This is a genomic window from Halopolyspora algeriensis, assembly GCF_003337235.1.
Lineage (GTDB): Bacteria > Actinomycetota > Actinomycetes > Mycobacteriales > Pseudonocardiaceae > Haloactinomyces > Haloactinomyces algeriensis.
This window is the reverse complement of sequence record NZ_QPJC01000014.1, coordinates 57,166-113,841: the sequence shown is the minus strand read 5'-3', so window position 1 is coordinate 113,841 and position 56,676 is coordinate 57,166. Positions and strand designations below refer to the sequence as shown.

Genomic DNA, 56,676 nt, shown 5'->3' with positions numbered 1-56,676 from the left:
GGGCTTCGGTGCCTTCTTCCTGGCCGAAGCCGTTTTCGTGCTGGTTTCGGTCGCGCTGGCAGCCACTTTCGGACCTCTCGACGGTGGAGGTCGTCGGCTGGGAATCGCGCTGATTCTGATGCTGATGCTGCCGACCGTGCTGGCCGGAATGGTCGCGGTGGTCGCCACCCTCGTACGCGGGCACGGTCCGCGCCGGGACTTCGGTCTGCAGTGGCGCAGATCGGACGTGACCACGGGACTGGGCATCGGTGTGGCAGGCCTTGTGCTCACTGCGATCGCATCGACGCTCTGGGCGCGGTGGGTGGGTCCGGAGCAAGCCGATTCGGCGGTTGGAAGCCTGCTGGAGGGAGTTCGATTACCTCCCGTGCTGGCGGTGGTGATCTTTCTGCACGTGTGGCTGGTGGCCCCGCTGTGCGAGGAGTTGCTGTACCGCGGCCTGCTCTGGGGAGCGATGGAACGGCTGCGCTGGAGTCGAGTGACCATCTTCATCCTGACCACCGCGATCTTCGCGATCGGCCATCTCGAGCCCGCGCGGACCGTGCTCCTGCTGGTGATCGCGATCCCGATCGGATTGGCCCGCTTCCTCACCGGCAGGTTGACCGCCAGTGTCGTGGCGCATCAGGTGAACAATTTCCTGCCCGCGCTGGGACTGCTTCTCATGTCGCTGGGCCTGCTGCCCGCCTGAGTCGGGGCTCCGTTGCCGTAGCGACATGCGCGTCTGGCACAATGAAGAATTGTTCGCCGTGAGCGGGCCCTCTCACCGTTCCGCGGCTGTCGATGTAAGAGCTTCCATGCCGTCGCCCCATGCGGTGTGGCATGCTCAACCGATCCCGAACGAGAGTCTGAGGAGCACCACCACCCGTGGCTGTCAAGATCAAGCTGGCGCGCATCGGAAAGATCCGCGAACCGCACTACCGCGTCGTCGTCGCCGATTCCCGCACTCGCCGCAACGGTCGAGTGATCGAGGAGATCGGGCAGTACCACCCGAAGGAGCAGCCGAGCCACATCGAGGTCAAGTCCGAGCGGGTGCAGTACTGGCTGGGCGTCGGCGCCCAGCCCACCGAGCCCGTGCAGGGCCTTCTCGAGGTGACCGGCGACTGGCAGAAGTTCAAGGGGCTTCCCGGCGCCGAGGGACACAAGAACGTCGCCGCCCCCAAGACTTCCAAGCAGGAGCGATTCCAGGCCGCGCTGGCCGCCGCTGAAGAGGAAACGGGTGTGGAGGCCACCACCCCGAAGAAGAAGGGGAGCGGCAAGAAGGCCGACTCCGCCCGCTCCGAGGGTGACGAGGCCTCTGCCGACGCCGAGGGCGGCGAGTCGAAGCCCGAGGAAGGCCAGGAGTGACCGTCCTCACGGATGCGCTCGAACATCTGGTGCGCGGCATTGTCGACAACCCGGACGAGGTCCGCGTCCAGTCGATCAGCACTCGACGTGGTCGCACGTTGGAGGTGCACGTCAATCCCGATGACCTGGGCAAGGTCATCGGTCGGAGCGGGCGCACCGCGACGGCGCTGCGGACTGTGATCTCGGGAGTCGGTGGTCGAGGCATCCGGGTGGACGTGATCGACACCGATCGCTGAGCGCGCCCATGACCGACCAGGAACCGCGGCGGCTCGTCGTCGGGCGAGTCGTCAAGCCGCACGGCGTGCAGGGGGAACTCGTTGTCGAAGTCCGCACGGACAGCCCCGAGCAACGATTCCGACCCGGTGCCGTGCTCGGTGTCCGGCGGCAGCGAGCCGCACGTTCCCGGCTCCCAGAGGAGCTCGTGCTCTCAGCCGCCCGGCCGCATGCCGGGCGGCTGCTGGTGCGTGCGGAGGAAGTCGACAGCCGCGCGGCGGCTGAGGAGCTCCGTGGTGTTCTCCTGACCGTGTCGGCTGATGACTTCGAGTCCGGCGACGATCCCGATGAATTCCACGACCGTGAGCTGGAGGGCCTGCGAGCTGTCCTGGTCACGGGGGAAGAAGTAGGTGTGGTCCAGGAGGTCGTACACACCCCGGCCGGAGAGTTGCTGCAGGTGAGCAGCCCGGACGGCCGCGAGTCCCTGGTCCCGTTCGTGTCCGACATCGTGCCCGAGGTCGATGTGGAGCAGGGGCGAGTACTCCTCGACCCACCGGAAGGTTTGCTCGGCGAGGTGTGACCTCGTCCGGGTGCTCGATCGCTCCGGTGCCGGGTGGACCCGCCGGCACGATGTCGGAAGGATACCGATGAGAATCGACGTCATCACGATCTTTCCCGAGTATCTGACTCCGCTCCGTGAGGCACTGCTGGGCAAGGCGATCGAGCGGGAGAGGATCTCCGTCGGTGTCCACGATCTTCGGGACTGGACGCACGACGTCCATCGCTCGGTGGACGACAGCCCCTACGGCGGCGGTCCCGGCATGGTGATGAAGCCCCAGGTGTGGGGGGAGGCACTGGATGAGGTGTGTGCCACATCCGGTCGGCCGCCCCGGTTGGTGGTGCCCACCCCGGCCGGAAAACCGTTCACCCAGCACACCGCGGTTCGCTGGTCTCGAGAACCGTGGCTGGTCGTTGCCTGTGGCCGCTACGAGGGGATCGATCAGCGGGTGATCGCCGACGCCGCCCGGCGGATGCCGGTGGAGGAGGTCTCCATCGGTGACTACGTCCTGGTCGGTGGCGAGGTCGCCACCCTGGCCATGATCGAGGCGGTGGCACGGCTGTTGCCCGGTGTGCTCGGGAATCCGGCATCGGCCGAGCAGGACTCCTTCTCCGACGGGCTGCTCGAGGGGCCGTGCTACACGCGTCCCGAAACATGGCGGGACTTGTCGGTGCCGGAGGTGCTGCGTTCGGGAGATCACGCGGCCATCGCTCGGTGGCGCCGTGACCAGGCTCTGGAGCGGACGTATGAGCGGCGTCGTGATCTGCTCGATGCGATGCCCGGGGAATCCTTGGGTTCCCGGGATCGTGCGCACCTGGACGGGCTGCGCACGCAGGAAGGCGATGACGAGGAGCAGGACGGCTCCCGCGGAGGATGAACCGGACCGTCCGCACGTCCTTTGGTGACCGCCTGATAGGATTTGATCCGAAGGAAAGCGCCGATACTGGTGACGAACCGGCTGGGCGGTGCCTTGCCTTTCTGCTTCGGCAGAAGCCTCCCTTCGAACGCGAGGGCGACGGGAGGCTTGCGGGCTACCTGGCCGGAACCATGATGTCCGGTACGGCTGCCACAGGAAGACCGGCTCGGTATGCGCGGAGAAACGTGTGCTGGGCGGGTCGATGCCGCACCACGAGGTCGCGGCTCACCGGGACGGAAATCACTGTTCCGAGTGAATGGCTCAAACGACACGGATGAGGACGGACCACCGATGAACACTCTGGACGCTCTGGACGCCCAGTCGCTGCGTTCCGACATCCCCAGCTTCCGGCCTGGCGACACGCTGAAGGTCCACGTCCGCGTCATCGAGGGTTCGCGTGAGCGCATCCAGGTTTTCCAGGGCGCGGTCATTCGCCGGCAGGGCGATGGCATCCGGGAGACCTTCACCGTGCGCAAGGTGTCCTTCGGTGTCGGTGTGGAGCGTACCTTCCCCGTGCACAGCCCGAACATCGCCAAGATCGAGGTCGCTGCTCGCGGTGATGTGCGCCGGGCGAAGCTGTACTACCTGCGTAACCTGCGCGGCAAGGCGGCCAAGATCAAGGAGAAGCGGGAGCCGGCCAAGGCATCCTGAAGCGGCGCCGCCCCGTAGTCGTCCGGCGAGTACGGGACCGACGGCAGCATGATCGTGAAGCGACCCGGGTACGGCCCGGGTCGCTTTGTCTTGCTCGATGCTGCCTTGCTCGGTGCTGTATCGCACCTTCGAGTGATGTATGCGGTACGGACGAGTGCCGGGTGTGCCGCTCTCCCGGTTCCCGACATGCTGCGTCGGTGGCCCTGTGAACGGATCCGTCACCGAAAGTGCACGTCACCGTCTTGCCGATGTTTTCCGGGAGGGCGGCTTCCCGTCGTGGATGGTGCGTGTGCTCGTCCGGGGGACCCGGTGAGCGGGCTCGAATGTCCAGTAGCCTGGCGGGGTGGCCGACGTCATGCGCTCCCCGGGATCAGGGGAAGAACCACCGGAAGAAGAGCGTCGAGCGGGGTATCCGCGGGGCGAGGGAGGTGCGGAGTACGGCTCCGGCACGGAGAATGCTTCCGGGGCTTCTTCCGCGTTGTCGGGGCCGCGCCGTGGCAAGAAAAAGAGCAAGAAGGGTTCTTTCTGGCGGGAGCTGCCGATTCTGATCGGAACCGCTCTTGTGCTGACGATCCTGATCCAGGCTTTCGTGGCTCGTGTGTACGTCATCCCGTCGCAGTCGATGGAGCAAACGTTGCACGGGTGTTCCGGATGCAATAACGACCGGATCCTCGTGGACAAGATCAGTTACCGGTTCGGCGAGCCGGAGCCGGGTGATGTGGTGGTGTTCCGTGGTCCGGACACCTGGATGCAAAACGAGTTCGAGACACCGGAGGCCACGAATCCGGTCGCACGGTTCTTCGGGAATGTGGGCTCGTTGCTCGGTTTTCCCGCGCCGAACGAAAAGGATTTCGTCAAGCGGGTCATCGCCACCGAGGGACAGACCGTGGCGTGCTGTACCCCGCGCAACCAGGTCACGGTGAACGGTGAGCCGCTGGACGAGCCCTACGTCTACTGGGAACCCGGCCGGGGAAGGAAACAGCAGGAATTCGGGCCGGTGACGGTGCCTGCGAATCATCTGTGGGTCATGGGGGACAACCGCAACGACTCCGCCGACTCCCGGGTTCAGGGCGGTGGTGGTGTCCGAGGGGCTGTTCCGGTGCAGAACGTGATCGGCAAGGCCCAGTTCATCGTGCTGCCGCCCACCCGTTGGCAGAGCATTCCGGAGCCCAATCCGCAGACCATGGCCCTGGGCGTTTCCTCCGACCGGCATAGCGGGTTGCCCGCGGGAACCGGACTCGCCGTCACCCTGCCCGTGCTGTGGGCAGGATGGCGCCGGAACACCCTTGCTCCCCGCCGTGGGGCACGGGAGTATTACTGGCCGTGAGGGCGAGGCTCACCGAACTACGACCGGCGAGGTCCGTGGTCCGGCGCAGTTCGGGTAATTGGGCGCTGCAGGCTGCGCTGGACCGTCGCGGATTGGGGCCTGTCGCCGGAGTGGACGAGGCCGGGCGCGGCGCTTGTGCGGGGCCTCTCGTGGTCGCTGCCTGCGTCCTCAAGCCTGGGGACGGCCGCCGGTTCGGCGGGCTCACGGACTCGAAGCTGCTCCCCGTGACCGAGCGCGAACGGTTGTTCGAGCTGATCGTGGCACGGTCGGTGAGCTGGTCGGCCATCGTGATCGCTGCCGAGGAGATCGACGCGCTGGGGATTCACGTGGCGAATCTCGAAGGGATGCGGCGAGCCGTTGCGGCATTGAGCACGCATCCCGGCTATGTACTCACCGACGGTTTCCGGGTTCCGGGCTTGCCCGCGCCGAGTGTGGCCGTACCGAAGGGGGATCGGGTCGCTGCGTGCGTCGCAGCGGCATCGGTGGTCGCGAAGGTAACGCGAGACCGGCTCATGAGCGATCTGCACACGACGTTACCGATGTATCGCTTCGACGAGCACAAGGGATATACCACTGCGGAGCACAAGCGGAGGCTGCGGTACCACGGTCCGAGCGTGCACCACCGGTGGTGCTACTCCAACGTCGTGGCCGCGGCCAACCTGCACGGGATGCGGCCTCCACGCAGCGTGAGCAGCAAGCCGGGATTGTTCGATGCTTCCGGAACCGGCGTGGTGGACAATGGGGTGAAACCGGTACAGGGTCGGACGACGAGGGGGGACGGACGATGAGGAGCCGTAGGTTGAGCACCGACGGAGAAAGGCTCGCACACCGATGAGCGCCGAGGATCTCGAAAAGTACGAGACCGAGATGGAGTTGCAGCTCTACAAGGAGTATCGCGACATCGTCGGCCAGTTCACCTATGTGGTGGAAACCGAGCGGCGTTTCTACCTCGCCAACGGGGTGGACGTGCAGGTGCGTAACTCCGATGCCGAGGTGTACTTCGAGGTGGCCATGTCGGATGCGTGGGTCTGGGACATGTACCGGCCGGCTCGGTTCGTCAAGAACGTGCGTGTCGTCACGTTCAAGGATGTCAACGTCGAGGAGCTGGACAAGCCGGAGCTGCGCCTTCCCGAAAACGGCCCGTTCGGCGGGTGACCGCCCGGCGAGCACGGGATGGTGCAGGCGCCCTGCGGGCCTCGCCGAACGAACGGCGGTCGGCCACTCGTTCACGGGCGCAGGCCTCTTTCGATCGCTTTCATGACGGCGTACTGAGTTCCATGGCGTACTGAGTCACGGGAGAGCGTGCTTGCTCGGATAGCCGAGTTATTCACAGCGGTAGGAGTTGTCCACAGGTTCGAACATACGGTCTGGTCGGTGCTGCCGATTGCGGGCAGATTGGATTTGTCCGAGCAGTCCGCAGTGGGAGAGCCATGAATGACAAGCCCGTTCTCGGCGCGCTGTCCGATGACGACACCAAGGGGCGGAGGCATGCTCTCGGCAAAGCCGGTGAACGGCTCGCTGCCGAGTATCTGGAACAGCACGGTTTTGTTGTGCTCTCACGTAATTGGCACTGTCCTGAAGGAGAGCTCGACATTGTCGCGACCGACGCGCGCAAAGTCGTGATATGCGAGGTCAAGACCCGCTCCGGAGTGGATTACGGCTCCCCGATCGAAGCGGTGACTCCCGAGAAAGTGGAGCGGCTCAGGGCGTTGGCCCGCGCATGGTTGCGCAAGCACGAGGTTCGATCGTGCCAGGTTCGGTTCGATGTGATCTCGGTGCTGTGGCCACCCGGCGGTCCGGTGCACATCGAGCATCACGAGGAGGTGTGCTAGATGGCACTGAGGCATACGTGGGCCGTTGCCTTGTTCGGGGTGGATGGCGCGCTGGTCGAAATCGAAGCCGATGTGCGCCAGGGTGGAATCCCCAGTGTTCAGCTGCTGGGGTTACCCGACGCAGCATTGCAGGAGTCGAAGAACCGGGTGCGTTCGGCGATTCGGAACTGCCAGGAGGAATGGCCCCAGAGATGCGTGACCCTGGCACTGTCTCCCGCGGCATTGCCCAAGGTCGGCACTTCCTACGACGTGGCACTGGCCACGGCTGTACTGGCGGGTGCCGAGCAGATTCCGTCGAACCGGTTGCACGGAACCGTTTTCTTCGGTGAGCTCGCCCTCGACGGACGCATCCGGTCGGTGCGCGGCCTCCTGCCGGGGTTGCTCGCCGCCCGCAGAGAAGGCATGTCCCGTGCCGTCGTCCCCATGGAGGGCCTGGCCGAAGCGCAGTTGGTCGACGGAATCGAGGTGCTGGGAGCCGACCATCTCCGTGAGGTGATCGCCTGGGCGCGCGGGCAGAGCGAGCTCGAACAGGAGCCGGTGTCCGAATCCGTTTCCGAGTCGGAATCGGGTCCGGACCTTGCCGACGTGCTCGGACAGCCGGAGGCCCGATGGGCATTGGAGGTGGGGGCGGCAGGGGGACACCACCTGCTGATGGTCGGCCCGCCCGGCACCGGTAAAACAATGCTCGCCCGGCGGCTGTGCGGGTTGCTGCCGGAGCCGAGTACCCAGGCGGCGCTGGAGATCACGACGATTCACTCGGTGGCAGGGCAGCTTCCCGCGGGATCCCCGTTGATCACGGCACCCCCGTTCGTCGCCCCGCACCACTCCATCTCGATCTCCGGCTTGGTGGGTGGTGGGGCCGGCCTGGCGAAGCCGGGCGCGGTCAGCCAGGCCCACCGGGGCATCCTCCTGCTGGACGAAGCGTGCGAGTTCGGGGCCAAACGCCTGGAAGCGCTGCGTACGGCCCTGGAGGATGGTGAGATCCGACTGTCCCGCCGCGATGGCACCTTGCGGTACCCCTCGCAGTTCCAGTTGGTACTTGCCACGAATCCGTGCCCGTGTGCACCGGCAAGGGATGTCGATTGCCAGTGTTCGCCGCAGACACGCCGCCGTTACCTCGGCAAGCTGTCCGGGCCCTTGCTCGACCGAGTGGATCTGCGCGTGCGGATGCGTCCGGTCACGGCCATGAGCCTGCATACGGGCGGTGAACCGGAAACGTCCGAGGTGGTACGCAAGCGTGTCGCCGAGGCTCGAGCGGCGGCGGCCGAGCGCTGGTCGGAACATGGGTGGCAGTCCAACGCCGAGGTGCCCGGTCCGGTGCTGCGACGGGAGTTCGCGTTGCCGAAGAAGGTGACGGCGTTGCTGGACCGAGGATTGGAGACCGGAGCCGTGACTGCCCGCGGCGCGGATCGATGTCTGCGAGTCGCGTGGACGTTGAGCGATCTCGACGGAAGCCTGCGTCCCGAAGCCGATCATGTTGCTGCGGCGCTGGAATTCCGGGATCGGAGGTCGTCATGAGTATCGACGACGGTTCCCTCCGGGAGGAGCTTCTGGTGGCGCGTGCCTACCTGTCGGCCGTGGCCGAACCCCCTGCTCCTGCACTGGTGCGCTTCATCGGTCGGCACGGGGTGCAACGAGCTGCCGAACTGGTCCGGGCGGGAGACGTTCCCGATGCGGTCACCGAGGAAGTGGAAGCGCGCCGTGAGCATGTCTGTGGGGAAAGGATACTGGGCCGGGCACGGGAGAACGGCATACGTCTGCTCGTCCCCGAACAGCGAGAATGGCCGCACGAACGATTTTCCTGCCTTTCCGATGCCACCGAGATCGGTATCGCCGGGATGGCCGAACCGATCGCCCTGTGGGTCCGGGGTCCCGCCTCACTGAGGGCGGTGACGGAAAAATCCGTGGCGACCGTGGGAGCACGGGCGGCCTCCGGCTACGGGGAAACGCTTGCGGCGGAATTCGGCTACGGTCTCTGCGGCGCGGGATTCACCGTGGTGTCGGGCGCTGCGTACGGAATCGATGGTGCGGCACACCGGGGCGCGCTGGCTGCCGGCGATTCGACCGTGGCCTACCTGGCGTGCGGTGTGGACATGGATTATCCGGCAGGCCACAGTCGCCTGTTGCGCACGATTGCCGAACGGGGCCTCGTGGTCAGTGAATACGTGCCCGGTACGTCACCACGTCGTCATCGCTTTCTGGTGCGTAATCGCCTGATCGCGGCCTCGGGGCAGGGTGCTGTCGTGGTGGAGGCCGGTGCCCGCAGTGGTGCGGGCAACACGGCGAATACGGCCGACGCTCTGGGGCGGCCGGTTATGGCGGTGCCCGGGCCGGTGACTTCGGCGAGTTCGGTGGGGTGCCACATGATGATTCGTTCTGGCAAGGCGGTGCTGGTGACCGGGCCCGAAGAAGTGATCGAGGTGATCGGTCCCATGGGGACGAGTCCGGTGGACGACGGTGCCGGGCAGCCACGTCGGGGCGACGGGCTCGATCGTGACGCAAAGCAGCTTCATGATGCGCTGGCCGGTTCGGACGGAGCCAGTGCGGAACAACTCGCCCGCGATTCGGGGCTTCCACTCCGGAAGGTGCGGTCTCTTCTTCCCGCATTGGAGATGGCCGGACTCGCGGTGCTCGGCGAGAACGGATGGGTCAGGCGTGCCTGAAGCGATCCGTCACTGCGACGATCCCGACGCGTGGCGTTACTTGACCGCGGTACGTGGAGCGGTCAGCGTCATGAGATATGGCCACAACTCGTTCGAGCGAGTCGCAGCGACCGGACATGCGTGCGGCTCGCCGGAACCTCCCCGAGCCACTTGGTGTCGCTGTTGCTCAGTTCGAACACCACCTGCGGTGGGAGCGGGACCTGTCCGGGCACACCATTCGTGCTTATGTCGGTGATGTGGTGTGGCTGCTGGACCATCTCCAGCGCAGCACCGGCGACGATGGCGCAACGGTGCAGGAGTTGGATATCACAGTCCTGCGTGAATGGCTGGCGACGCAGCACAGTGGTGGGGCAGGCAGAACCACGCTGGCGCGGCGAACTGCCTCGATACGGACCTTTACGGCATGGGCGATGCGGGCCGGGCTGTTGGTCGAGGACCCGGGGCCGCGACTGTCCGCACCGCGCAAGCAGCGCACCCTGCCGCCGATCCTGCGGAAGGAGCAGGCCGGCTCCGCAATGGAGGCATCCGAGGTGGGAGCGCAGCAGGGCGATCCCGTGGCACTGCGGGATCATGCCGTGCTCGAACTGCTCTATGCCACGGGCATGCGCGTCTCCGAGTTGTGCCGGCTCGATCTCGATCACCTCGATCACGACCGTCGCGTTGTCCATGTTCGAGGGAAGGGAGATCGCGAGCGCGTCGTCCCCTTCGGAGTCCCGGCCGATCGGGCTCTCGAGCGATGGCTTTCGCAAGGACGGCCCGCGCTGGCCACGGCGACATCCACCACGGCGCTGTTTCTGGGGGCACGTGGCGGGCGTCTCGATCCGCGCACCGTCCGGCGTGCCGTCCATGACGCGGTGGGAGCTGTTGCCGGGGCTGCGGACATGGGCCCCCATGGCCTGCGCCATTCCGCCGCCACCCATCTGCTCGAGGGCGGAGCGGACCTCCGTAGCGTTCAGGAGTTGCTCGGTCACGCTACGCTCTCATCGACACAGCTATACACGCACGTGACCGTCGAACGGCTGAAGGCGATTCATGACCGAACCCACCCCCGCTCCTGATGACGATGCTGGGGGCGGTACCAGCTCGATGACCACAAGTTCCGGTACGCGATGCCACGGCGAGACAAGAGACTCGGAGCAGGAAGCCGGTGGAACCAATGGCCACCACGTCAATGGACGAACCGAGCGGCCCGAGGCGGTGACCTCATCGGTGCGGGCGCTCGGGGCGGATTTTCCACCGGACGATCGTGGAACCGATCAGCGCAGTGCCGCTGAGGTGGAAGCGGGCATCGTCGCGCTGTGGCAAGCTTTCGGGCAACGGCGTGACCAGGAATTGCGGGACCGGTTGGTGCTGCACTATGCGCCCTTGGTGAAGTATGTGGCCGGGCGGATCGGGACGGGGTTGCCTTCCCACGTCGAGGTTTCCGATCTGATCCAGTCGGGTGTGTTCGGGCTGGTCGATGCGATCGAGAAGTTCGAACCCGAGCGGGGACTGAAGTTCGAAACCTATGCCATGCAGCGAATTCGCGGGGCCATCCTCGACGACTTGCGAGCTCAGGACTGGGTGCCGCGTTCGGTGCGCAGCCGGGCTCGGGATGTGGAACGGGCATTGGAGCGGCTGGAGGCCAAGTTCCAGCGCACCGCGACCGACGCCGAGCTGGCGGAGGAGTTGGAGCTGTCCGTTGGTGAGTTGCACGAATTGTTCGCGCAGTTGCAGATGACGAGTGTTGTCGCCCTCGACGACCTCATCGGTGTTGGCCGGGGAACGGCATCGCTGGCCGAGACGCTGCCGGACGAGCGGGCCGAGGACCCGATCACGACCCTGGTGGATCGCGACAGCCGACGGCAGCTGGTGGAAGCCGTCGAACGACTCAGCGATCGGGATCGCATCGTGGTCACGCTCTACTACTTCGAGAACCTCACGTTGGCCGAGATCGGAAAAGTACTCGGGGTGACCGAGTCACGCGTGTGCCAATTGCACACGCGTGCGGTGCTGCGCTTGCGGAGCAAGCTCACCGAGCACAGCCAGTGACTATCGGGGCTTCGAGGGGACGTCGCGCCACGGCAGCAGACGTACAGCGCGGTGACCGAGCAGCCGCAGTGGGTCCAGGTAGTCGAGGTGCAGGCGTGCGCCCCAATGCAGGCATGCCGCGGAGGGCGGCGCGGCGCACTCCGGATGTCCCGTGTCGAGCGTGCCGATCCGTTGACCCCGGACCACCCGTTGCCCGGCCGCGACCTCGGGAGTGACCGGCTCATAGGTGGTGCGCAGGCCGCCGGGATGTTCGATGGAGATCACGTTGCGGTCGACGAGCCGTCCGGCATGCACGACCGTCCCCGCTGCGGCCGCCCGGACCGGCCGACCGGCGATACCTGCGAGGTCCACTCCGCGATGGCCGGGGCCGTATGCGGTTTCCGGTGCGTCGAAAGTTCGTACGACGCCGTGGGGATCGCGCGAGCCGGGCAGCGGCCACCCGAAACCGCTCGGTGCGCTCCTGATCGTGGTCACGGTCTGTTCCGGTGGCCTCGGCGAGGGCTCCGACAGTGGTCGCGCCGCGGGGGTGGCTACAGCGGTGCCGGTCAGGGCTGTGGCAAGCATCAGGGCGGGGAAGGTGGGACGCATGGGTCCACGCTGGTTGCCGCCGGGACTGTGTCACAGGCCGTCTCGAGGGACTCGTGAACAACATTCCCGATTGTGGACAACCTGCCACCGTGATGAGCACTCCCGCTCCCATCGAGTACACTGGTCACGCGGTTCGTGTCAGTACGGGCCGACTACGCGTGTACGCGCGTGCCCTGCGTTCTTCCCGAGCAACGTGGGTGGTCGCCGAACAGCCGGTCCCGGGCTTTTCCGGTCCGTGGGGCCGCTGTGCAGAGCCTTGGTCCGCCGTCAGCGGCGCTGCTCGGCAGGACCGGCCACCACTTCGGGGCGACGGACGCGGGGATGCGGCGCCCTCGCGGTCCCGGACTCGTCACGAGCACCGGGTGGGGGCTCCGGCGCGGCACCAGGGCGGTGGGTCACCCGGCTCTCCGCGGCAACCGATATCGCGCGTCGCCCGGCGGCGCGCCCGACACGCGAGGTGCGAATCAGGCTATGGCCGTCGTCACCATGAAGCAGCTGCTCGACAGTGGCGTGCACTTCGGGCACCAGACCCGGCGCTGGAACCCGAAGATGAAGCGCTACATCTTCACCGAGCGCAATGGCATCTACATCATCGACCTGCAGAAGACCCTGTCCTACATCGACGGGGCCTACGACTTCGTCAAGCAGACGGTCGCGCACGGCGGGACGGTCCTGTTCGTCGGCACCAAGAAGCAGGCGCAGGAAGCGATCGCCGAGCAGGCCCAGAGGGTCGGCATGCCCTACGTCAACCAGCGTTGGCTCGGTGGCATGCTCACCAACTTCCAGACCGTGCACCGGCGGCTGCAGCGTCTCAAGGAACTGGAGACGATGGAGCAGACCGGTGGTTTCGAGGGGCGCACCAAGAAAGAGATCTTGATGCTGACCCGCGAGAAGGAGAAGCTGGAGCGGACCCTGGGCGGTATCCGCGACATGTCCAAGGTGCCCAGCGCCATCTGGATCGTGGACACCAAGAAGGAGCACATCGCCGTCGGCGAGGCTCGCAAGCTGGGGATCCCGGTTGTGGCGATCCTGGACACCAACTGTGATCCGGACGAGGTCGACTACCCGATCCCGGGCAATGACGACGCGATCCGCTCGGCGGCCATGCTCACGCGCGTGCTGGCCGACGGTGTCGCCGAGGGCCTGATGGCACGCAGCAGCCGGGGCAATGGAGACGCCGCGAGCGAGGAGAAGCCCGAGACCGGTGCAGCCGGCGAGGAGCCGCTGGCCGAGTGGGAGAAGGAGCTGCTGGCCGGCTCGGACTCCGACGCCGCTTCCGGTGCTGCGCAGGGCAACGAGCAGCCCGCGCAGTCGTGAACGATGTTTCCGGTGCCCGCCCGCGGGCGGGCACCGGAAACACCTTTGCCCTTCCCACTGCGTACACATTGCGAAGAAGAACGGACAACGCACGATGGCGAACTACAGTGCGGCCGATGTGAAGCGCCTCCGCGACCTCACCGGCTCCGGAATGATGGATTGCAAGAAGGCGCTCGAAGAGACCGAGGGCGACTTCGACAAGGCTGTTGAGAATCTGCGCATCAAGGGCGCCAAGGATGTCGGCAAGCGGGCCGAGCGCTCCACTGCCGAGGGGTTGGTCGCCGGGGACAACGGTGTGCTGATCGAACTGAACAGCGAGACCGACTTCGTGGCCAAGAACGAGGAGTTCGTCCGGCTGGCCGACCGGATCGTCGAGGTCGCCAAGGGCACGAACTCCTCGGACGTGGAGACGGTCGAATCCGCTGCGCTGGACGGCACCACCGTCGGGCAGGCCGTCCAGGACCTCGCCGCCAAGATCGGTGAGAAGCTGGAACTGCGGCGCGTGAGTGTCTTCGACGGTCAGGTCGCCACGTACCTGCACCGCCGTGCCGCCGATCTGCCGCCCGCGGTGGGCGTGCAGGTGGAGTACACCGGCTCCGACTCCGAGGCCGCCCGCGGTGCCGCGATGCAGATCGCTGCCCTGAAGCCCCGCTACCTCGCTCGTGAGGACGTGCCCGAGGAGATCGTGGCCGACGAGCGCCGCATCGCCGAGGAGACCGCCCGCTCCGAGGGCAAGCCGGAGCAGGCCATGCCGAAGATCATCGAGGGTCGCCTGAACGGCTTCTACAAGGATGCCGTGCTGCTCGAGCAGCCGTCGGTGCAGGACAGCAAGAAGACCGTCAAGGATCTGCTCGACGAGGCCGGGATCACTGTCACTCGCTTTGCCCGGTTCGAGGTCGGTCAGGCCTGAGCATTCTCGCACGTTGCCGCGGGCCCGCACGCTTGTCGCGGGCGGGCCCGCGAGAGTGCCTGCCGGCAATGGTGTACGTAGTCAGGGTGCGCTGGCGAACCGCAGTCGGCATCGCACCGGTGAGAGTTGATGTCGGCGCCCCGTCTCCGCTTCCCACTCCAGTGGGAGGCAGTGGAGTCGGGGCGTTTCTCGGGAGGAACCAGTGACCGATGACGGCGCGTCCATGAGCGGTGACGAGTACAGCGGATACCGGCGAGTGCTGCTCAAGCTGGGCGGCGAGATGTTCGGCGGTGGCAGTGTCGGTGTGGACCCGGACGTGGTGGGGACGGTGGCCCGTCAGATCGCCGATGTCGTCGCCGACGGGGTCGAGGTGGCCGTGGTCATCGGCGGGGGCAACTTCTTCCGGGGTGCCGAGCTGCAACAGCGGGGAATGGAGCGTGCCCGCGGCGATTACATGAGCATGCTCGGCACGGTGATGAACTGCCTGGCGCTGCAGGACTTCCTGGAACGCGAGCACGGTATCGACACGCGGGTGATGAGCGCGATCACGATGGGTCAGGTCGCCGAGCCCTACATTCCGCGCCGTGCGATGCGGCATCTGGAAAAGAGCCGGGTCGTGATCTTCGGCGCCGGGACCGGGATGCCTTACTTCTCCACGGACACCGCCGCTGCTCAGCGTGCCTTGGAGATCGGGGCCGAGGTGGTCCTCATGGCCAAGGGGGTGGACGGGGTCTACACCGCCGATCCGAAGACGACCCCGTCGGCGGAGCGCTTCGAATGCATCACCCACCGCGAGGTGCTGGAACGTGGCCTGAAGGTCGCCGATGCCACCGCATTCAGTCTGTGCATGGACAATCACATGCGCATCCTGGTGTTCAACCTTCTGGAAGAGGGCAACATCGCGCGAGCTGCCGGTGGCGCGAGGATCGGCACCTTGGTGAGCACCCCGGCCGCACGGCCGGTGTGAGCGTACTGGGATCCTGACCATACCGGGTCGGTCCGTACGCGTGATGGTCCGCGACCGCAACGCCGGCACTTGTCGGAATCCACTGACCGGCACACCTAAGGAGCAGCCGTGATCGACGAAGCCCTTCTCGAAGCCGAGGAGAAGATGCAGAAGGCGGTGCAGGTCGCCAAGGACGACCTTGCCACCGTCCGTACCGGCCGTGCGAACCCTGCGATGTTCTCCGGCATCGTCGTCGAGTACTACGGTTCGCCGACACCGCTGAATCAGCTCGCCAGTATCAATGTGCCCGAGGCACGGCTGGTGGTCATCAAGCCGTACGACGCGAGCCAGCTGGGCGCGATGGAGAAGGCCATCCGCGATTCGGACCTGGGCGTGAACCCGTCCAATGACGGCAACCTGATTCGGGTTCAGATTCCGCAGATGACCGAGGAGCGGCGCAAGGAGATGGCCAAGCTCGCCAGGCAGAAGGGCGAGGAAGCCCGCATCACCGTGCGCAGCCTGCGGCGCAAGGCCAAGGAAGAAATCGACCGTGTCGTCAAGGCAGGCGAGGACAGCGAGGACGAGGGGACGCGCGGTGAGAAGGAGCTGGAGAACCTCACTCACCGCTATGTGACCCAGGTCGACGAACTGGTCAAGCACAAGGAAGCCGAACTGCTCGAGGTATAGCAGAGTGGTCACGGCTGGTCAGTGTGAAAATGGGTCCGCAATGTCAACTGACGTGTCGGACGGACCGCCGCATCCCTCCAGAGCCGGCCGTGATCTGCGCGCTGCGCTGGCCGTAGGGCTGGGTCTCGGTGCGGCCATCGTCGCCTCCCTGCTGACGCTGCCGGAACTGTTCATCGGCATCGTCGCGGTGGCAGCAGCCGTCTCGACCGTCGAGTTGGCCGGGGCGTTCCGGCGTGGGGCGGGAATCCGTGTCGCGTTGCCACCGGTGTTTCTCGGTGGGCAGACGATGATCTGGCTCTCCTGGCCGTTCGGGTTGCAGGGAGCCGTGATCGCGTTCGCGATCACGACGCTGGGCTGTCTGGTCTGGCGATTGCGGCTGAGTGCCGACGGATATCTCCGTGACGTGGCCGCCTCGGTGTTCACCAGCGCCTACGTCTCCTTGTTCGCGTGCTTCGCCGCGCTGCTGGTGGTGCCCGAAGACGGTGGTTTCCGGGGGCTGTGCTTCATGTTGGGTGTGGTGGCCTCCGACACCGGTGGCTATGCATCCGGGGTGTTCCTGGGACGGCATCCGATGGCGCCGCGCGTCAGCCCGAACAAGTCCTGGGAGGGCTTCGGGGGTTCGCTGCTGACCGGTGTACTCATCGGCGCGCTGTCGGTCAGCCTGCTGCTCGGTGGCGCTTGGTGGGAGGGCATGCTCTTCGGTGCCGCCCTGGTGGGCAGCTCCACCATCGGGGACCTGATGGAGTCGCTGATCAAGCGCGATCTGGACATCAAGGACATGGGCAATCTGCTTCCCGGCCACGGTGGTCTGATGGATCGGATGGATTCGTTGCTGCCTTCGGCCATGGTGGCGTGGATGGTGCTGTCCTGGCTGGTGCCTGCCTGACGAGGGACCTCGGTTCGATGATTCGGCGGTCGGTGACCGGTCGCGTACGGGAGGCCGGTGACATGGAGCGGGTGCGGCCCAGCCCGAACATCTGGCACTGGCCGGAAATCTACGAGATCGAGAATCGGGCACAGGATTCCACCGGAGCTCTGTGGCGTGCGCTCCGCGAGCACTGTGATTGGGCCGGGCTCGATGTTGTCGATGTCGGTTGCGGTGACGGTTTCCATCTACCGCTGTTCGCGGTCACCGCCCGCACGGTCGTCGGCGTGGAGCCGCATCCGCCGTTGGCTCGACGTGCTCGCAGACGCATCGAGAGTCTGCCCCGGTACGAGAAGGCCGCTGCCGAGGTGCGAGTCGCTCCGGCTCAGCGGCTGCCGCTGGCCGACGCCAGTGTGGACCTGGTGCATGCTCGCACCGCCTACTTCTTCGGTCCGGGCTGTGAACCCGGACTGGCCGAGGCCGAGCGTGTACTGCGTCCCGGTGGAACGCTGGCGATCATCGACCTCGATGCGACGTGTCCGCCGTATGGCGGATGGATGCGAGCGGACATGCCGCATTACGACCCCGATACTGTCGAGACCTTCTTCGAGCGGCACGGGTTTCACAGCACGAGTGTGGACACCCTGTGGCGGTTTCACGATCGCGCGAGCTTGGAAGCGGTATTGGGCATCGAGTTCTCCGCCGAGGTCGCGCGCCGGGCGGTGGCCGAATCCCCGGGTCTGACCCTCCCCGTCGGCTACCGGCTGCGGGTCCGCACCAGACCGACCGGGCTGCTCCTGTGAATCCCGGTGATACGAGTTTCCGCCGGTTGGAAAAGGCAAGCGTCCGAACACGGCGTTTTCGCAACGCCATCCGGCGTTACTCTTCGATGCCATTTCGCGCATAGCCACACCCCCGAATGACGTCTTGCCCCGGGATGTGCGGCATGATCAACTGAAGCGGTCACGCAGTGTGTGCCGGGTGAGGGCATACCAGAAGCTGGATGGGCGTATCCCGGTTGCCGTGACGAACGGGTTCCCGATCTCGGAGGCAGGAGCGTTGATGGCCATGCGCGCGGGAAGGTCGGTTACCGCGGGCCTGAGCCAGGTCGCGCAGATGCCGCCGGGTGAGCGTGCCCGCCTCGTGCGCGAGTTGCGCCAGCAGTATCCGGCTTTTCGTGCGCTGCTCATGCAGGTGACGATTGCCAGGGGAGTGGCGTTCGCTTCCGGGCTGGCTCTGGCCGTGTCGGTCGTTCTCCTGGTTCAGGGGGCGTCGGTGTGGTGGGTCTCGGCACTCGTGTTCGGCGGGTTGGGCGGTTTCTGCTACGTCGCGGTCGCGTTGACCGACAATCGGTTCGATCTGCTGATCGCGGTATTGGGCGCGCACCGGATCGACGAGCTGCACGGCAGGCTGGTGACCGAGAGCCTCTACGGGGACGAGCGTGAGAGCACGGTGACTCACCGGAGCGATTAACGGGTCCTTTTCAGAATGGTTTTTGCACGAGTGATCAGCCTGAGCAAAGCGACCGGCTCCGGCTTTTCAGATGGATGGATTGCAAGGCAGGGGGGCCACGTGATGTAGATGGCTACCTGATGTGGCCTCCAACGCCGCAAGGCGCCATCTGAGAAGGCGGTTCACCGACCACCGCGCCAGGTCGATCATGAAAGCACCCTAAGAGCGTGCGGCGCCGGGCACGACGTCCCGACCCGGCCGGCGTAACGGCCTCACTGCTGTACGGCGATGGACAGCGCTGCGGCGATCTCGGCACCCAGAAAATGGGTTTCGGCGTGCTGTGGTTCACCGACCAGGACGACGAGAGGGCCACCGAAGGGTTTGCGTTCGACGATCTCGATCCGGTTCCCCAGCGTCAGACCGTGCTCGGTGAGGTAGCGCAAGAGTTCGGAGTCGGTGTCCCAGACGCGTGCGATCGTGCCGACGGTCCCCGGGGCGAGTTGGTCCAGGAGTTTCGTGCTGGGATTTTCGACGTCCCCTTCGGATGTGGGAATCGGATCACCGTGCGGATCGTGGGTGGGGTGTCCGAGTTTCGCGGCGATGTGTTCGACGAGGTTGTCGGAGACCGCGTGCTCCAGGGAATCCGCCTCCTCGTGCACCTCGTCCCAGGTGTAGTCGAGTTCCTCGACCAGGAACAGCTCGAGGAGCCGATGTCTGCGCAGAACGTCGTAGGCCAGGCGGCGCCCCGCCGGTGTGAGTTCCACACTGCGGTACCGGACGTGAGTGACCAGGCCGAGCTGAGCCAGTTTGGTGAGCATGCCGGACACGGAGGAGGGGCTCAGGCCCAGACGGCTGGTCAGTGTCGCGTTGGTGACCGCGACCCCGCGCTCACTCAGCCCGTAGATCGCACGCACGTAGTCCTCCACCGAGGCGGAAGGACGCTCGGCCATGCTTGTCATAACTTCACGATAAGGCTGTACGACAGACCTTCGGTCGTGCCCCGGCAGGTGCGGGCCGGTGTCAGGCCAGTGATACGTCGAGAGCGAGCATCATCATCGCGCCGATGAGCAGTCCCAGGGTGGCGAGACGATCCTGTCCCTGGGCATGGGTCTGCGGGATGATCTCGTGGCAGATGATGTAGAGCATCCCCCCTGCGGCGAATCCCATCGCGTAGGGCAGCAGCGGCTGGGCCACGGCGACGACCGAGGCACCGAAGACGGCAGGCGGAATCTCGACGAGCCCGGCACGAGCACCGGTGATGCCCGCGTGGGAGGGATTTCCCGGCTTCAGCCTGCGGGCGGATACCGCCACGGCCAGCCCTTCGGGGATGTTCTGGACGCCGATGGCCAGCATGAGGGCGACGGCGTTGTCGATGTCGCCCGACCCGAATCCGACGCCCACGGCCAGCCCTTCGGGCATGTTGTGCAGCGCGATGGCGATGATGAAGAACACGGTGCCGGTCACGTGCGGGTTCGGCAGCACTGCCGGAGTCGCCGCACCGGCGGTGCTGCCGGACGTGTTCGGGGCTGCGGCTCCTGCCGGGGTGGTCGTGTGTTGCCGGGATGCGGCGACCGAGGTCTGCGGAAGGCGTCCGGTGATCACGCTCTGGATCCGGGGTGCCCACGCATCGGCGCGGGACAGCACCAGTGTGCCGAGCACGGCACCGGTGAGTACGGGCAGAGCTCCTCCCCGTTCGATGCCGGGCAGCAGGAGACTCGTGAAGCTCGCGCTGAGCATGATTCCGGCGGCGAATCCGAGTGCGGAGTTCAGTCCCCGTTGCGACGGGTTGCGCCAGACCAGTGCCATCAGCACGCCGAGCAGGTTGAGGGAGACGATCACCAAGCCGCCGACGAGTCCCTGTACGGCAGGATTGCTTCCCACCAAGCCGACGAAGATCTCCTCGGTCGTACTCATGGCACGCCCTTCATCGGTCTTTCCCCGCCGGTTCCGTCGTGCCCGGCATGCCGTGCTCCGTCCACGGTTGCACCATTTCCGTCGTGCTCCTGCCTGTGCACCGCCGCGGATGCTCGGCACCGTTCCCGGTACCCGCCTCAAAGTTACGGCGCCACGAAACTTTATTTTAGACATGCCTAACCATCGGCACAAACAGGCGCGCGGTCGCTCCCGAGGCAGTCACCCGCTCGAGCTGCTGCCCTGCTGTTCCCGGTCCGCCGCCGTCGTGGGACACTGAACCGGTTATGTCTTCCACCGCGCTCCCGCTCACGTTCGACGCGCCCCGGCGCGGTATGCCGCCGCGTCACCTCGCCGACCTGTCGGCCGAGCAACGCCGCTCCGCCGTGAGCGAGCTGGGGGAGAAGCCCTTCCGTGCCCGCCAGCTCGCGCACCACTACTTCGGTCGCCTCACCGACGATGTGGAGGCGATGACCGATGTTCCCGCAGCGAGCAGGACACGGCTCGGGCAGGAGCTGTTGCCGACACTGCTGACGCCCGTGCGCAAGCTCGACACCGACGGCGGAACGACCCGCAAGACGCTGTGGCGAGCCCACGACGGCACGATGCTGGAAAGCGTGCTGATGCGGTATCCGGACCGCGCCACCGTCTGCATCTCCAGCCAGGCCGGTTGCGGCATGGCCTGCCCGTTCTGCGCGACCGGCCAAGGTGGGCTCCAGCGCAACCTGTCCACTGCGGAGATCGTCGACCAGGTCCGCTCGGCGGCGGCGATGATGCGCGACGGTGAGGTTCCCGGAGGCTCCGGCAGGCTGTCCAACGTCGTGTTCATGGGGATGGGCGAGCCGCTGGCCAACTACCGGCGCGTGATCGACGCCGTGCACCGGATCTGCGATCCCGCACCGGACGGTCTGGGGCTGTCGCAGCGGTCCGTGACGATCTCGACGGTCGGGCTCGCACCGGCGATCCGGAAGATGACGGCCGAGAACCTGCACGTCACGCTGGCCGTGTCGCTGCACACTCCGGATGACGAACTCCGCGACACCCTGGTGCCGGTGAACAATCGCTGGCGGGTCGAGGAGGTCCTGGAGGCCGCCCGCGGTTACGCCGAGCACACCGGACGCCGGGTCTCCGTCGAATACGCGCTGATCCGCGACATCAACGACCACCCCTGGCGTGCTGACCTGCTCGGTAAGCTCCTGCGCAAGCATCTCGAGCAGTTCGCCCACGTCAACGTGATCCCCCTGAACCCCACCCCCGGCAGCAAGTGGGATGCCAGCCCGAAGCCGGTGGAGCGCGAGTTCGTCCGCCGGGTCCGGGACGCCGGTGTGCCCTGTACCGTCCGGGACACGCGGGGGCAGGAGATCGCTGCCGCGTGCGGGCAGCTCGCCGCCGAGGAATAGCGATCCGCACCCGTGCCCGTATCGCGACGACCCGTTGCGCTACCGGGCGGTGGTCCTGCGCACGTTTGCCATCATGGTGAGCCGTGACGGCGTCCCCCGACCCCGAGTCGCATTCCGACTCCGATCTCGAGCGCGTGCTCGAACGTCACCTCCACGTGCCCGTGCTGGCCGCTTCGGGAGCCTCGATACCCGCCGTGTTCCTGACCGCGCTGGAGGGTGTCGCCGAGACCGTCGGCATGGTGATCAACTGGGTGTCGATGGTGGTGCTCGCCGCCGAGTCGGTCCTGCTGTTCTGGGCCAGCGGGGACCGCCTCCGCTGGCTGCGTACGCACTGGTGGATGGTGGCGATCGTGGCGCTGACGATTCCGGCGGTGATCTTCGCCGTCGGCCCCGCCCAGGTGCTGCGGCTGGCGCGTGTGGTCACCGCGGTTCAGCTCATCCGGGTGGGCAAGCTGCTCAGGGTCGCCGGAATACTGCGCAGGCGCATCGAGCATCTGGGCAAGGTGGGCCGGGTCATCTGGGTGGGGGTGCTGCTGTTGGCCCTGGTGTTTCTGGGGATCGTGCTCGCCGACCCGAGCACGATCACGCGCAGGGCCCTGGAAGCGGGTCTCGAGCGGTGGGGATGGGCGGTGCTGCTGAGCATCGTCCTGCTTCCGGTGCTCGCCCTCGGCGGCACGATCCTGGCGTTGCGCAAGTGGCTCTTCGGTTCCCGGCGAACGCGCCCGACGCGTTCCGAGGAACCGCCGGAATCGTCCTGAGACCCCAGCCGGTCGCCGTCAGCGACGCCAGGAGAACTTGCGACGGCGCAGGTCGTAGATGAGACCGATGGCCATGACGGCGGCGATGCCGATCAGCCAGATATCGGCGCTGGTGAAGCCGTTGCCGCCACTGAGGATGCCCTGGTGGTTGCCGATGAGCATCATCACCATCGCGAACGTGGAAAACCAGCCGGCGATCTGGATGCCCTTCGGGAAGCCGCCGTGCCAGCCCCACTCGACCGACGGTTCCTCCTGGGGGTCCACGGCCTGACCGGGTTGCTGCCGAGGGGCCTTGTCCAGTTCCGTGCTTGCCACGTGTGTCCTCCTGTGCCCGTTGCGGTCGGCTTCATCCTCGCACACGCCACGCGGGCACGGTGCGCGCACCTGTGAGCAGCCCGGACGCGGTGGAACCGGGGGTGTCGTGTCGGGACACCCCCGGTCTGCGTCACCTGTCGGCGGGTTTGCCGCCCGCCCTGTCGCCGGCGACCATCCGGTAGAGCCCCAGCACGATGATCGAACCTGCGATGGCCAGCAGCCACGTGCTCAGCGACCAGAACTGCGTGATGCCCACTTCGAAGATCCAGCTGCCCAGGAAACCGCCCAGGAAGGCGCCGGCAACTCCGAGCAGCAGGGTCACCAGCACCCCGCCGGGGTCCCTTCCGGGCATGATGAGCTTGGCCAATGCGCCCGCGATGAGACCGAGCACGAGCCAGCCGATGATACTCACGCTGTCACCTCTTCCTGCCGTGGTGGCACGGACCGCTGTCCACAAGCCGATGATCACGGTCCACGGACGGGTTACCCGGATGCCGGACGGTGTAATCACCGCTCGTGCACCTCGTGGCACGTCGGCCCGATCGCTTCGGGGACAATGGTGACGATGCAGCCCGTCCAGCCTTCAGCAAGCTCTGCCTGCGAGCCCGCGCACTCCCCCCGGGGAGGAGAGGCTCCACCGGATCAGGCAGGTCCCGGGCCTGCCGGAACCGATGAGGTACGTACCGTCACCGTGCTCGGTTCGACCGGTTCGATCGGCACGCAGGCCCTGGATGTGATCCGTCGCAACCCGAAACGCTTCCGGGTTCTCGGCCTGGCGGCAGGGGGCGGCAATCCGCACGCGCTCGCAGCCCAGGCACTCGAGTTCGGTGCCGAGGTGGTCGCGGTGGCCAGGGGCACGGCGGTCGAGGACCTCCAGCTCGCCCTGTACGCCGAGGCGCAGCGTCTCGGCTACGCCACCGGCGAATTCCGGTTGCCGCGCTTGCTCGGGGGTCCGCGGGCGTCGACCGAGATCGTCGAGGCCACCGGCGCGGACGTTGTCCTCAACGGGATGGACGGGTCGCTGGGCCTGCGGCCCACGCTGGCCGCGCTGGACGCCGGCTCGCAACTGGCGCTGGCGAACAAGGAATCGCTGGTCGCAGGTGGCCCTCTTGTGCTGCGAAAGGCACAGCGGGGGCAGATCGTGCCGGTGGACTCCGAGCATTCGGCGCTGGCGCAGTGCCTGCTCGGCGGGCGTGCCGACGAGGTGGACCGGCTGGTGCTGACCGCGTCCGGGGGGCCGTTCCGGGGCCGCACGCGCGAGGAACTCGCCGAGGTCACCCTGGAGCAGGCACTGGCACACCCGACGTGGTCGATGGGCACGGTCGTGACCATCAACTCCGCCACGATGGTGAACAAGAGCCTGGAGCTGATCGAGGCGCACCTGCTGTTCGGCGTGGAGTACGACCGCATCGACGTCGTGGTGCATCCGCAGTCGATCGTGCATTCGATGGTCACCTTCGTGGACGGGTCGACCATCGCCCAGGCCAGCCCTCCGGACATGCGACTGCCCATCGCGCTCGGGCTGGACTGGCCGAACCGGCTTGCCGAGACGGCGCCGAGACTGACGTTCGACGAGGCGAGTACGTGGACCTTCGAACCACTCGACGACGAGGCGTTCCCGGCGGTCGCGCTCGCGCGGCACGCAGGCAGGACAGGCGGTTGCCTGCCCGCGATCTACAACGCCGCCAACGAGGAGGCGGTCGCGGCGTTCGTGCAGGCGAACACCGGTTTCACGTCGATCGTGCAGACTGTGGAAAGGGTGCTGGCCGCAGCTGACGAGTGGAGCTCGCAGCCGGGCAGTGTGGACGAGGTTTTCGAAGCGGAGGAGTGGGCCCGCGTGAAGTCCCGCGAACTCGTGGGTACGGGGAGAGTTCATTGATACTGGTTGTCCTGGGCATCGCGATCTTCTTCTTCGGATTGCTGTTCTCGATCGCCTGGCACGAGTTGGGGCATCTGGCGACGGCGAAGATGTTCGGCGTCAAAGTCACCCAGTACATGGTCGGTTTCGGCCGCACGCTCTTCTCGCGGCAGGGTCGGGAGACCGAGTACGGCGTCAAGGCCATCCCGCTCGGCGGCTACATCCGGATGATCGGCATGTTCCCGCCGAAGAAGGACGAGGAGTACGGGCGTACGGCCTCCTCGGCGCCCTGGCGTGCGATGGTCGAGGACGCTCGGCAGGCGGTGGCCGAGGAGGTCCGTCCCGAGGACTCGCACCGGCAGTTCTATCAGCGCAAGCCGTGGAAGCGCCTCATCGTGATGGCCGCGGGCCCGTTCATGAACCTGATCCTGGCGGTCGGCATCTTCGCGAGCGTGCTGATGGGCTACGGCCAGGCGGAACCGACCACCACCGTGGGAGAGGTCAGCAAGTGCGTGCTTCCCGCCGACGCGCCGAACACGCAGCGGTGCCCTCCGGACGCACCGCTCTCCCCGGCCGCGCAGGCGGGCCTGCGGCCCGGTGACGAGATCGTGTCGTTCAACGGGCAGCCGGTGCGGTCGTGGGAGCAGTTGCGAAGCACCATCCGCGATTCCTCGGGCACGGTGTCGATGGTCGTCGAGCGCGGTGGCGAGCGGGTCACGCTGACGCCGACGCTGATGCAGACGCAGCGGCCGAAGATCGACGATCCCGAGGAGACCGTCCGGGTCGGCTTCCTCGGCTTCGCCCCCGACACGGCCCTCGTGCGGCAGGACATCGCAGGCGTGGCCGACCGCATCGGCGGGATCATCGGCATGACCGCGCAGAAGGTCGTGGAGCTGCCCAGTGAGGTGCCCGACCTGGTCGGAGCCATCGCCGGGCAGGAGCGGGAACAGGACTCACCGGTCGGCATCGTGGGGGCCAGCCGTCTGGGTGGCCAGGTGTTGTCCTATGACGAGGCATCGGTCTCGGCGCGGCTGATCATGATGGTCCAGTTGCTGGCGGGCGTGAACCTGTCGCTGTTCCTGATCAACATGCTGCCACTGCTGCCGCTGGACGGCGGGCACATCGCGGGTGCGCTGTGGGAGTCGGCACGACGCAAGGTGGCGTGGTTGTTCCGGCGCCCGGATCCGGGGCCGTTCGACACCGCGAAGTTGATGCCGCTGGCCTACGCGGTCAGCCTCGTGTTCATCGCCTACTCGTTGCTGGTTCTCGTTGCCGACATCGTCAACCCGGTGACACTGTCCTGAGGTGTCCCGTACCACGGGCTGCCCGGGAGACAAACCACACTCGTTCGGGGGATGAGCAGCAGCGGTACGGCCGGGTGAGTGCCGACCCCGCTGAGGAACAGGCTGATCACCGGTATCGTGGACGCCGGCTGCCGCCGCGTTCCGGTCCGGTCGGAGCCCCGTGCGTCTTTCCGAGACAAGTCCCGAGGACCCGAAGGGTTCTCAGCCACAGTGCAGAGGTGGAGAGAAATCGATGACCGTCGATCTGGGCATGCCCTCGGCACCCGAGCCGGTGCTGGCCGAGCGGCGCAAGACCCGGCAGTTGCAGGTCGGCGCGGTCGGGGTGGGTAGTGATCACCCCATTTCCGTGCAGACGATGACGACCACCAACACCGCCGACATCAACGGCACGCTGCAGCAGATCGCCGAGCTCACGGCGGCGGGATGCGACATCGTGCGGGTGGCCTGCCCCAGTGCCGACGATGCCGAGGCCCTGCCCGCGATCGCGCAGAAGTCCCAGATCCCCGTCATCGCCGACATTCACTTCCAGCCGAAGTACGTCTTCGCCGCCATCGAGGCGGGGTGCGCGGGCGTGCGGGTCAACCCCGGCAACATCCGCAAGTTCGACGACCAGGTCGCCGAGATCTCCAAGGCCGCCAAGGACACCGGCACCCCGATCCGGATCGGCGTCAACGCGGGGTCGCTGGACCGGCGCATGATGGAGAAGTACGGCAAGGCGGTGCCGGAGGCGCTGGCCGAGTCGGCGCTGTGGGAGGCGGGCCTGTTCGCCGAGCACGACTTCCACGACATCAAGATCTCGGTCAAGCACAACGATCCGGTCGTCATGGTGCGGGCCTACGAGATCCTCGCCGAACGCTGCGATTACCCGCTGCACCTGGGAGTCACGGAGGCAGGGCCTGCCTTCCAGGGCACGATCAAGTCCGCGGTCGCGTTCGGCGCTTTGCTGCGTCAGGGCATCGGCGACACGATCCGGGTCTCGCTGTCGGCACCTCCGGTGGAGGAGATCAAGGTCGGCGCCCAGATCCTGCAGTCGATGAACCTGCGCCCGCGCAAGCTCGAGATCGTGTCCTGCCCGTCCTGTGGCCGGGCCCAGGTCGACGTGTACAAGCTCGCCGACGAGGTCACCGCCGGGTTGGAGGGCATGGAGGTCCCGCTGCGGGTCGCGGTGATGGGCTGCGTCGTCAACGGGCCCGGTGAGGCTCGGGAGGCCGACCTCGGGGTGGCCTCCGGAAACGGCAAGGGGCAGATCTTCGTCAAGGGTGAAGTGATCAAGACCGTGCCCGAGCACCAGATCGTCGAGACGCTGATCGAAGAGGCCGGACGTATCGCCGAGGGGATGGAGACCGATGGCCAGGACTCGGGCGATCCGGTGGTGACGGTCGGCTGAGTCCATCGTGGGTCGGGTGTGCCTGCCTGCACTCCCCACGTGCTCGCCGTTTCTGGCACTCTTGGCGAGTGCTCAAGCTTGCGGATGCACGACTGCTGGAGGACCGCGACCTCGCTCGCGTTCGTTCACTGCTGGAAGCCGACCCGGTGGTGGCCTGCATGGTCGCGTCGCGGATCGAGGACGCGGGGATACATCCACGCCGACTGGGCGGTGAGCTCTGGGGATACGGCAGCACCCTGGAGGGCCTGTGCTTTTCCGGGGTGAACCTGGTCCCGCTGCGCGGCGGTCGCGATGCGATGCGTGCCTTCGCCGAGCGCGCACGACGCCATCGCCGGGTCTGCTCCTCGTTGGTCGGTCCTTCGGAGCAGGTGCTGGCGCTGTGGGACGAACTCGCCCCGGAATGGGGTCCGGCCCGGGAGGTGCGAGCCGAGCAGCCGCTGCTGGTGATGTCCGAGCCGCCGCAGGGGCGCGTCGACGAGCTGGTGCGGCCCGTCCGGCCGGACGAGCTGGATCGCTATCTGCCCGCGGCGGTGGCGATGTTCACCGAGGAGGTGGGGGTGGACCCGCGCGGCGAAGGCGGTACGGCGGGGTACCGGGCTCGGGTCGCCGAACTGATCGCCGCCGGACGTGCCTTCGCCCGGTTCGAGAACGACGAGGTCGTGTTCAAGGCGGAGATCGGTGCGATGTCGCGTTCCGTCGGCCAGATCCAGGGGGTGTGGGTGCATCCGGACAGGCGGGGCGGCGGCCTGGGAACCGCCGGTACGGCGGCCGTCGCGGACCGGTTGGTCCGGGGGATGCGACGGACGGCGAGCCTGTATGTCAACGCCTTCAACGTCGCCGCCAGGGCGGCCTACCACAGGGTGGGATTCGAGCAGCGGGGAACGTTCAGCACCGTCCTGTTCTGAGAGCCCGTCTTGGAATTTGGTCAGGTGGTTGCTGAACCGTCGTCTCAGGCGGCGCCTTGCGGCGTTGCAGGCCACATCGAGTAGCCACTTCTCCGCCACGTGGCCAGCTGCCTTGCTGATGCCCGCCTGCGGGCATTCCGATCGAATACGCCGGAGTGGGTCGCCCTGCTCAGGCTGATCACCCGAGCGAAAGAACCAGATCAAAGACAGGCACTGAGGTGCGCGGATCGGCTTGGGTGATTGCTCCCACCGCCGCTTCCCCGGCGGTCGCTGCGTGACCGTTGTCGGGGATCTTGGGCATACTGCCGGGTGTGCGTATTGTCCGTACTCCTGTTGCCCGGGTCCTCGGCGTTCTGTCCGGCTTGCTGTTGGTGCTTCCCGCCGCGGGATGTGGGCTGATCGATACGGGGCCCTCGGCGAAAGACGTGGCCAAGGCCTTCCTGAGCTCGTTCGCGGCGGGAAATCACGCCGCTGCGGCGCAGCGGACCGACTCTCCCGAGGCGGCACGCCGGCTGCTGACGCAGACCCACGAGAGCCTGTCCCCGAAGAGTGTCACCGCGAAAGTCACCGACGTCACCGAAGGTGAGGGAAGGAACCCCACCACGATCGGTTCCGCCGTGTCGTGGAACTTCGGGAAGGGTCGCGTGTGGAGCTACACGACCACGATGGAGCTCACCCGCAACGGGGAGGGCTGGGCGGTGCACTGGGCGCCCTCGGTGCTCCATCCCGATCTCGCGGCGCAGCAGACTCTCGAGTTCCAGGAGCACGAGCCGAATCCCGCCCCGATCCTGGGGCGCGACGGGGCTCGGTTGATGGGCCCCGAGAAGCTGGTGCGGGTCACGGTCGTGCCGAAGGCAGTGGGCCCGGACCGGGCCGGTGTCGCCGCGTCGCTGGCCGAGGGCCTGAGCCCGGTCGCCCCGAGCATCACCCGGCAGGGGATCATGAAAGGTCTCGCGGACACCCCCGATGACCAGGCCTACCACGTCGTGACGTTGCGCCGGCCGGATTACGAGCGCGTCAAGCCGGAGATCTACGAACTGCCCGGGGTGCGTTTCCCGACGCGGACGGAGCTGATCACCGCAGAGCGTGACTACGCCTCGCAGGTGCTGCCCGCTGTCGCCGAACAGCTGCAGGACCGGATCGACGGTACGTCCGGATGGAGTGTGGTCACCCGCAACGCGGCGGGCAGACAGGTGCAGACCTTGCACAACACACCGCCGAAACCGGCGAAGTCGGTGAGCACGACCCTGTCCGACCGGGTGCAGAAGGCTGCGGAGAGCGCGGTGGACCCGCTACCGAAAGCAGCCGCGATCGTGGCGATGCAGCCGTCCACCGGAGAGCTGCTCGCCGTCGCCCAGAACGCCCCGGCCGATCGCAACGGTGCGGTGTCGCTGACCGGCCGGTATCCACCGGGATCGACGTTCAAGATCGTCACTGCGCTGGCCGCGCTGGAATCGGGCCGCGTCGACATGCACACCCCCGTGGAGTGCCCGGCGACGACGGTCGTCAACGGCCGGGAAATCCCCAACGCGCACCACTTCGATCTCGGTACCGTGCCGCTGCGGACGGCCTTCGCGAAATCCTGCAACACGACCTTTGCCCGGCTCGCCGCCGACCTGCCGCCCGGGGCCCTGACCACGGCGGCTCGCCAGCTCGGCCTGGGGGCGGATTTCGTGATTCCCGGCATCACGACGATCACCGGCGAGGTGCCGCGGGCGCAGCAACCGGTGCAGCGCGCGAGCAACGGGTTCGGTCAGGGCACGGTGCTGGCCAGCCCGTTCGGGATGACGATGGTGACGGCGTCGGTGGCCCATGGCGGCATGCCCACACCGAAGCTGGTTCGAAACAGCAGGACGGAGATCACCCGGTCTGCTCCCGAGCCGCCGTCGCAGGCTTCGATCGACCAGCTCCGGACGATGATGCGCGAGGTCGTCAAGACGGGTACCGCGACGGAACTGGCCCAAGCGGGTCCGGTCGCGGGCAAGACCGGCACGGCGCAGTACGGCGACGGCACACGTGCGCACGGCTGGTTCGTCGGCTACCGCGGTGACATGGCTTTCGCGGTGCTGCTCACCGACGCGGGCACCTCCGAGAAGGCCGTGGCGGTGGCGCGGAACTTCCTCGGGAAAACATAGCGCGATCGTCTTGTTACGCAGTGCAAGTACTGTGCTAGGTTGTGCCGCGCGGAGCGCGGCGGAGATTCGAGGTGCGCTCCGCCCGTTGTCGAGCGATCCCGCTTGGCCGGGGCGGTCGAGGCATGGGGTGAAAGGTGCCGCCATGCCGTGCCCCCGGTGGTCCATGACCTGTGCCAGTGCCCGTGGGGTGACTCCGGTGCGTCGAGCGAGAGTGAACAGGAGCTGCTGTGATTTACTTCGATTCTTCGGCGTTGATCAAACTGATCGCGCCCGAACCGGAGAGCGAGGCGCTGAGCGAGTGGGTGCTGCGCTATCGCGATCTGCCCCGGGTCACCAGCGCGGTGTCGAAGCTGGACGTGTTGCGCTCGTTCCGGGAGATGGGGCCTGCGGCGGAGGATCTGGCATCGATCGTCGTGTCGAAGATCGAGCAGCTCCCGGTACGCCAGGAGGTGCTGGACAGCGCCAGCGAGCTGGATTCCCTGCTCGGCCCTGTCGAGGCGATCCACCTTGCCTCGGCGTCCCGGTCGCGGGACGGTCTGCACGCTTTCGTCTCGTACGACCCCGTGATGCTGTCCGAGGCGCGCAGGGCCGGGCTGGCCACGGTTTCTCCCGGCGTGCCGAGTGAGCCTGTGTGATTGGCCATACCGTGGGTCGTGTGGCAACCACGCCTCGGCTCGGAGCTCCCGGCACGTTCTAGAGTGGGGGGTATGCCGGTACGAGCCCCGCTGAAGCCAGGTGTGCAGACCCCCCGTCGGCAGGTTCCGTCGACGATCGAGCGCCCCGAGTACGTCGACAAGCCGGCACCTCGGCGCAACACCGACCCCGATGTGCAGCCCCCCGAGGTCATCGACGCGATGCGGGTGGCGGGCAAGCTCGCCGCGCAGGCGCTGGCCGAGGCGGGCAAGGCGGTGCGGCCCGGCGTGACCACCGACCACATCGACGCGGTCGTGCACGATTTCTTCGTCGAGCACGGTGTGTACCCGTCGACCCTGGGCTATCGAGGGTTCCCGAAGTCCTGCTGCACCTCGCTGAACGAGGTCATCTGCCACGGCATCCCGGACTCGACGGTGATCGCCGACGGTGACATCGTCAACGTCGACGTCACCGGCTACGTGGGGGGCGTCCACGGGGACACCAACGCGACCTTCTACGCGGGTGAGGTCTCCGAGGAGGCACGGCTGCTGGTGGAGCGCACCCACGAGGCGACGATGCGGGCGATCCGTGCGGCCAAGCCCGGCAGGCAGCTGAACGTGATCGGCCGGGTCATCGAGTCCTATGCCAAGCGGTTCGACTACGGCGTGGTGCGCGACTTCACCGGCCACGGCATCGGCCGGTCCTTCCACAGCGGGCTGGTCATCCTGCACTACGACGAGCCGTCGGTGCAGACCGTGCTGGAACCCGGCATGACCTTCACCATCGAACCGATGATCACGCTCGGCACCCACGAGTACGACATCTGGGACGACGAGTGGACGGTCACCACGCGGGACAAGAGCTGGACCGCCCAGTTCGAGCACACCATCCTCATCACCGAGGACGGCAACGAGATCCTCACCCAGCCGTGATCGGCATGGGGTGGGCTTCCCACGGGCAGCCTGCCCGCCGTGCCTGTGAGGCACCGCACCCGGTGGGCGGCCGTGCCGCGCGGCCTGCGCGTGATGCGGTAGGAAAGCAGACGTGAATGCGCTGCTGGTTGCCGGGACGACGTCGGATGCGGGCAAGAGCGTGCTGGTCGCTGCGCTGTGCCGCTGGCTGGCCCGGCGTGGGGCCGAGGTCGCACCGTTCAAGGCCCAGAACATGTCGAACAACTCCCTGGTCACTCCCGGAGGCGGTGAGATCGGCCGTGCGCAGGCGCTGCAGGCGGCCGCGGCGGGGGTGGAGCCGACGGTGCGGTTCAACCCGGTGCTGCTCAAACCCGGCAGCGACCGCAGCTCCCAGGTCGTGGTGCTGGGAGAGGTGGCCGGGGAGGTCACCGCGATGTCCTACCGGGACCGCAAGGCCGCGTTGCTGGACACCGTCGTGTCCACGCTCGACGAGCTGCGTGCGGAGTACGACTACGTGATCTGTGAGGGCGCCGGATCACCTGCCGAGATCAACCTGCGGGCACACGACATCGCCAACATGGGGCTGGCCCGTGCGGCCGGGTTGCCGACACTGGTGATCGGCGACATCGACCGCGGCGGTGTTTTCGCGCAGCTCTTCGGCACGCTGGCCCTGCTGGATCCGGCTGATCAGGCCCTGGTCACCGGTTTCGTGGTCAACAAGTTCCGGGGAGATCCGGGACTGCTCGACCCCGGGCTCGACCAACTGCGGGCGCTCACCGGCCGCCCGGTGCACGGCGTGCTGCCCTGGTCCGAGGAACTCTGGCTCGACGCGGAGGACTCGCTGTCGTACGTGGCCGACGGTGTGGTCGGCCGCCCGGCCCCACCGATGGGGCAGCAGTGGCTACGGGTGGCCGTGCCGAGACTGCCCCGGATCTCCAATGCCACCGACGTGGAGGCGCTGGCCGCCGAGCCCGGTGTGTCGGTGCGCTTCGTGACCGAACCCTCGCGGCTGGCCGACGCCGACCTGGTCGTGCTGCCCGGATCGAAATCGACCGCGGCCGACCTGGAATGGTTGCGCGGTTCGGGGCTGGCCGACGCGATCGGGCAGCACGCCGCCGCGGGTCTGCCCGTGGCCGGTATCTGCGGTGGTTTCCAGATGCTCACCCGCCGGATCGTCGACAGCGTGGAGTCCGGTGCCACGGTCGCCGGATTCGGGTTGTTGGATCTGGAAATCGAGTTCGCGCCCGCGAAAACGCTGGCCAGGCCGACCGGTACCGCGTTCGGGGAGCCGGTGGCCGGCTACGAGATCCACCACGGGCGCGCGGTGCGCCGCGGTGACGGACTCTCCCCGCTGGTGATCCTGCCCGGTGGCGAGCCCGAGGGCGGCATCGACGGTTCGGTGGTGGGCACGCATTGGCACGGTCTGTTCGAAAACGACTCGTTCCGGCGGGAGTTCCTGCACTGGGCGGCCGAGCAGGCCGGGCGGAGTGGTTTCGTGCCCGCGAGCGGGACCGCCTTCGCCGAGCTCCGGCAGGCCCAGCTCGACCTGCTCGGTGATCTCGTGGAGCGGCATCTCGACACCGACGCCCTGCTGCGCCTGCTCGACCGCGGAGTGCCGAACGGCCTGCCCGTCCTCTCTCCGGGGCTCTCGGTCGCGGGCGATGGTGACCGCGGTCGAATACGAAAATGAGCGAAGTGATCGATGTGGCAGAACCCGCGGCCCTGCTCGAGGAACTGCTGGACCGCGCAGAGACCGGTGCGGAATTCCTCATCAGCCGGGATGGGGGTCCCCGCGTCCGGCTGGCTCCGTATCACGCATTCCGAGATGCCGACTGACTCGCCGCGTCCTCGCCGACCTGGGCGAGGAGCTCCTCCAGGAAGCCGCCTGCTTCGGCGACAGCTCGGTCGGGATCGCCGTCGCGCACCGCTTCGAGCAGCTCGGTGTGCCCGATGTGCCGGTCTGCCGGCCCCTCCGCGTCGAAGGTGGAGGCGACGCTGGACAGCACGGCCTCGCTGAGGCCCTGGTAGAGCTCGATGAGCACGGGATTGTGCGAGGCCTCCACGAGCCGCAGGTGAAAGCGGGTGTCCTGGGCGACGGCCTGCTCGCGGTCCCGCTCTCGCACGGCCGCGTCCCGGGTGTCGAGGATCGTCTCCAGGTCGCGAACGTCCTCGTCGGTGCGCGCGGTGGCCGCCAGGCGCGCGCTTTCGACCTCGAGTGCGCGACGAACCTCCAGGACCCGGCGCAGTTCCGAGCCACAAAGCCTGCGCACGGCGCCGGAGAGCTCGCTGGTGGCGCGCACGAACGTGCCGTCTCCCTGTCGGACCTCGAGGAGACCGGCATGTGCCAGTGCGCGGATCGCCTCGCGCACGGTGTTGCGGCCGACACCGAGGGCGGTGACGAGCTCGGCTTCCGGGGGGATGCGGCGGCCCAGCGGCCACTCGCCGGAGGACACCAGCTCCCGCATCTGGGCGATGACCTGATCCACCAGACCGGTCCGCGTGGTGGTGACCAGAGGCACAGGAGATCCTTTCATCCAAACATCCTACGTTTGCCATACTAGTACGCGATGTCTTCCGAGTCGTGTACCCAGCCTGCCTCCGACCACGTGGTCGACCGGGATACCGCCACCGGGGTAGCCGATACGCGCTGCGAGGTGCCCGCGCGCTCGGAGAAGGGGGCGAAGGGCACCGCCGCCGCCGGTGGCGGGCTGCTGCTCGTGGGGGTGGCGCTGGCCGCCGCGAACATGCGCCCGGCGGTGACCAGCCTTGCCACCCTGCTGGGTGGGGTGCAGGACTCACTCGGCGCGAGCACCACGTGGGCCAGCGTGATCACCTCGGTGCCCACGCTGTGTTTCGGCCTTGCCGGGATCGGTGCACCGCTGCTCGCACGGCGCTGGGGCAACACCCGGATCGTCGGGGTCTCGCTGGCCGTGCTGACCGTGGCGATGCTGCTGCGCGTGGCGGCCGGACCGTGGACCGTGCTGGGGGGAACGGTCCTGGTGTGTGCGGCGATCGCCATGTGCAACGTGCTGATCCCCGTCGTGGTCAAGGAGTTCTTCCCCGCCCGCGTGGGTCTGGCGACCGGTGTGTACACGACCGCCATGGCAGCGGGGGGCTCGGCGGGCTCGGCCTTCACACCGTGGCTGCGGTCCGGACTGGGCAGTTGGCAGTTCGCCCTGGAGATCTGGGCGGTGCTCGCGCTGGCCGCGTTCCTGGTCTGGGTTCCTGCGACCCGCAAACAGCGGTCGCCCGTGCAGACGGCGCCGACCTCGGCGAGCGGTCCGGGTCGCTCGCTCGCGCGCAGCCCGCTGGCATGGGCCGTCACGGCGTATTTCGCGATGCAGTCGCTGGTCGCCTATGTCGTGATGGGTTGGCTGCCCGAGGTGTTCAAGGCAGCGGGCATGGCGGCGGGCCAGGCAGGCGCGCTGCTCGGATTGCTCCTGCTGATCGGGGTGCCGATCAGCATGGTGCTCCCTCCGCTGGTGACCAGGACACGCAGCCAGTCCTGGTGGGCGCTCGGGTTGGCACTGATCGCGATCGCCGGTTTCCTCGGTCTTCTGCTGGCTCCGATGGCCGCGCCCGTGGTGTGGGCGTTGCTGATCGGCACCGGTATGAGCGCGTTCCCGCTGGCGCTGACGTTCATCTCGCTGCGTACGAGCAACGCGGCCGACACCGGCAGGCTTTCCGCGATGTCTCAGAGCATCGGGTATCTGATCGCCTCGGCGGGGCCGTTCCTGTTCGGGATGCTGCACACCCTCACGGCCGGCTGGGCCGCGTCGCTGACCGTGGTTCTGGTCATTCTGGCTCTGCAGGGCACCGTGGGGATCATCGCGGGCCGGCCCCGGACGGTGTGACCCGCGCCGGACGGCCGAGTCCCTCCGGTGGGCGGTGTGGCGTCGTGATCCCCACCCACCGGAGGGATTCGGCTCAGACCAGGCCGAGCTCCAGCATGGCATCGGCGACGCGGATGAATCCCGCGATGTTGGCTCCGGCGACGTAGTCACCCGGCATGCCGTACTCCTCGGCAGTGCTGTAGCACCGGGCGTGCACGTCGACCATGATCTCCCGCAGGCGCTTCTCGGTGAACTCGAAGCTCCAGCTGTCCCGGGAGGCGTTCTGCTGCATCTCCAGCGCCGAGGTGGCCACACCGCCGGCGTTGGCGGCCTTGCCCGGGCCGAACGCGATACCGGCGCTCTGGAAGACCCGCACACCCTCCGGCGTGGTGGGCATGTTCGCGCCCTCACCGACGGCGGTGCACCCGTTGGCCACCAGGGTCTCGGCGTCCTTGCCGGTGATCTCGTTCTGGGTGGCCGACGGCAGTGCCACCTCGCACGGGACCTCCCAGATGCGGCCCTTGTCCAGGAACTTCGCCTGGGGGCGACGCTCGGCGTAGACGCTGATGCGCTGGCGCTCGACTTCCTTGATCTGCTGCACCAGCTCGGTGTCGATGCCGTTCTCGTCGTAGATGTAGCCGCTGGAGTCCGAGCAGGCGACCACGGTGCCGCCGAGCTGGTGCACCTTCTCCATCGTGTAGATCGCGACGTTGCCCGAACCGGACACGACGACGCGCTTGCCCTCGAAGGAGGTGCCCCGCGCGGACAGCATCTCGTTGACGAAGAAGGCGCACCCGTAACCGGTGGCCTCGGTGCGGACGCGAGCCCCGCCGAAGGGAAGGTTCTTGCCGGTGAGCACACCGGACTCGTAGCGGTTGGTGATGCGCTTGTACTGGCCGAACAGATAACCGATCTCACGGCCGCTCACGCCGATGTCGCCTGCGGGCACGTCGGTGTACTCACCGAGGTGGCGGTGCAGTTCGGTCATGAAGCTCTGGCAGAACCGCATGATCTCGCGGTCGGAACGTCCCTTCGGATCGAAGTCCGCCCCGCCCTTGCCGCCGCCGATCGGCAATCCGGTCAGGGCGTTTTTGAAGACCTGCTCGAAGCCGAGGAACTTGACGATGCCCTGGTACACCGAGGGGTGGAAGCGCAGGCCTCCCTTGTACGGCCCGAGGGCGCTGTTGAACTCCACGCGGAACCCGCGGTTGATGTGCACCTCGCCGCGGTCGTCCTCCCAGGGGATGCGGAAGGTGATCTGGCGCTCCGGCTCGCAGATCCGCTCGATGATCTTGTTCTCGGCGTATTCCGGGTGCTTGGCCAGTACGGGTCCGACGCTTTCGAGAACCTCCCTGACCGCTTGGTGGAACTCGACTTCGCCCTGGTTGCGGTGAATCACGGCATCGTAGATCGGTTCCAGTCGTTCGTGTAGCAAGCGAGTGATCCTTCCCTGCGGGACAACTCCCTGCAGCTTCATGCTTCTGTGGCCGATACGCTACCCGTTCGCAGCGTGAGAGTTCTCATGGAACTCTGATTCCACCATGTGGATCTCGGTATGTGGTCAGTCCAGTGGCAGGTTCAGCAACGCGTTCTCGATCAGCTCGGGCATCGCCGGGTGGATCCAGTACTGGCCGCGCGCCATCGAGCGGGCATCGATTCCGAAATGCATCGCCTGGATCAGCGGCTGGAGCAGCGTCGGTGCCTGCGGTCCCATGATATGCGCGCCGAGCAGTCGGCCGGTGGCCGGATCGGCCAGCAGCTTGGCGAATCCGGTGGTGTCCTCCATGGCCCAGCCGTAGGCGATACCTGCGTAGTCCTGCATCGCGGTGACGTAGCGGGCCCCGCGTGCCTGAGCCTCCTGCTCGGTCATTCCGACGGAGGCGATCTGCGGCCCGGAGAACACCGCGTGTGGCACGAACCGGTGGTCGGTTTCGACCGGGGAGTCCGGGTGCAGCAGGTTGTGCTGCACGACACGCTCCTCGTGGTTGGCGACGTGTTTGAGCTCGTGCGTGCTGCTGATGTCGCCCAGGGCCCACACCCCCTCCACGGAGGTGCGCTGCAGAGCATCCACCTCGATCTTGCCGTTCTCGTCGGTGGCGATTCCCCCGGCACCGGCATCCACCAGGTCGGAGTTCGGCACCCGACCGGTGGCGATCAGCAGCTGTTCACCGTCCACGACCTCGGTGCCCTCCGGGCCGTCGAGATGCAGCCGGGTGAGCCCGCCGCGGCGTTCGACGCGGGTCTCCCGGCGATTGAGGCGCACATCCCACTGGTCCGCTGCGAGGCGGGTGAACCGCTGGGAGATGTCGATGTCCTCCGAACGCAGGACACAGTTGGAGCGGCCGATGAGGGTGACCTCGACGCCCAGGGAGGAGAACACGTGGGCGAACTCGGCGCCGATGAAGCCGGTCCCCATGATGATCAGTCGGTGGGGCAGCTCCTCGAGACGCATGATGGTGTCGCTGGTGTGGTAGCCGGCCGAGTCGAGGCCGGGAATGTCCGGGACGGCGGGGCGCCCTCCCGCGGCGACGACGAAGCGGTCGGCGGTGATGGTCTCGGTTCCGGAGGAGGTCGCCACGGTCAGCTGTTTGACTCCGGTGAACCGTCCGGTGCCCTCGTAGACCGTGACGTTGGGGTTGTCCTCGACCCGGTAGCGGCGGCCGCCGGCCGCGATCGGGTCGATCCGGCCGAAGATGCGGTCGCGGATCTCGCGCCAGCGCACGTCCCGACGTTCGAGCTCCACACCGAGTTTCGGGCCCGCATCGGGCGCACTGGCGACATCGGCGGTGTGCACGAACATCTTCGTCGGGATGCACCCCACGTTCAGGCAGGTGCCGCCGTAAGCGCCGTTGGGTCCGATGCCCTTCTCCACGATGGCGACGTTCCAGTCGTCGAAGCGCTCGTCGAGGATGCCGTTGCCGGAGCCGGTACCGATGATGACCAGGTCGAAGTGTCGCACGGGTCCATACTGCCTCAGGCGGGGTCGTCCACCCGTGATCGCCTCCCTGCTGCGCCCGGTGCTTCCCGTCGGGCGCAGCAGGGCCCGGGGACGGTCAGTGCGCGTAGGTCGGTGCGATGATCGCCCGCCCGGTGGCGTGGAAGGCCAGCATGAAGTTGACCACAGCCGGGCTGGCGGTGCTGTCCACACCCAGGTTCTCGCTGTCGACCCCCTGCACGGCGAAGTAGTACCGGTGCGGGCGGTCGCCGGACGGGGGTGCGGCACCGCCGAACGCCCGCTCGCCCATGTCGTTGGCCACGTGGAAGGAACCGCTCGGAATGCCGTGTCCGTCGCGGTTGCCCGCGTCCCGGGAAAGTTCGGTCACGCCGACGGGGATGTCGACGAGCACCCAGTGCCAGAATCCGCCCGGGATCGGCGCGTCAGGATCGAAGCAGGTGACCACGAAGCTCTTCGTGGTGTCCGGGAAACCGGACCAGCTCAGCTGCGGCGAGATGTTGTCGCCGCCTGCCCCCATGCCGTCGTAGGCGTGCGCCTGCGACATCGGTTGACCGTCGGTCACGTCGGTCGAGGTGACCGTGAAGGTGGGGAGTTCGGGCAGCAGGGAGTAGGGATCGGGGTCGACGGGACGCTCAAGGCTCATCGGGTCTCCTCCTCGGCTACGGATTCGTTGCCGGCCTGGTGATTGATCACCTTCCGCTCCACCTTAGCCACGGATGCCGCTGCGCGCGTGACATGGGCGGACGGTTCCGGTGCGCCGTGCTCGCCGGTCCGAGGTGGACTCGAGAAGCCCGGGAGCTCCCGCACGGGCTACCGTCCGGTCGGGGGAACGCACAGCGATGCGCACACGAGCCGCAGCGAGGAGGAGTCGGTGAAGATCCATGTCGGTCCGGTCGGGGCGCCCGAGCTGGAGGAGGCCGTGGTCGCCGCGGGCGGCGAGCTGAGCTCGTTGCGGGAGGCTTCGGCGCTGGTGTGGTACGGCGCGGGACCGGAACGCTTCGGCGAGTTCCACCACTCCGGCATCGAATGGGTGCAACTTCCGGCCGCGGGGATCGAACCGTGGCTGGAAGCCGGGGCGCTGGGTGGCGATGCGGTGTTCACCTCCGCGGCGGGCGCTTACGCCGAGACCGTCGCCGAGCACGCGTTGGCGCTGGTGCTGGCCGGGGCGCGCCAACTGCACACCGATGCGCGCGCGAGCAGCTGGCAGCGCCCGGAGGGCATCCGTACGGTGTTCGGCGCGACCGTCGGGATCATCGGGGCGGGCGGTATCGGCCGCTCGCTGATGCGGTTGTTGGAACCGTTCGGGGTGCGGGTGCTGGCCGTGAACCGCTCCGGGCGGCAGGTGCCCGGCGCGCAGCGCACGATCCGCGCCGACGATGCCGAGGGCGTCGGCGAGCTGCTGGGTTCCTGCGACCACGTGGTCATCGCCGCGCCCGCCACCGCGTCCACGGACAAGTTGATCGGTGCGGCCGAGCTGGAGCGGATGCAGTCGCACGCCTGGCTGGTCAACATCGCGCGCGGCTCTCTGGTGGACACCGACGCGCTGATCACGGCCCTGGCCGAGGGGTGGATCGCCGGGGCGGCGCTGGATGTCACCGATCCGGAGCCGTTGCCGGACGGGCATCCGCTGTTCGGTGAGCCGCGCGCGCTGATCTCGCCGCATTCGGCGAACCCGCAGCATCTGCTGTTGCCCGCGCTGGCCCGCCGTGTTCGCACGAACGTGGCGCGCTGTCTGGCGGGCGAACCCCTCGAAGGGGTGGTCGATCTCTCGGCGGGGTACTGAGGGAAGCCGCCGGGGCGGGAGGGTTTCCGACGTGCCTCAGGCGAGGTCGTCGAACTCGCCCGCCTTGACGCCCCGGATCCAGGCGTCCATCTCGGCGCGGGTGAACAGCACCGTGCCCGCCTCGGGAGCGTTGCTGTTGCGCACAGCGATCCGCCCATCGGCCAGCGGAGCCACTTCGACGCAGTTACCGCCGGATGTGCTGAAGCTGGACTTACGCCAAGCCGCTTTCGACAGATCGAACATGCTCGCTGCCTTTCTCGTGGTGCTCGTCCAGTATGGCAGCGATCAACCGGGCGGAGGCAGCCTCGTCGAGTGCCAGCGCTCGCACGTCCTCGAAGATGTTGACCATGGAAGCAACATCGCCCTCATCGTCGATCATGTAACCGCCCAGAGGACCGTCGAAGTAGCCCAGCGGAGGGTCGGTTTCCGGGTCGGCGAAGTGCAGCACGGTCAGATTGCTTGCCATTCCCGGGTGGGCTCCCACGCTCGCGGGCAGCACCTGGAGCGTGATGTTCTCCGCAGCGGCAACTTCGGCAAGGTGCCGGAGCTGGTCACACATGATCTTCGGTCCGCCGACGGCCGAGCGCAAAGCGGATTCGGAGACCACTGCGTGGAACCTCAACGGGAGCGGATCCGTCAGCCGTAGCTGACGTTGCATCCTTGCTTCAACCCACCTGTCGACATCGTCCGGTGCTGTCGTGTAAGGCCCCGCTACATGGATGGCTCGCGCGTATTCCCGGGTCTGCAGCAGGCCGGGAACGACAACAGGCTCGAATGCCGAGATCGCAACCGCGTCTTCTTCGAAGCTGACGAGCGGCCGTAGCCAGTCGGCGAGGCCGAAAACCGACCACTGGCCATGCCTTCGACCGGTCTCCGATCGGAGCTGTTCAAGACCTTTGCGCACCTCGGCGGGCGCCCGGAGCTCCGCCAACAAGCAGGCGAGGTCGGACTTGCTGATCTTCGTCTTGCCTCGTTCCCAGTTGACGAGGGTTGCGTGCGTACGGCCGATCGCCATGCCCACATCGGTCTGCGTTCGCTCGCTGAGTTCTCGAAGGCGCCGCAACTCCGCACCCAACCTGCGTAGTTGCGCTGACGAGCTGCTCATCTTCGTCCCTCCGGCGTCGACGAAGCCACCATACGCAAAAGTTTGACATAAAAGATCCAACACGATTGGGCGATGTAGATCTTTTATGTAAAAAACTAACCTGCAAGTTGTCATCGCCACGAGGCGTGCCGGAGGAAGGGGTCATCACGATGGCAGTGCAGGTCGAGTCCGAAGAGGGCGTTCCGGAGCCGGGACCGCTGTGCGACGAGCCGGAGTTCGCCGAGCTGATCGCGGGGATGGTGTCCGATGCGGCTCCCCGGGTGTTCGCGCTCGTCGCCGAGCGTGGGGAGCGTGTCGATGCCGCCGTCTTCGCGTGGGGGCTGTCCTTCGAGGACCATGCCGTGCTGGTCGGTCCCGGCAACAGTCACGGCCGGTTCCGCTCGGCCGAGAGCGCCCACCGCCTGCACACTCCCGCGTGGTCGAACTGCGCCTCGTCTGGGCGCCGTGACGGCGGGATTCGAGTAGCTGACGTCGTAGGCAAACAGTTTTGAAAAGCGCGAACCCGGGCTCCCGCTGTCCAGCGGGAGCCCGGGTTAACTTCCGGCTGAGTCCGCGGACCGCAGGCTGATCTCAGCGTAGCGGGCCGCTTGTGTGCATGGAAGGTGTTCGCCCGCGCATCCCGCCGACGTGGCGTCGATCTCCGGCCCCTGGGGCGCTGCGGGCGCCGGGTTAGGATGGCCGGGCCGGACGGCGGCGATGCGGAGGAACCCGGTGTGAATCCGGGGCGGTCGCGCCACTGTGACCGGGTAGCGGTCCCCACATGCCACGGCCCACCAGGGCCGGAAGGCGGGTGCACTGCGGCGACCCGGGAGTCAGGACACTCCGCTGATCGGGAAGCCGGCTCGACGCCGATCGAGCCGGGCGACCGTGGCCGCCACCCACCTCGACGCCGGGGCGCGTATCCCGGAGAGAGGACGACCGCCATGAGCGAGCCCGATTCCCCCCAGCAAGGCCCGGAAGCCTCCCGGCCGCGTGTGCTGCTGGTCTCCACTGCCGACACCGACCTCCTCGCGGCGAGGTCGTCCCATGCCGACTACCGCGTCGCCAACCCGAACCGCGTCGAAGCCGCCGACGTGCCCACGCTGGTCGAGGGCGTCGACGTCGCCGTGGTCCGGCTGCTGGGCGGTCGCCGCGCCTGGGAGGCCGGGCTCGACGCCCTGCTGACCTCGGGAATCCCCACGGTCGCGCTCGGTGGCGAGTCCACCCCGGACGCCGAGCTGATGGCGCTGTCCACAGTGCCCGCCGGGGTGACGACCCAGGCATTGTCGTACCTGGTCGAAGGCGGCCCGAACAACCTCGGTGAACTCGCCCGCTTCCTGTCCGACACCGTGCTGCTGACCGGCGAGGGGTTCGAGCCACCGGAGCGGACACCGGAATACGGCAGGCACGGATCCCGAGCCCACGACCCCGCCAAGCCGACCGTCGGCATCGTCTTCTACCGGGCGCACGCCCTGGCGGGCAACAGTGCCTTCGTGGACGTCCTCGCCGACGAGATCGAACGGGCAGGCGCCAACGCGCTGCCGGTGTTCTGCGGCTCACTGCGCGGATTGTCCGATACCGACGGGTTGCGCGGGCTGCTCGGCGAGTGCGACGCACTGATCGCCACGGTGCTGGCCGCCGGTGGCGCGGTGGCCGCCGATGCCAGCGCCGGTGGTGACGAGGATTCCTGGGACGCCGGTGCGCTGGCCGCGCTGGACATCCCGGTGCTGCAGGGCATGTGCCTGACCACGAGCAGGGCCGCCTGGGCCGACAGCGACGCGGCCCTGTCGCCGATGGACGCCGCGATGCAGGTCGCGGTGCCGGAGTTCGACGGCCGCTTGATCAGCGTGCCGTTCTCGTTCAAGGAAAGCGGCGAGGACGGTATCCCCGTCTACGTCGCCGACCCGGAACGCGCCCGGCGCGTGGCCGGCACCGCCGTGTCCCTGGCCCGGCTGCAGGGCGCGGACAACGCCGACAAGCGCCTGGGCATCGTGCTGTCGTCCTACCCGACGAAGCACTCCCGCGTCGGCAACGCGGTCGGCCTGGACACCCCCGCTTCGGCGGTCGACCTGCTGAGCGCGCTGGAGAGCGCCGGATACGACCTGGGCGGTCTCGACCTGTCCGACATGGACGGTGATCGGCTCATTCACCGGCTGATCGCGGCGGGTGGCCACGACGTCGAGTGGCTGTCCGAAGAGCAGATGGCCGATGCCGCCATCCGCGTGCCCACCACCCGCTACCGCGAGTGGTTCGACGCCCTGCCCGAGGCGCTGCGCGCGTCGATGACCGAGCACTGGGGTCCACCACCGGGTGGTCTCTACGTCGACGACGAGGGCGCGATCTACGTGGCCGCGCTGCGCTTCGGCAACGTGGTGCTGCTGATCCAGCCGCCGCGCGGGTTCGGGGAGAACCCGATCGCGATCTACCACGACCCCGATCTGCCGCCCTCGCACCAGTACCTCGCCGCCTACCGCTGGCTGGCCGAGGACTTCGGCGCCGACGCCGTGGTGCACCTCGGCAAGCACGGCACGCTGGAGTGGTTGCCGGGCAAGGGGCTCGGCCTGGCGGCCGACTGCGCCCCGGACGCGGTCCTGGGAGACCTGCCGCTGATCTATCCGTTCATCGTCAACGACCCCGGCGAGGGCACGCAGGCCAAGCGGCGCGGTCACTCGGTCGTGGTCGACCACATGATCCCGCCGATGGACCGGGCCGACACCTACGGCGACATCGCGAAGCTGGAACAGCTGCTCGACGAGTACGCCACCGTCTCCGACCTGGACCCGGAGAAGAAACCGACGCTGCGCAGCCAGATCTGGGAGCTGATCACCTCCGCGCAGCTGCACCACGACCTGGACCAGCCGGAACAGCCCGACGCGGACTCGTTCGACGACTTCGTGATGCACGTCGACGGCTACCTGTGCGAGATCAAGGACGTGCAGATCCGCGACGGCCTGCACATCCTCGGCCGCCCGCCGCAGGGCGAGGAACTCGTCAACGACGTGCTGGCGATCCTGCGTGCCCGGCAGGTCTTCGGCGGCACCGTGGGCGCCCTGCCCGGCCTGCGCTCGGCCCTGGCCGAGCACTTCGGTCTCGACGAGCAGGCGCTGCTGGCCGAACCCGGCGCCGCCGCCGAGGTCCCGAGAGCACTGACCAAGCTGGTCGAGGGGCCCTCGGCCTCGGCGTCGGATGCCGTGGACCTGCTGGAAGGGCTGGCACGCACGCTCGTCGGCGGACTCGCCGAGCGGGACTGGCGGGCCGATACGGCCCCGTTGGTGGTTGCCGAGGTCCTCGGCGAGCAGCAGGAGCAGGTGACCGGGGTGTTGCGCTTCGCCTGCACCGAGCTCGCACCGCGGCTGGCGCGCACCACCGACGAGATCGGCAACGTGGTGCACGCCCTCGACGGCGGGTTCGTGCCGTCGGGCCCGTCCGGCTCGCCGACACGAGGACTGGTGTCGGTGCTGCCGACCGGCCGGAACTTCTACTCGGTCGACCCCAAGGCCATCCCGTCGCGCAACTCCTTCGACGTCGGTGCCGCGCTGGCGGACTCACTGATCGCGCGCCACCGCCAGGACACCGGGGAGTACCCCGCTTCGGTAGGGCTGACGGTGTGGGGCACCTCGGCCATGCGCACCCAGGGCGACGACATCGCCGAGATCCTGTGGCTGCTCGGCTGCCGCCCGACCTGGGACGACGCCTCCCGGCGGGTGACCGGCTTCGAGATCGTCCCGGTCGACGAGCTCGGCCGCCCCCGCATCGACGTCGTGATGCGGATCTCCGGGTTCTTCCGCGACGCCTTCCCGCACGTGGTCTCGCTCGTCGACGACGCCGTGCAGGCGGTGGCCCGGCTCGACGAGTCCGACGCCGACAACCACGTCGCCGCGCACTACCGCGCGGATGTGGGTGAGCACGGTGACACGCGCCGCGCCTCGACCCGCATCTTCGGATCCCGTCCCGGCGCCTACGGTGCGGGGCTGCTGCCGCTGATCGACGCGCGCAACTGGCGCACCGACGCCGACCTCGCCGAGGTCTACGCCACCTGGGGCGGCTACGCCTACGGTCGCGGGCTCGACGGGCGCGAGGCGCGCACCGACATGGAATCGGCGTTCCGGCGCATCCAGGTCGCGGCGAAGAACGTCGACACCCGCGAGCACGACATCGCCGACTCCGACGACTACTTCCAGTATCACGGCGGCATGGTCGCCATGGTGCGGTCCCTGTCCGGCAACAACCCCGCGGCCTACGTCGGCGATTCGGCGGTGCCGCACGCGGTCAAGACCAGGACGCTGGGGGAGGAGACCAAGCGGGTCTTCCGGGCCCGCGTTGTCAACCCGAAGTGGATCGCGGCGATGCAGCGCCACGGCTACAAGGGCGCCTTCGAACTCGCGGCCACAGTGGACTACCTGTTCGGGTTCGACGCGACCGCGGGGGTCGTCGACGACTGGATGTACACCAAGCTCGCCGAGTCCTACGTGTTCGACGACGAGGTGCGGGACTTCCTGCGCCAGTCCAACCCGTGGGCCCTGCGCGGAATGACCGAACGGCTGCTGGAGGCCGCCGACCGTGGCCTGTGGGCCGAGCCGGAGCAGCAGACCCTCGACGACCTTCGCCGGACCTACCTCGAACTGGAAGGTGAACTCGAGGAGTAGGACGTATGAGAGTGCGCGTCGCTACCTGAGTCGGAGATCCCGGAGTCGAGGCGGCGCCTGAGGTTCCGCCACCGGCACCGCGATTCAAGTCAATTCGTGCACTCTCTTGTCACGCGGCGATGAGGCCGACGGAGATGGTGGCGAACGCCGCGGCACTGACCATGTCCAGCGAGTCCCGGAACCACCGGCGATGGAGCCTGGTGGCGATGCGGGAGGCGGCCAGCACGATGGTCGTCTCCCAGATCGCGGCCAGCACGAGGAAAACCGCACCGAGCATCACGAGTTGCAGCGCGGGCCGGGTGGACTCGCCGACGAACTGCGGCAGGAACGCCAGGCTGAACAGCAGCATCTTCGGGTTCGTGATGTTGCTCAGCAGCCCGCGCAGGTAGGGGTTCCCGTCCTCGTGCGGGGATTCGCCGCCGGTGAGGGTGCCACGGGCGGTTTCCCGCCGGGTCAGCCACAGGCCGCGCAGGATCGTCGCGGCGAGGTAGAGCAGGTAGGCCGCCCCGATCCACTTCAGGGCAGCCAGTACGGCCGGGTTCCGGGTGACCAGCGCACCGAGCCCGCAGATCACCGCGGTGACCTGGAGGAAGCTCGCGGTGTGGATGCCCGCCAGCGCGTACATCCCGGGCCGGATGCCGGACCGCAGCGAAGTGCGCAGCAGCAGGAACGCGTCGACACCCGGAGTGAGAATCACCACCGTGCTGGCGAGCACGAATGCCGGTAGGGCGGTGAAGTCCAGGAGCATGGCGTTCCTTCCTTCGCGAGTCGTCGGTGCTGTGTCGGTGGCCCGGCGAGGCGAGTCGCCCAGGAACGGCCGTATCCCGCCGGCTTCGATGACCGGATCGAGTGCAATGTGTCACTGACCCGGGTGAGGTCGGGGTTCCCGGCAGGCTGCCGGAGTGGGCCGCGCGAGAAACCAATCAGGATGGTGGCGGATCAACTTCGATGTTGGCCGCAATATTTCCCGCGGAAATCCATGGTAGCGAAAATTTTTGTTGTATGGCTGTGAGTTGCGCCTCGCCTTGTTTTCGTGCCCGGGTGACTACGGTGTGCCATCGGCAAGATCGAAGCAGCGGAGTCAGGGAGGCGCGGCGTGCGGCACGGCGGGGATCGGAACCGGTTTCCGGTACGAGGGCGCGGGCGGGCGCCGATGTGGACGGTGATCACCGCTGCCGTGCTGGCGCTGGCGTGGATGCCCTCGGGCAGTGCCGCACCGGCCGAGCCCGCGGAGAGTCCACGCGATGCGGCGGCCCGGGACCGAGGGGTTCGGCCCGGGGCCGTCCAGGCGCGGATCGTGGGAGGAACGCGCACCTCCACGGACCAAGCTCCGTGGATGGTGGCCCTGACCGACGAATTCGGCAGCCAGTTCTGTGGTGGAACTCTGGTACGCCCCACCAAGGTCGTGACCGCGGCGCACTGCACGACCGAGCCGGGGAGCACTCGGCCGCGCTCCCCGGAAGCACTGCGAGCGGTGCTGGGCCGCACCGACCTGCGTACCGGACAGGGCGTCGTCGCCGGGGTCGAGAAGGTGTGGCGGCCCCGGGCGTACTCGGGCTTCCTGCAGGGTGCGGACGTGGCCGTGCTCACGTTGAGCGCGCCGGTGCCGCAGCAGCCGCTGCCGATGGTCGGCGCCGGGGACACCGAGCCCTACCGAACGGGAACGCCGGGCAGGATCTACGGCTGGGGCCGTACCGGCGAGTGGGCTCCGCCGTCGAAGGTGCTGCGCTCGGTGGAGGTGCCGGTACTCGCCGATGCCGAATGTGCCGAGCCCTACGAGAACTTCGACGGTTCGACGATGTTCTGCGCCGGAGAGGCCGAGGTCGGGCAGGATGCCTGCGGCGGGGACTCCGGCGGTCCCTTCGTCGTGGACGGGCGTCTGGTCGGTGTGATCTCGTTCGGTTCGGGCTGTGCCCGTCCCGGATTCCCGGGCGTCTACACCCGCCTGTCCGCCTACGCCGCCGAGATGGCGCAGCACCTGTGACGGTGGCTGCTCCCCGACGGCGTCGGGAGCAGCCACCGCGATGCGGGATCCGGCGGAGAGCCCTACTCGGCCGAGATCTCGGCCAGGAGGCGTTCCCGCTCGTCCCTGCCGAGGAAGGAGGCGCGGATCGAGTTGCTCGCGAACTCGCGCAGCGCCGTGTCGTCGAAGCCGAACTCGCGCTGCACGGCGCGGTAGTTCTCGCCGACGTAGCCGCCGAAGTAGGCCGGATCGTCGGAGTTGATCGTGGTCAGCACGCCGGTGTCCACGAGCTGGGGAAGGCAGTGCCGGCCCAGGGTGTCCACACAGCGCAGCCGCACGTTGGACAGCGGGCACACCGTCAGCGGCACCTGGTCGCGAGCGATGCGCCTCAGCAACGTGGGATCCTCGGCGGCCCGGATGCCGTGGTCGATCCGGTCGACGCCGAGCACGTCCAGGGCCTGCCAGACGTACTCCGGCGGTCCTTCCTCCCCGGCGTGAGCCACCAGGTGCAGCCCCGCCTGGCGGGCACGGGCGAATACCGGAGCGAAGCCCTCCGGCGGGTATCCGTCCTCCGCCGAGTCCAGGCCGACACCGGTGATCCGACCGGTGTGGGGCAGCAGCGCCTCGAACGTGGCCATGGCCTCGTCCGGCCCGCGATCGCGCAGGAAGCAGGCGATCAGGCGCGTGGAGATCCCGAAACGCTCCTGGCTCGTCGCTAGGGAGGCCTCCAGCCCGTCGAGCACGGTTTCCAGTGCCACGCCGCGGCTGGTGTGGGCCTGCGGATCGAAGAAGATCTCCGCGTGGCGCACACCCTGCTGCCGCACCCGCGCGAGGTAGCTGTCGGCCAGGTCGGTGAAGTCCTGTGCCGTGCACAGCACGTTCATGCCCGTGTAGTACAGATCCAGGAACGACTGCAGGTTGCTGAAGTCATAGCGTCGCCGCAGGTCGTCGACATCGGCATACGGCAGAGTGATGCCGTTGCGGCGCGCGCACTCGAACGCCAGCTCGGGCTCCAGCGCACCTTCGATGTGCATGTGCAGCTCGGCCTTCGGTACCGACAGCGCCGTACCGGACGCGTCAGGATTCACCGTTCCTCCCTTGCCTTGCCGATCCGTGCCCGTGTGCGTGATTCGCAGCAGTAGACCAGGGCGAGTGCCCCGGCGCCAGCGACGAAACGCACAGGAATGTACCGGTGCGCGGTCCGAGGCTTTGTTGCTTCCTCCAACCGCAGGTCCCGCCACAGGCGAATGGTCGCTCGAGCGTCCGGCTGTGGTAAGCAGGGAAGGTGGACCTGCAGCCCCTCGCCACCTCGGTACACCGCGCCTACACGGCCGATCTCGATGCGGTCGATCTGTATCGTATGTTGCGGCTGCGCGTGGATGTCTTCGTGGTCGAACAGCAGTGCCCCTACGCCGAACTCGACGGTCTCGATCTCGATCCGAGCACCCGGCACTTGTGGATCGACTCCGCCGACGGCCGGGTCCTGGGGTACCTGCGGTTGCTGGAGGGGGTCGACGGGACATTCCGCATCGGCCGGGTCTGCACCGCACGAAGCGGCCGGGGCATGGGGTTGGGAAAGAAGCTCATGCGGACGGCCGTGGCGGAGGTTCGCCGGGCTCCGGTGATGCTGTCGGCCCAGACCTACGCGGTCGGCTTCTACCGCCTCTTCGGCTTCGTGGAGTCCGGTGCGGAGTACGACGAGGACGGCATCCCGCACATCGATATGCATCGCAACCCGTGAGCAGTGCGTTCGGATGTCCGGCGGCGTGGCGCCGGTTACACGTGGTGCCGTGGCGTTGGCCGGGCGAGTGAATTCTGAGACGATGCATCACGGTCCCAGCAAGGAGTGGCCAGGAAGCCGGTGTGAATCCGGCACGGTCGGCGCCACTGTGACCGGGGAGCGCTTCTCCCGCGAGAGCCACCGGGGCAACCCTGGGAAGGCCGGAGAGCGTACGGATCCGGGAGTCAGGACACTGCCGCTTCTTGCCGCACAACCCGGGGCGTCCGTAACCCGAGGAAGGAATGCCAGGCATGACCGCTGCCGTGTCGGCTCCCGCGCGGTACCCGTTCTCCGCCGTCGTCGGACATGACGACCTGCAACTGGCGCTGCTGCTCAACGCCGTGCACCCCCGTATCGGCGGGGTGCTCGTGCGCGGGGAGAAGGGCACTGCCAAGTCCACCATCGTGCGCGCGCTGGCCGCGTTGCTGCCCGCGCTGGATGTCGTGACCGACTGCCGTTTCGGCTGTGATCCGCACGAGCCCGATCCCGCTTGCCCGGACGGGCCGCACGAGGACGCGGCAGGGGCACAGCGGCCCGCACAGCTCGTCGAGCTCCCGGTCGGTGCCACGGAGGACCGTCTGGTCGGTTCCCTCGACGTCGAGCGGGCACTCACCGAAGGCGTCCGTGCCTACCAGCCGGGTCTGCTCGCCGCGGCGCATCGTGGCGTGCTCTACGTCGACGAGGTGAACCTGCTGCACGACCACTTGGTGGACCTGCTGCTGGACGCTTCGGCGATGGGACGCTCCCACATCGAGCGCGAGGGGATGTCGATGTCCCACGCGGCGTCGTTTTTGCTGGTGGGCACCATGAACCCCGAGGAGGGGGAGCTGCGACCGCAGTTGCTGGACCGCTTCGGGCTCACCGTGCACGTGTCCGCCTCACGCGAGGTCGACACCCGCACCGAGGTCGTGCGCCGCCGGCTGGCGTTCGAATCCGACCCGGCGGGGTTCGCCCGGCGATGGGCCGACGACGACGCCGAGCTCGCCGCCCGGATCTCGGCGGCCCGCGAGCGCGTCGGGTCCGTCGTTGTGCCGGACTCGGAGGTCCGCCGCATCGCGGCGTTGTGTGCGGCGTTCGAAGTGGACGGAATGCGGGCGGACCTGGTGCTGGCGCGCACCGCGGTCGCCCATGCGGCATGGCGCGGTGCCGACGCGGTCGCACAGGCCGATGTGGAGGCGGCGGCGCGGTTGGCGTTGCCGCACCGCAGGCGGCGTGATCCCTTCGACGAGCCGGGCATCGAGGAGGACCAGCTCCAGCAGGCGCTGTCCGACGCGGCCGAATCCGCCGACACCGGCGAGGGAGACGGCAGCGGTGAGGGAGACGGCGAGGGCGGCACCGACGAGGGGCCGCCGGAGGGACCGGACGGCGGAGGGCCGGAGGACGACGGCCCGGACGACCCGGACGGGCCCGATGGCCCGGACGGTGGCCCCGGTGGCGGCACACCCGAGGATGCCGACCTGCCGTCGCACAACGATCGGCCCACCGGAAACGGTGCCGATCCCGACGGTTCTCCCCAGGACGATTCGGGTAGAGCCCCCCGGGAGCGGGCGCCCGCCGCTCCCGACCCCGCCTTCCGCGCGCGGCTGCTGGAGGTTCCCGGCCTGGGTGAGGGGGCCCCGGGGCGGCGCTCCCGCGCACGGTCGCGAATCGGTCAGGTGATCCGCTCCTCCGCCGTGGACGGCCACGGTGTCCACCTGCAGGCGACCTTGTCGGCTGCGGCACCGCACCAGACCTCGCGGGGGCGGAAGGGTCCCGGCCTGCTGCTCCACTCCGATGACCTGCGCTACGGCTTGCGCGAGGGGCGGGAGAGCAATCTCGTGCTGTTCGCTGTGGACGCTTCGGGTTCGATGGCCGCGCGCGAGCGGATGTCGGCCGTCAGCGGCGCCGTGCTGTCCCTGCTGCGAGATGCCTATCAGCGTCGGGACAAGGTCGGCGTGGTGACGTTCCGGGGCTCGGGCGGGGAGGTGGTGCTGCCGCCGACCTCCTCCGTGGAGACCGCCGCTGCGCGGATGCGCCGCTTGCGCACGGGCGGCCGCACGCCGCTGGCGGACGGATTGCTGACCGCACGTTCGGTGGTGGCCTCCGAGCGGATTCGGGATCCGCAGCGCCGCCCGCTGCTGGTGCTGCTCACCGATGGCAGGGCCACCGTCGGAGTGGACACCGATGCGGGAGCGGACAAACGCTCCGGGCAGGCGCTGGAGGACGCGCTCGCGGCGGCGAAGCGGGTGGCCGATCTCGGGGTTGCCGCAGTGGTCGTCGATTGCGAGAGCGGGCCCGTGCGGCTCGGGCTGGCGAATCGGGTCGCCACGGTACTGGGGGCCGCGTGCCTGCGGTTGGACGAACTCTCGGCGGACAGCGTCGCCGGAGTGGTTCGGGCCGCGCGGGAGGGCAGTCCCCACGCTGCCTGATCTCGTTTTGATGACAACGCCGGGAAATCACGGCGGGGGCACACCTGCACTGTTAGGCTCTTCGGTGTCCACCTGACCCCCAGGGGTGGACCCGAACGCCCCCGCGCTCCCGGTGACCCCCAGACCGGTTGAGTGCGGGGGCGTCTTTGTTCGCACATCGAATTGCGTGAAGATATTTCGTGGATTGCGCGCCGCGTTCTGCGCCCCTGCAGCGGGTTTCCCGCCACAGGGGTCGGCGGCTCGCCCGATCGTGAGAGGTTTCGAGCATGCCTCAGGGAAAACCGGAGACAGTCCCGGACGATGGACTGACCACACGGCAACGGCGCAACCGTCCGCTGGTGATCGTGCACACCGGTGAGATGAAGGGAAAGTCCACCGCGGCATTCGGACTCGCTCTCCGGGGATGGAACCAGGGCTGGCCGATCGGGGTCTTCCAATTCGTCAAATCCGCCAAATGGCGTGTCGGGGAGGAATCGGCCTTCCGCGCACTGGGAAAGGTGCACGACGAAACCGGCGAGGGCGGTCCCGTCGAATGGCACAAGATGGGGGAGGGGTGGTCCTGGACCCGCAAGAAGTCCACGGAGTCCGACCACGCCGCCGCCGCGCTGGAGGGCTGGCAGGAGATCGCCCGGAGGCTGTCCGACGAACGCCACGGGCTCTACGTGCTGGACGAGTTCACCTACCCGCTGCACTGGGGCTGGGTGGACGTCGAGGAGGTCGTCGCCACGCTGCGCGACCGGCCGGGACACCAGCACGTGATCATCACCGGGCGGTACGCGCCGCAGGCGCTGGTGGATGCCGCCGACCTGGTCATGCAGACCACCAAGGTCGCCCACCCCATGGATTCCGGCCAGAAGGGCCAGAAGGGCATCGAGTGGTGAGTGCGTCCGTGCGGCCGCCGGAGCCCGCGGGCAACGTGCGGGATCCGCGAGTCGTCATCGCCGCGCCGGCCTCCGGGCACGGGAAGACCACAGTGGCCACCGGCCTGCTCGCGGCCCTGCGCCGCCGCTCGACCCGGGTGGCGCCGTTCAAGGTCGGTCCGGACTACATCGATCCCGGGTACCACCGGGTGGCCGCGGATCGGGTGGGTCGCAACCTGGATCCCGTCCTCACCGGCGAGGAGCGGCTCGCGCCCCTGTTCGCCCACGGCCGTGCGGGTGCCGAGCTCTCGGTGATCGAAGGCGTGATGGGGTTGTTCGACGGCCGGATCGGCGGTGCCGGACAGGTTCCCGCCTTCGGATCCACCGCGCATGTGGCCACCGTGCTGGACGCGCCGGTGGTGCTGGTCGTCGATGCCACGGGGCAGGGGCACAGCCTGGCCGCGCTGCTGCACGGTTTCCGCAGCTACCATCCGCCGGTGCGCCTGGGTGGGGTGATCCTCAACCGGGTCGGTTCCGCGCGTCACGAGGAAGTGCTGCGGGAGGCGGCCGAGGCCGCGGGACTTCCGGTGCTCGGAGTGCTGCCTCGTTCGGACGGGTTGCGGGTGCCTTCGCGGCATCTGGGCCTGGTCACGGCAGCCGAGCACGGTGCCGACGCGCACGAGGCCGTGGAGGCCATGGCCGATGTGGTCGAGGCGCATGTCTCCCTCGACGCGGTGGTGTCCCTGGCGCGGTCCGCACCGGAGTTGACCGGCGGAGCGTGGAACGCGGGCGATGCCGCCGGTGCCGAGGTCGGGGCGAGCGCGCGCCCCACGGTGGCCGTCGCCGGTGGCCGAGCGTTCACCTTCGGCTATGCCGAGCATGCCGAGCTGCTGGAAGCCGCCGGTGCCGAGATCGCCGTGTTCGACCCGCTCCGCGACGAGGGGCTGCCAGCCGGCACGGCCGGGCTGGTGCTGCCGGGTGGTTTTCCCGAGCAGCATGTCGCCGAACTCTCGGCGAATGCCGGGCTGCGGAGGCACATCGCGCGATTCGCCGCGAGCGGGGCGCCCGTGCACGCCGAGTGCGGGGGACTGCTGTACCTGGCCGAGAGCCTGGACGGGCACCCCCTGTGTGGTGTTCTCGGGGCCCGGGCCGAGATGTCGTCCCGGCTGACCCTGGGATACCGCGAGGCTGTCGCCGCGACGGAGTCCGCCCTGTTCGCCGAAGGAGCCCGGGTGAACGGGCACGAGTTCCATCGCACGGTGCTCACTGCCGGGCACGGGAGGAATCCGGCTTGGCGGTGGCGGGCCGGGGCCCCCGTGGCCGAAGGGTTCGTGGACGGCAATCTGCACGCGTCGTACCTGCACACGCACCCTGCGGGACATCCACGAGCCGTGGCGCGATTCGTAGGGAGGTGTGCGGGATGAGGCTGGTCGGTCTCGGTGTCGGTCCGGGAGATCCCGAGATGCTGACACTGGCCGGACTTCGCGAGATCCGGGAGGCGAGCACGGTGTTCGTCCCCGTGCTCGCCGCCGAGGAACAGGGCCGTGCCGAAGCTGTGGTGCGGGCGCATCTGGAGCCCGGGGACTCGCGCGTGCAGCGGCTGGTGTTCGCGCTGTCCGATCCGGTCGCCGGTTCGCAGGAGCGCAGGCGCAGGCATTGGGACTCCGCCGCCGAGGCCGTGGCCGGGCGTCTCCGCGCGGAGAGCGGCACGGTGGTTTTCGCCACGCTGGGAGATCCCGCGCTGTACTCGACCTTCACCTACCTCGCCGAGGGGGTCCGCGAGCTGCTTCCGCAGGTCGAGGTGGTGACGGTCCCCGGGATCACCGCGATGCAGGCCACCGCCTCGGCGTCCGGGGTCGCACTGACCGAGGGCACGGAGCCGCTCACGGTGGTTCCGGTGACGCGGGATGTCGCGGCGTTGCGGGAGGCGCTGCGCTCGGCGGGTACGGTCGTGGCCTACAAGGGCGGCCGGAGGCTCGGCGAACTGCGAGCGGCCATCTCCGACAGTGGTGCGCTGGAACGCACGGTCTACGCCGAGCATCTGGGTACCCCCGATGCGCGGGTACTTCCGTTGTCCGAGCTTGATATGTCCGATGTGGACGGCGAAGTGGTCGATGCCGCGCCCTACCTGTCCACCCTGGTAGTACTTCCTCCGCGAGGCGGAAGAGGGGAGCAACTCTAGATGACTCCGGAGACACGCTTGGGGCGGGTTTCTTTCATCGGTGCCGGCCCGGGGGCGGCCGATCTGATCACCGTTCGCGGTGCCCGTCGCATCGCCGAGGCCGACATCGTGGTCTGGGCCGCGAGCCTGGTGACCCCCGAATGCGTCCAGGAGCACGCCCGTTCCGATGTCGAACTGGTCGACTCCTCGCGGTTGACCCACGAGGATGCGGTGGAGATCTACCGCCGCGCCGAGCGTGACCGGCTCAATGTCGCGCGCGTGCATTCCGGTGACCCCTCGTTGTGGGGAGCCGTGCAGGAACAGCACGACGTGTGCGCGCGGATGGCACTGGAAGTGGAGATCGTGCCCGGAGTGGCCGCGTTCTCCGCGGCCGCTGCCTCGGTGGGGCGGGAACTGACGGTGCCGGAAGTGGCGCAGTCGGTGGTGCTGACCCGGTTGGAAGGCGGCAAGACGCCGATGCCCTCCGGGGAGAAGGTGCGCGAGTTCGCCAAGCACGGCACCACCATGGCGCTGTTCCTGTCGGCGGCACGCACCGGCCAGCTCGTCGAGGAGCTCCGGGCGGGTGGCTACGGCGAGGACGTTCCCGTCGTGGTCGCCTACAAGACGACCTGGCCCGACGAGCTGATGCTGCGGACCACGCTCGGCGAGCTGGAGTCGACGGTCAAGCAGCACAAGCTGTGGCGGCACACGCTGTTCCTGGTCGGCTGGGCGCTGACCGAAGGGGGAACCCGCTCGCACCTGTACAACCCCGGGCACTTCCACACCTTCCGGCGAGCCGACCCGGCCGCACGCCGGGCTCTGCGCGCCCAGCGGGGCGAGTCCACGCGGTCCGCGCGGCGGGACGGGCAGGCGGGTGCCCGGGAGAACGGTTCCGGGACGTCCGGAGGTTCCGGGCGCTGGGGCCGGAGCGCGGGGCCCGGGGCCGCTGACAGCGGGTCGCAAACCGCCGGGCCGGTTCAGCAGCACGGCGAGGACGCGCGCAGGCCCGGGCAGCCGGACCCGGACGTGGCCTGGTGGGCCGTGCGCGAGTGGCAGCAGAACGCGCGTGACACCCCTCGGGGCGGGGCGGCCCGTGCCGGCTCCCGGGCTCCCGCAGTCGACGCCGCGCAGTCCGACCTGCTCGCCGAGTCCGAGCAGGACGGTGCCGAGCAACGCGAGAGCGTGCAGGCAGTGGTCGTCGAGGCGGAGGATGTCGGCACTCCCGCCTCGTCCGGCGGTGCCGCTGCCGCACCGGAGGAAGTGGCGCATTCCGAACCCGCCGGGGAGGAGACCCGGCCTTCCGAGGCCGATTCCGGCGCTTCCGGGGCGGAGGAAGCCGTTCGGGCCGATTCCGCGGGCGGCGCGGACGAGTCCGCGGAGGCGACCG

At 68.2% G+C, this 56,676-nt stretch carries 55 protein-coding genes, 1 pseudogene and 2 riboswitches (1 of these 58 only partly in view); of the genes and pseudogenes, 43 read left to right on the top strand and 13 right to left on the bottom strand.

The window, feature by feature from the left end; translation table 11 throughout:
- From DFQ14_RS18735 to whiG, 14 genes are all read left to right on the top strand, one after another.
- Nucleotides 1-685 carry the 3' portion of a CPBP family intramembrane glutamic endopeptidase gene (locus tag DFQ14_RS18735; protein ID WP_179951618.1) on the top strand. It extends 116 nt beyond the left edge of the window, so 685 of the gene's 801 nt are visible here — the last part of the coding sequence; its start codon lies beyond the left edge, outside the window; its stop codon occupies nt 683-685.
- 176 nt (nt 686-861) lie between these two features.
- Nucleotides 862-1,341 carry a 30S ribosomal protein S16 gene (gene rpsP, locus DFQ14_RS18730; protein ID WP_114454616.1) on the top strand — a complete coding sequence of 160 codons (480 nt, stop codon included), beginning with the start codon at nt 862-864 and terminating at the stop codon, nt 1,339-1,341.
- Nucleotides 1,338-1,577, top strand: a complete 240-nt coding sequence (locus tag DFQ14_RS18725; RefSeq protein WP_114454615.1) for an RNA-binding protein — start codon at nt 1,338-1,340, stop codon at nt 1,575-1,577. The genes rpsP and DFQ14_RS18725 overlap by 4 nt, the downstream gene beginning before the upstream one ends.
- A gap of 8 nt (nt 1,578-1,585) precedes the next feature.
- Nucleotides 1,586-2,134 carry a ribosome maturation factor RimM gene (gene rimM, locus DFQ14_RS18720; RefSeq protein ID WP_114454614.1) on the top strand — a complete coding sequence of 183 codons (549 nt, stop codon included), beginning with the start codon at nt 1,586-1,588 and terminating at the stop codon, nt 2,132-2,134.
- A 67-nt stretch (nt 2,135-2,201) separates the two neighbouring features.
- Complete coding sequence (trmD, locus tag DFQ14_RS18715) at nt 2,202-2,990, top strand: tRNA (guanosine(37)-N1)-methyltransferase TrmD (RefSeq protein ID WP_114454613.1); 789 nt, start codon at nt 2,202-2,204, stop codon at nt 2,988-2,990.
- 330 nt (nt 2,991-3,320) lie between these two features.
- Entirely contained in the window at nt 3,321-3,680 is a 360-nt protein-coding gene (gene rplS / locus DFQ14_RS18710) for a 50S ribosomal protein L19 (protein WP_114454612.1), read from the top strand.
- A gap of 343 nt (nt 3,681-4,023) precedes the next feature.
- Complete coding sequence (gene lepB, locus DFQ14_RS18705; RefSeq protein ID WP_114454611.1) at nt 4,024-5,007, top strand: signal peptidase I; 984 nt, start codon at nt 4,024-4,026, stop codon at nt 5,005-5,007.
- A 35-nt stretch (nt 5,008-5,042) separates the two neighbouring features.
- On the top strand, nt 5,043-5,795 hold the full coding sequence (locus tag DFQ14_RS18700) for a ribonuclease HII (RefSeq protein ID WP_246195568.1): 753 nt from the start codon (nt 5,043-5,045) through the stop codon (nt 5,793-5,795).
- A 43-nt stretch (nt 5,796-5,838) separates the two neighbouring features.
- Nucleotides 5,839-6,162 (top strand): DUF2469 domain-containing protein, encoded by a 324-nt coding sequence (locus DFQ14_RS18695; protein WP_114454609.1) that lies wholly within the window; start codon nt 5,839-5,841, stop codon nt 6,160-6,162.
- Nucleotides 6,163-6,437: 275 nt separating this feature from the next.
- Nucleotides 6,438-6,839: a YraN family protein gene (locus DFQ14_RS18690; protein ID WP_114454608.1), complete on the top strand. Its 402-nt coding sequence runs from the start codon at nt 6,438-6,440 to the stop codon at nt 6,837-6,839.
- Nucleotides 6,840-8,357 (top strand): YifB family Mg chelatase-like AAA ATPase, encoded by a 1,518-nt coding sequence (locus DFQ14_RS18685; protein ID WP_114454607.1) that lies wholly within the window; start codon nt 6,840-6,842, stop codon nt 8,355-8,357.
- Nucleotides 8,354-9,502: a DNA-processing protein DprA gene (gene dprA / locus DFQ14_RS18680; RefSeq protein ID WP_114454606.1), complete on the top strand. Its 1,149-nt coding sequence runs from the start codon at nt 8,354-8,356 to the stop codon at nt 9,500-9,502. The genes DFQ14_RS18685 and dprA overlap by 4 nt, the downstream gene beginning before the upstream one ends.
- A gap of 77 nt (nt 9,503-9,579) precedes the next feature.
- Entirely contained in the window at nt 9,580-10,560 is a 981-nt protein-coding gene (locus DFQ14_RS18675; RefSeq protein WP_114454605.1) for a tyrosine recombinase XerC, read from the top strand.
- Between the two features lie 28 nt (nt 10,561-10,588).
- Nucleotides 10,589-11,533: an RNA polymerase sigma factor WhiG gene (gene whiG, locus DFQ14_RS18670; RefSeq protein ID WP_420810198.1), complete on the top strand. Its 945-nt coding sequence runs from the start codon at nt 10,589-10,591 to the stop codon at nt 11,531-11,533.
- Here the strand turns inward: whiG and DFQ14_RS18665 are convergent, their stop codons facing one another.
- On the bottom strand, nt 11,534-12,007 hold the full coding sequence (locus DFQ14_RS18665) for a M23 family metallopeptidase (protein WP_338072632.1): 474 nt from the start codon (nt 12,005-12,007) through the stop codon (nt 11,534-11,536). It abuts the gene before it with no gap.
- Between the two features lie 585 nt (nt 12,008-12,592).
- On the opposite strand from DFQ14_RS18665, the gene rpsB reads away from it, so the two are divergent.
- The 7 genes from rpsB (at nt 12,593) to DFQ14_RS18630 (ending at nt 18,319) form a co-directional block, all read left to right on the top strand.
- Nucleotides 12,593-13,438, top strand: coding sequence for a 30S ribosomal protein S2 (gene rpsB, locus DFQ14_RS18660; protein WP_114454602.1), 846 nt, complete (start codon nt 12,593-12,595; stop codon nt 13,436-13,438).
- Between the two features lie 94 nt (nt 13,439-13,532).
- Nucleotides 13,533-14,348 carry a translation elongation factor Ts gene (tsf, locus tag DFQ14_RS18655; protein ID WP_114454601.1) on the top strand — a complete coding sequence of 272 codons (816 nt, stop codon included), beginning with the start codon at nt 13,533-13,535 and terminating at the stop codon, nt 14,346-14,348.
- Between the two features lie 223 nt (nt 14,349-14,571).
- Nucleotides 14,572-15,315, top strand: coding sequence for a UMP kinase (pyrH, locus tag DFQ14_RS18650; RefSeq protein ID WP_114454646.1), 744 nt, complete (start codon nt 14,572-14,574; stop codon nt 15,313-15,315).
- A gap of 108 nt (nt 15,316-15,423) precedes the next feature.
- A complete protein-coding gene (gene frr, locus DFQ14_RS18645; RefSeq protein ID WP_114454600.1) occupies nt 15,424-15,981 on the top strand; it encodes a ribosome recycling factor in 558 nt (185 codons plus the stop codon).
- A gap of 40 nt (nt 15,982-16,021) precedes the next feature.
- Nucleotides 16,022-16,867, top strand: coding sequence for a phosphatidate cytidylyltransferase (locus DFQ14_RS18640; protein WP_114454599.1), 846 nt, complete (start codon nt 16,022-16,024; stop codon nt 16,865-16,867).
- 17 nt (nt 16,868-16,884) lie between these two features.
- On the top strand, nt 16,885-17,649 hold the full coding sequence (locus tag DFQ14_RS18635; RefSeq protein ID WP_179951617.1) for a class I SAM-dependent methyltransferase: 765 nt from the start codon (nt 16,885-16,887) through the stop codon (nt 17,647-17,649).
- Nucleotides 17,650-17,869: 220 nt separating this feature from the next.
- Nucleotides 17,870-18,319 carry a hypothetical protein gene (locus tag DFQ14_RS18630; protein WP_246195498.1) on the top strand — a complete coding sequence of 150 codons (450 nt, stop codon included), beginning with the start codon at nt 17,870-17,872 and terminating at the stop codon, nt 18,317-18,319.
- Between the two features lie 251 nt (nt 18,320-18,570).
- On the opposite strand, the gene DFQ14_RS18625 is transcribed toward DFQ14_RS18630, so the two are convergent.
- Both DFQ14_RS18625 and DFQ14_RS18620 read right to left on the bottom strand, forming a co-directional pair.
- Complete coding sequence (locus DFQ14_RS18625) at nt 18,571-19,257, bottom strand: metal-dependent transcriptional regulator (protein WP_114454597.1); 687 nt, start codon at nt 19,255-19,257, stop codon at nt 18,571-18,573.
- 61 nt (nt 19,258-19,318) lie between these two features.
- The gene (locus DFQ14_RS18620) at nt 19,319-20,212 is read right to left on the bottom strand and encodes a ZIP family metal transporter (RefSeq protein ID WP_114454596.1); all 894 of its coding nucleotides are present in this window, start codon (nt 20,210-20,212) and stop codon (nt 19,319-19,321) included.
- 284 nt (nt 20,213-20,496) lie between these two features.
- Here DFQ14_RS18620 and rlmN point away from each other — a divergent pair, with 284 nt between their 5' ends.
- Both rlmN and DFQ14_RS18610 read left to right on the top strand, forming a co-directional pair.
- Nucleotides 20,497-21,609 carry a dual-specificity RNA methyltransferase RlmN gene (rlmN, locus tag DFQ14_RS18615; RefSeq protein ID WP_114454595.1) on the top strand — a complete coding sequence of 371 codons (1,113 nt, stop codon included), beginning with the start codon at nt 20,497-20,499 and terminating at the stop codon, nt 21,607-21,609.
- An 83-nt stretch (nt 21,610-21,692) separates the two neighbouring features.
- Nucleotides 21,693-22,367 carry an ion transporter gene (locus DFQ14_RS18610; RefSeq protein ID WP_114454594.1) on the top strand — a complete coding sequence of 225 codons (675 nt, stop codon included), beginning with the start codon at nt 21,693-21,695 and terminating at the stop codon, nt 22,365-22,367.
- A gap of 18 nt (nt 22,368-22,385) precedes the next feature.
- Here the strand turns inward: DFQ14_RS18610 and DFQ14_RS18605 are convergent, their stop codons facing one another.
- Entirely contained in the window at nt 22,386-22,682 is a 297-nt protein-coding gene (locus DFQ14_RS18605; RefSeq protein WP_114454593.1) for a DUF2631 domain-containing protein, read from the bottom strand.
- A gap of 130 nt (nt 22,683-22,812) precedes the next feature.
- Nucleotides 22,813-23,094: a GlsB/YeaQ/YmgE family stress response membrane protein gene (locus DFQ14_RS18600; RefSeq protein WP_114454592.1), complete on the bottom strand. Its 282-nt coding sequence runs from the start codon at nt 23,092-23,094 to the stop codon at nt 22,813-22,815.
- Between the two features lie 279 nt (nt 23,095-23,373).
- Between DFQ14_RS18600 and dxr the strand changes: the two genes are divergently transcribed.
- From dxr to DFQ14_RS21925, 9 genes are all read left to right on the top strand, one after another.
- Entirely contained in the window at nt 23,374-24,561 is a 1,188-nt protein-coding gene (dxr, locus tag DFQ14_RS18595) for a 1-deoxy-D-xylulose-5-phosphate reductoisomerase (protein ID WP_246195497.1), read from the top strand.
- Nucleotides 24,561-25,844, top strand: coding sequence for a M50 family metallopeptidase (locus DFQ14_RS18590; protein ID WP_114454644.1), 1,284 nt, complete (start codon nt 24,561-24,563; stop codon nt 25,842-25,844). The genes dxr and DFQ14_RS18590 overlap by 1 nt, the downstream gene beginning before the upstream one ends.
- Before the next feature lie 232 nt (nt 25,845-26,076).
- Nucleotides 26,077-27,231, top strand: a complete 1,155-nt coding sequence (ispG, locus tag DFQ14_RS18585) for a flavodoxin-dependent (E)-4-hydroxy-3-methylbut-2-enyl-diphosphate synthase (RefSeq protein WP_114454591.1) — start codon at nt 26,077-26,079, stop codon at nt 27,229-27,231.
- A gap of 68 nt (nt 27,232-27,299) precedes the next feature.
- Nucleotides 27,300-28,136 (top strand): GNAT family N-acetyltransferase, encoded by an 837-nt coding sequence (locus DFQ14_RS18580; protein WP_114454590.1) that lies wholly within the window; start codon nt 27,300-27,302, stop codon nt 28,134-28,136.
- 311 nt (nt 28,137-28,447) lie between these two features.
- A complete protein-coding gene (locus tag DFQ14_RS18575) occupies nt 28,448-30,271 on the top strand; it encodes a penicillin-binding transpeptidase domain-containing protein (RefSeq protein WP_246195496.1) in 1,824 nt (607 codons plus the stop codon).
- 227 nt (nt 30,272-30,498) lie between these two features.
- A complete protein-coding gene (locus DFQ14_RS18570) occupies nt 30,499-30,906 on the top strand; it encodes a type II toxin-antitoxin system VapC family toxin (RefSeq protein ID WP_114454589.1) in 408 nt (135 codons plus the stop codon).
- 72 nt (nt 30,907-30,978) lie between these two features.
- Nucleotides 30,979-31,836, top strand: coding sequence for a type I methionyl aminopeptidase (gene map, locus DFQ14_RS18565; protein WP_114454588.1), 858 nt, complete (start codon nt 30,979-30,981; stop codon nt 31,834-31,836).
- 112 nt (nt 31,837-31,948) lie between these two features.
- The gene (locus DFQ14_RS18560) at nt 31,949-33,505 is read left to right on the top strand and encodes a cobyric acid synthase (protein WP_114454587.1); all 1,557 of its coding nucleotides are present in this window, start codon (nt 31,949-31,951) and stop codon (nt 33,503-33,505) included.
- Nucleotides 33,502-33,651 carry a hypothetical protein gene (locus DFQ14_RS21925; protein WP_158546722.1) on the top strand — a complete coding sequence of 50 codons (150 nt, stop codon included), beginning with the start codon at nt 33,502-33,504 and terminating at the stop codon, nt 33,649-33,651. Before DFQ14_RS18560 ends, DFQ14_RS21925 begins: the two co-directional genes overlap by 4 nt.
- On the opposite strand, the gene DFQ14_RS18555 is transcribed toward DFQ14_RS21925, so the two are convergent.
- Nucleotides 33,627-34,334: a FadR/GntR family transcriptional regulator gene (locus DFQ14_RS18555; protein ID WP_114454586.1), complete on the bottom strand. Its 708-nt coding sequence runs from the start codon at nt 34,332-34,334 to the stop codon at nt 33,627-33,629. The genes DFQ14_RS21925 and DFQ14_RS18555 overlap by 25 nt on opposite strands.
- A 48-nt stretch (nt 34,335-34,382) precedes the next feature.
- Here DFQ14_RS18555 and DFQ14_RS18550 point away from each other — a divergent pair, with 48 nt between their 5' ends.
- Entirely contained in the window at nt 34,383-35,669 is a 1,287-nt protein-coding gene (locus tag DFQ14_RS18550; protein WP_114454585.1) for a CynX/NimT family MFS transporter, read from the top strand.
- Between the two features lie 73 nt (nt 35,670-35,742).
- Here DFQ14_RS18550 and gdhA read toward each other — a convergent pair whose 3' ends face one another.
- From gdhA to DFQ14_RS18535, 3 genes are all read right to left on the bottom strand, one after another.
- Nucleotides 35,743-37,125, bottom strand: a complete 1,383-nt coding sequence (gene gdhA, locus DFQ14_RS18545; RefSeq protein ID WP_114454584.1) for an NADP-specific glutamate dehydrogenase — start codon at nt 37,123-37,125, stop codon at nt 35,743-35,745.
- Nucleotides 37,126-37,209: 84 nt separating this feature from the next.
- Nucleotides 37,210-38,607: a mycothione reductase gene (locus DFQ14_RS18540; protein WP_114454583.1), complete on the bottom strand. Its 1,398-nt coding sequence runs from the start codon at nt 38,605-38,607 to the stop codon at nt 37,210-37,212.
- A gap of 94 nt (nt 38,608-38,701) precedes the next feature.
- Nucleotides 38,702-39,247 (bottom strand): YbhB/YbcL family Raf kinase inhibitor-like protein, encoded by a 546-nt coding sequence (locus tag DFQ14_RS18535; RefSeq protein WP_114454582.1) that lies wholly within the window; start codon nt 39,245-39,247, stop codon nt 38,702-38,704.
- Between the two features lie 228 nt (nt 39,248-39,475).
- Between DFQ14_RS18535 and DFQ14_RS18530 the strand changes: the two genes are divergently transcribed.
- Nucleotides 39,476-40,387: a D-isomer specific 2-hydroxyacid dehydrogenase family protein gene (locus DFQ14_RS18530; RefSeq protein ID WP_114454641.1), complete on the top strand. Its 912-nt coding sequence runs from the start codon at nt 39,476-39,478 to the stop codon at nt 40,385-40,387.
- Between the two features lie 36 nt (nt 40,388-40,423).
- On the opposite strand, the gene DFQ14_RS18525 is transcribed toward DFQ14_RS18530, so the two are convergent.
- Nucleotides 40,424-40,630: a DUF397 domain-containing protein gene (locus DFQ14_RS18525; protein ID WP_114454581.1), complete on the bottom strand. Its 207-nt coding sequence runs from the start codon at nt 40,628-40,630 to the stop codon at nt 40,424-40,426.
- Nucleotides 40,599-41,606, bottom strand: coding sequence for a helix-turn-helix domain-containing protein (locus tag DFQ14_RS18520; RefSeq protein WP_246195566.1), 1,008 nt, complete (start codon nt 41,604-41,606; stop codon nt 40,599-40,601). The genes DFQ14_RS18525 and DFQ14_RS18520 overlap by 32 nt, the downstream gene beginning before the upstream one ends.
- A 35-nt stretch (nt 41,607-41,641) precedes the next feature.
- Between DFQ14_RS18520 and DFQ14_RS18515 the strand changes: the two genes are divergently transcribed.
- Both DFQ14_RS18515 and cobN read left to right on the top strand, forming a co-directional pair.
- Entirely contained in the window at nt 41,642-41,983 is a 342-nt protein-coding gene (locus DFQ14_RS18515; RefSeq protein WP_141921317.1) for a hypothetical protein, read from the top strand.
- A 210-nt stretch (nt 41,984-42,193) separates the two neighbouring features.
- Nucleotides 42,194-42,315, top strand: a riboswitch (cobalamin riboswitch).
- A 100-nt stretch (nt 42,316-42,415) separates the two neighbouring features.
- Complete coding sequence (cobN, locus tag DFQ14_RS18510; RefSeq protein WP_114454578.1) at nt 42,416-46,117, top strand: cobaltochelatase subunit CobN; 3,702 nt, start codon at nt 42,416-42,418, stop codon at nt 46,115-46,117.
- 109 nt (nt 46,118-46,226) lie between these two features.
- On the opposite strand, the gene DFQ14_RS18505 is transcribed toward cobN, so the two are convergent.
- Nucleotides 46,227-46,865 (bottom strand): LysE family translocator, encoded by a 639-nt coding sequence (locus DFQ14_RS18505; RefSeq protein ID WP_114454577.1) that lies wholly within the window; start codon nt 46,863-46,865, stop codon nt 46,227-46,229.
- A gap of 348 nt (nt 46,866-47,213) precedes the next feature.
- On the opposite strand from DFQ14_RS18505, the gene DFQ14_RS18500 reads away from it, so the two are divergent.
- Nucleotides 47,214-48,101 carry a S1 family peptidase gene (locus tag DFQ14_RS18500; protein ID WP_246195495.1) on the top strand — a complete coding sequence of 296 codons (888 nt, stop codon included), beginning with the start codon at nt 47,214-47,216 and terminating at the stop codon, nt 48,099-48,101.
- 62 nt (nt 48,102-48,163) lie between these two features.
- On the opposite strand, the gene DFQ14_RS18495 is transcribed toward DFQ14_RS18500, so the two are convergent.
- A complete protein-coding gene (locus tag DFQ14_RS18495) occupies nt 48,164-49,141 on the bottom strand; it encodes an adenosine deaminase (protein WP_114454639.1) in 978 nt (325 codons plus the stop codon).
- A 224-nt stretch (nt 49,142-49,365) separates the two neighbouring features.
- Here DFQ14_RS18495 and DFQ14_RS18490 point away from each other — a divergent pair, with 224 nt between their 5' ends.
- The 6 genes and pseudogenes from DFQ14_RS18490 to cobM form a co-directional block, all read left to right on the top strand.
- A complete protein-coding gene (locus DFQ14_RS18490) occupies nt 49,366-49,821 on the top strand; it encodes a GNAT family N-acetyltransferase (protein ID WP_114454576.1) in 456 nt (151 codons plus the stop codon).
- A gap of 72 nt (nt 49,822-49,893) precedes the next feature.
- Nucleotides 49,894-50,076: riboswitch (cobalamin riboswitch) on the top strand.
- 35 nt (nt 50,077-50,111) lie between these two features.
- Nucleotides 50,112-52,268 carry a putative cobaltochelatase gene (locus DFQ14_RS18485; RefSeq protein ID WP_114454575.1) on the top strand — a complete coding sequence of 719 codons (2,157 nt, stop codon included), beginning with the start codon at nt 50,112-50,114 and terminating at the stop codon, nt 52,266-52,268.
- A 266-nt stretch (nt 52,269-52,534) separates the two neighbouring features.
- Nucleotides 52,535-53,149: a cob(I)yrinic acid a,c-diamide adenosyltransferase gene (cobO, locus tag DFQ14_RS22130; protein ID WP_218956405.1), complete on the top strand. Its 615-nt coding sequence runs from the start codon at nt 52,535-52,537 to the stop codon at nt 53,147-53,149.
- Entirely contained in the window at nt 53,143-54,552 is a 1,410-nt protein-coding gene (locus tag DFQ14_RS18480; RefSeq protein WP_420810197.1) for a cobyrinic acid a,c-diamide synthase CobB, read from the top strand. The genes cobO and DFQ14_RS18480 overlap by 7 nt, the downstream gene beginning before the upstream one ends.
- Nucleotides 54,549-55,310, top strand: a complete 762-nt coding sequence (cobI, locus tag DFQ14_RS18475; RefSeq protein ID WP_114454573.1) for a precorrin-2 C(20)-methyltransferase — start codon at nt 54,549-54,551, stop codon at nt 55,308-55,310. Before DFQ14_RS18480 ends, cobI begins: the two co-directional genes overlap by 4 nt.
- A pseudogene (cobM, locus tag DFQ14_RS18470) lies at nt 55,311-56,201 on the top strand (precorrin-4 C(11)-methyltransferase); the annotation flags it as partial. It abuts the gene before it with no gap.
- Nucleotides 56,202-56,676: the final 475 nt, after the last annotated feature.

Bases quoted from the DNA above. Each gene is read 5' to 3' on its own strand.
- rimM (WP_114454614.1), top strand. From the start codon at position 1,586: ATGACCGACCAGGAACCGCGGCGGCTCGTCGTCGGGCGAGTCGTCAAG.
- trmD (WP_114454613.1), top strand. From the start codon at position 2,202: ATGAGAATCGACGTCATCACGATCTTTCCCGAGTATCTGACTCCGCTC.
- rplS (WP_114454612.1), top strand. From the start codon at position 3,321: ATGAACACTCTGGACGCTCTGGACGCCCAGTCGCTGCGTTCCGACATC.
- DFQ14_RS18695 (WP_114454609.1), top strand. From the start codon at position 5,839: ATGAGCGCCGAGGATCTCGAAAAGTACGAGACCGAGATGGAGTTGCAG.
- DFQ14_RS18690 (WP_114454608.1), top strand. From the start codon at position 6,438: ATGAATGACAAGCCCGTTCTCGGCGCGCTGTCCGATGACGACACCAAG.
- DFQ14_RS18685 (WP_114454607.1), top strand. From the start codon at position 6,840: ATGGCACTGAGGCATACGTGGGCCGTTGCCTTGTTCGGGGTGGATGGC.
- dprA (WP_114454606.1), top strand. From the start codon at position 8,354: ATGAGTATCGACGACGGTTCCCTCCGGGAGGAGCTTCTGGTGGCGCGT.
- DFQ14_RS18675 (WP_114454605.1), top strand. From the start codon at position 9,580: ATGGCCACAACTCGTTCGAGCGAGTCGCAGCGACCGGACATGCGTGCG.
- whiG (WP_420810198.1), top strand. From the start codon at position 10,589: ATGACCACAAGTTCCGGTACGCGATGCCACGGCGAGACAAGAGACTCG.
- rpsB (WP_114454602.1), top strand. From the start codon at position 12,593: ATGGCCGTCGTCACCATGAAGCAGCTGCTCGACAGTGGCGTGCACTTC.
- tsf (WP_114454601.1), top strand. From the start codon at position 13,533: ATGGCGAACTACAGTGCGGCCGATGTGAAGCGCCTCCGCGACCTCACC.
- pyrH (WP_114454646.1), top strand. From the start codon at position 14,572: ATGAGCGGTGACGAGTACAGCGGATACCGGCGAGTGCTGCTCAAGCTG.
- DFQ14_RS18640 (WP_114454599.1), top strand. From the start codon at position 16,022: ATGTCAACTGACGTGTCGGACGGACCGCCGCATCCCTCCAGAGCCGGC.
- DFQ14_RS18635 (WP_179951617.1), top strand. From the start codon at position 16,885: ATGATTCGGCGGTCGGTGACCGGTCGCGTACGGGAGGCCGGTGACATG.
- DFQ14_RS18625 (WP_114454597.1), bottom strand. From the start codon at position 19,257: ATGACAAGCATGGCCGAGCGTCCTTCCGCCTCGGTGGAGGACTACGTG.
- DFQ14_RS18620 (WP_114454596.1), bottom strand. From the start codon at position 20,212: ATGAGTACGACCGAGGAGATCTTCGTCGGCTTGGTGGGAAGCAATCCT.
- rlmN (WP_114454595.1), top strand. From the start codon at position 20,497: ATGTCTTCCACCGCGCTCCCGCTCACGTTCGACGCGCCCCGGCGCGGT.
- ispG (WP_114454591.1), top strand. From the start codon at position 26,077: ATGACCGTCGATCTGGGCATGCCCTCGGCACCCGAGCCGGTGCTGGCC.
- map (WP_114454588.1), top strand. From the start codon at position 30,979: ATGCCGGTACGAGCCCCGCTGAAGCCAGGTGTGCAGACCCCCCGTCGG.
- DFQ14_RS21925 (WP_158546722.1), top strand. From the start codon at position 33,502: ATGAGCGAAGTGATCGATGTGGCAGAACCCGCGGCCCTGCTCGAGGAA.
- DFQ14_RS18550 (WP_114454585.1), top strand. From the start codon at position 34,383: ATGTCTTCCGAGTCGTGTACCCAGCCTGCCTCCGACCACGTGGTCGAC.
- gdhA (WP_114454584.1), bottom strand. From the start codon at position 37,125: ATGAAGCTGCAGGGAGTTGTCCCGCAGGGAAGGATCACTCGCTTGCTA.
- DFQ14_RS18535 (WP_114454582.1), bottom strand. From the start codon at position 39,247: ATGAGCCTTGAGCGTCCCGTCGACCCCGATCCCTACTCCCTGCTGCCC.
- DFQ14_RS18525 (WP_114454581.1), bottom strand. From the start codon at position 40,630: ATGTTCGATCTGTCGAAAGCGGCTTGGCGTAAGTCCAGCTTCAGCACA.
- DFQ14_RS18520 (WP_246195566.1), bottom strand. From the start codon at position 41,606: ATGACAACTTGCAGGTTAGTTTTTTACATAAAAGATCTACATCGCCCA.
- DFQ14_RS18515 (WP_141921317.1), top strand. From the start codon at position 41,642: ATGGCAGTGCAGGTCGAGTCCGAAGAGGGCGTTCCGGAGCCGGGACCG.
- cobN (WP_114454578.1), top strand. From the start codon at position 42,416: ATGAGCGAGCCCGATTCCCCCCAGCAAGGCCCGGAAGCCTCCCGGCCG.
- DFQ14_RS18505 (WP_114454577.1), bottom strand. From the start codon at position 46,865: ATGCTCCTGGACTTCACCGCCCTACCGGCATTCGTGCTCGCCAGCACG.
- DFQ14_RS18485 (WP_114454575.1), top strand. From the start codon at position 50,112: ATGACCGCTGCCGTGTCGGCTCCCGCGCGGTACCCGTTCTCCGCCGTC.
- cobO (WP_218956405.1), top strand. From the start codon at position 52,535: ATGCCTCAGGGAAAACCGGAGACAGTCCCGGACGATGGACTGACCACA.
- cobI (WP_114454573.1), top strand. From the start codon at position 54,549: ATGAGGCTGGTCGGTCTCGGTGTCGGTCCGGGAGATCCCGAGATGCTG.